Below are 56,835 nucleotides of genomic sequence, written 5' to 3' on the forward strand. Positions count from 1 at the left end.
CCCCTCTCCCTCCGGGAGAGGGGCGGGGGAGAGGGCGGGCGCATCAATGCGTCACGACCCTGTTCAAGGCGCCCCGCGAAACACCCATTCCATCAACGCATCGTGCGCTGCCTGCGCGCCGGAGGCGTTCGGGTGGTTGATGTACGCCACCACCACGTAGCGGCCGCCGTTCGTCGCATCGACATAGCCGGCCAGCGCCCGCACATCGGCCAGCGTGCCGGTCTTCAGGTAGGCGTTGCCCGCCGCGTGGGCGCGCGTGAGCCGGTTGCGCAGCGTGCCGTCCACGCCGAGGATGGGCAGGGAATCGACCAGCGTATAGCCGACGTCGCTGGCCAGTGCCTGCTGGAGCAGCCGGGCCATGTCATAGGCGCTGATGCGCTCCTCGCGCGACAGTCCCGAGCCGTTGTCGAGCACCAGCCCCGGCATGTCCAGCCCCTGGCGCGTCAGCCAGCGGCGGATCACCTGCGCGGAACGCGCCGTGCTGGCCGGGCCGCTGCGGTCCATCTCCGCGCCAATCGTCAGGAACAGCTGGCGCGCCATCACGTTGTTCGAGAACTTGTTGATGTCGCGCACCACGTCGCCAAGCGGCTGGCCGTAGTGGCGCGACAGCAGGAACGCGCCACGCGGCACCGCGCCGCTACGCAGGCCCGGCATGTGCGCGAAGCGGCCGCCGGCCGCCTGCCACTCGGCCACGAACCCACCCCAGATGAAATCACTGTGCGACAGCGTGGCGAGATTGACCACACGCTCGCCGCAGTCGCCCGAATAGGTGCCTTCGAAGGTGGCCACCACGGTGCCGTCCGGCTGCGGGGCGATGTTGGGCGTGGCGCGCGAGCGCCAGTCGCCGCAGCGGCCGTTGGTCAGGGTCAGGCGGTTCTCCACGCGCAGCTGCGCCAGCGCGGGCGTGACCGCCACGTCCACGGTGCGGCCGGCGGCGTCCGGGGTGATCGTGAACGACAGGGTCTTGAAGGCGTACAGCAGCGCGTCCGGATTGACGTTGTAGGCGCGCTGGGACTCGCCGTCGATCGTATAAGTGCCTTCGGCAGCATCCGCGAAGAAGCTGCGGTCGAGCACCACGTCGCCGTCGATGGTGGTGGCGCCCGCGTTGCGCGCCGTGGCCACCAGCTTGGCCATTTCCTCCGGCACCAGCTTGGGATCGCCGCGCCCGCGCAGGTAGACGTTGCCGCGGACGGTGCCGTCGGCGGTGGGCTCGCTATCGGCGTAGAGCGAGGTCAGCCAGCGGTAGTCCGGCCCCAGCAGCTGCAGGCCGGCGAAGGTGGTCACCACCTTCATGGTCGAGGCCGGGTTCATCGGCGTCTCGGCGTTCCAGCTCACGCGGGCCTGCGGTGCGCCGACCTTGACCACGTAGAAGCTGGCGGCAGAGAGCGGCACGTTGGCCCGGCGCAGCGCGGCCGTGACCGATGCCGGTAGCCCGGTGCGGGCGGCGGCCAGGTCGACGGTGTCGGCGCTCGCGCGGCGGACCGAGGCGGATTTCGAGGCGGTGGCTTTGACGGCCTGCGCCGCCTTGGCGGGCTTGGCGGGTTTGGCCTGGGCACCGGCGATGCCGGTGGTGAGCAGCACGGCGGCGGCGATGGCGGCCGTCAGCGGAAGGCGAAGCAGGGCAGGACGATTTGGCATGGCGAGCATGTTAACGCATGCCCGCCATCGGCTGGATGACGTAAAACAGCCGCTTCACGTGCCAGTTCACCCGTGAAGTCGGCTTGGCGTCTCAGCGACGCTCGGTTCGGTCAGGGGCAGTCGGCGGCGCAGTCGCGCGGCGTGGCGTTCGGGATCGGAAAGATCGCATCGTAGGCCCAGTTGTAGATCAGCGCGTAGACCATGTAGAAGCCGGCCACGGCGATGTCCATGATGAAGGCATCGATCAGGCTGATGTCGAGATACCACGCCACGGACGGCAGGAAGACCAGCAGCAGCCCGCCTTCGAACAGGATGGCGTGAAGCACGCGGATGGCCGGCGTCTTCCGCAGCTGCCCCCGGAAGCGCAGCATCGCCTTGTCGAACATCAGGTTGTAGACGTAGTTCCAGACCGCGGCGATCAGCGATGCCACCGCGCCAATCAGGCCCATCTGGTGCAGGGCGAAGCCGAACACCCAGCTGGCCAGCGGCGCGAAGGCCAGCAGGCCAATCAGCTCGAAGCCGACGGTATGGCGGATGCGGTCTCCGGTGGTGCGCATGAGGGGATCTCCTTGGGATCGATGGAGGCCATTCTATCGGCAGGACAACTTAGGACAAGTTGGATACCATCGGCAAAACAGATGGATTGATGCCAATCGGGCGCCGATCCAGCATCGATGTGACGGAAGGAGTACCCCATGAGCCTGTCCCTGGACCAGCTGCAAGCCTTCGTGGCCGCCGCCGAGAGCGGTTCGTTCTCGGGCGCGGCGCGCAAGCTCGGCAAGGCGCAGTCGGTAATCAGCGCGGCGGTGGCCAACCTGGAGATCGACCTCGGCAACGCGCTGTTCGACCGCACCGCGCGCTACCCGGTACTGACCCCGGCCGGCGAGCGCCTGCTGGTGGAGGCACGCGTGATCCTGGAGCGCTGCGAGCATTTCCGGGGCGTGGCGATGAGCCTGGGCGAGGGCGTGGAGTCGCGCCTGACGCTGGCCGTGGACGAGCTGTACCCCGAAGAAGTGCTCGGCGTGCTGCTGGACGAGTTCTCGCAACGCTTTCCCGCCGTGGAGCTGGAGCTGCTGTTCCCGCTGATGGAGGACGTCAGCCGGCTGGTGATGAGCCAGTGCGCGGACCTCGGCATCATGTGGCGGCAGGAGGTGCTGCCGCCCGAGCTGGCCTTCCACGCGCTGGGCTGGGTGCCGATGCCGGTGATCTGCGCGCCCGACCATCCACTGGCCGCCCATGCGCAGGTCGATTTCGAGGAGTTGAAGCGCCATCGCCAGCTGATGGTGGCCACGCGCAGCGACAGCGAGGAGAAGAAGCGGCTGCGCGTGGCGGCCGAGGTCTGGTGGGTGGAGAGCCAGTGGGTGATTGTCGAACTGGTCAAGCGGCGGCTGGGCTGGGCCTTCGTGCCGTGGCACATCGCCGCGAGTTCGCCGGCGGCGGCCACGCTGGTATCGCCCCGGCTGGCCTTCCAGGACCAGGACTGGCCGGTGGCGATGGAGCTGGTCTGGCACAAGCAGCGCCCGCTCGGCAAGGCCGCCACCTGGCTGCGCGAGCGCGTGCGGCAGCAGCCCTTGCCGCTCGCGCCGGCGCGGTACCAGCAGCGTTGATTACTGGGGCGCGGGTTGCGGGGTCGGTTGCGCGGCAGGCTGCGGCGCCTGCGCCGTGTCCGTCCCCTCCGCATGCCAGCCGCCGCCCAACGCGGCGATCAGCGTGACGGCCGCCGTGTACTGGCGGCCCGTGATCGACAGCGCCGTGCGTTCGGCCGTGTAGGCGGCGGTTTGCGCGGTCAGCACATCGAGCAGCCCGGCCGTGCCGGCCTTGTAGCGATTGTTGACCAGCGCCAGCGCCTCGCGCGCGGAACGCAGCGCGTCGTTCTGCACGGTGGCTTCCTGCCCCAGCAGCCGCGCGGCGGCGAGGTTGTCTTCCACCTCCTGGAACGCGCCCAGCACGGTCTGGCGGTAGTTGGCCACGGTCTGGTCATACGCCGCCACGGCCTGCGCCTTGGCCGCGCCGCGCAGGCCACCATCGAACACAGTGCCGGCCAGCCCGGCGCCGACGGACCACACGCGGTCCGGCAAGGACAGCCAGCGCGCCAGCGTGCCCGCCGTCAGCCCGCCCGTGGCCGACAGCGACAGGGTGGGGTAGTACGCCGCCTGCGCCACGCCGATATCGGCATTGGCCGAGGCCATGCGCCGCTCCGCCGCCGCGATGTCAGGCCGGCGCTCCAGCAGCGTCGATGGCACAGCCACCGGCACGTTGGGAATGGCGTCGTCCACCTCGACCACGGCCATGGTCAGGTCTGCCGGCGGCTTGCCGACCAGCACCGCGATGGCGTGTTCCAGTTGCGCGCGCGTGATCTGGATGTCGATCTGCTGCGCCTGCGCACTCTTCAACTGGGTTTCCGACTGCAACACGTCCGAACGCTGCGCCGTGCCGGCCTGGTACTGGTTGCGCACCAGCAGCAGCGACTTCTCGTAGTCGGCCACGGTGCGGTCGAGCAGCGCGCGCTGTGAATCGGCAATGCGCAGCAGGAAGTAGCTCTGCGCCAGCGTGGCCTGCGTGGAGAGCAGCGTGGCGCCCAGATCGGCCTGGCTGGCCTGCGCGCCGGCCTGGGCGCTCTCCACCTGACGGCGGATGCGGCCCCAGACATCGATCTCCCAACTGGCGGATAGCGTGGCGTTCTGGCCGTTGGTGATGCGGCCGCCGGTGCTGCTGGCGCCGCGCGAGAGGCCGGCGGACGCACCGATCACCGGGAAGAAGCCCGCGCGCGCGGCCTGCAGCGAGGCGGTGGCCTGCCGGTACTGCGCCTCGGCCGCCTTGATGTTCTGGTTCGAGATCTGCACCTGCGCCATCAGGTCGTCGAGCGCCGGGTCGCCGAACACGCGCCACCAGTCGGTGCGCGCCGTGGCGTCCTGCGGCTCGGCGGTCTTCCAGTCGCCGGTCCAGCCCGGCATGGCCTCGCTGGCCTCCTTGAATGCCTTGGGGACGGGCGCATCGGGGCGCTGGTAGTCGGGGCCGACGGCGCAGCCGGCCAGGACCATGCAGGCCAGGGCGATGGCGGAGGCGCCGGGCAGCGAAAGGGGGCGGTTCATCTTCATCATGGAGGTCAGGATTCCAGCCGCGGCGCGGCGTCCGGGCGTTGGCCGTGGCGCTGGCGGCGGGCGCGCCATGCCTGCACGCGCAGGCGCCAGCGGTCGAGCGTGAGGTAGACCACGGGCGTGGTGTAGAGCGTCAGCAACTGGCTCACCACAAGGCCGCCGACAATCGAGATGCCGAGCGGCGCGCGCAGCTCGGCGCCGTCGCCCCGGCCGATGGCCAGCGGCACCGCGCCCAGCAGCGCGGCCATGGTCGTCATCAGGATCGGCCGGAAGCGCAGCAGACAGGCGCGATAGATCGCCTCGCGCGGGCTCATGCCCTCATTGCGCTCGGCGTCGATGGCGAAGTCGATCATCATGATCGCGTTCTTCTTGACGATGCCGATCAGCAGGATCACGCCGATCAGCGCGATGATGCTGAATTCGGTCTTGAACAGCAGCAGCGCCAGCAGCGCGCCCACCCCGGCCGAGGGCAGCGTGGACAGGATGGTCAGCGGGTGCACGTAGCTCTCGTACAGGATGCCGAGCACGATGTAGATGGTGATCAGCGCGGCCAGGATCAGGTAGGGCTGGCTCTTGAGCGAGTCCTGGAACGCCTTGGCGCCGCCCTGGAAGTTGGCCTGGAGCGTCTCCGGGGCGCCGATCTTGGCCAACGCCTGGCGGATGGCGTCGGTGGCCTCCGACAGCGAGAACCCTTCGGCCAGGTTGAACGAGATCGTGGAGGCGGCGAACTGGCCCTGGTGGTTCACGCCGAGCGGCGTGCTGGTCGGCGTGACGCGCGCGAAGGCCGAGAGCGGCACCCGCCGGCCGTTACCGGTGACCACGTAGATGTCCTGCAGCGCATGCGGCCCCTGCAGGTACTCCGGGCTCAGTTCCATCACCACGCGGTACTGGTTCAGCGGGTGGTAGATCGTGGAGACCAGCCGCTGGCCGAAGGCGTCGTTGAGCACCGCATCCACCTGCTGGGCGGTGACGCCGAGCTTGGAGGCGGTGTCCCGGTCGATGATCACCGAGGTCTGCAGGCCCTTGTCGTTGGTATCGGTATCCACATCCTCGATCCCCTTGATGTTCGAGATCGCCGCGCGCACCTTGGGCTCCCAGGTGCGTAGCGTCTCCAGGTCGTCGGACTGGAGCGTGAACTGGTACTGCGAACTGCTCTGGCGCCCACCCACGCGGATGTCCTGCACCGATTGCAGGTAGAGGTTGGCGCCGGGCTCCCTGGCCAGCTTCAGGCGCAGCCGGGCGATGATGGCGTCGGCGGACTCCTTGCGCTCGTTCAGCGGCTTCAGCGTCACGAACATCTGCCCCGTGTTGCGTTGCGAGCCGCCGGTGAAGCCGGTGACGTTGACCACGGCCGGATCGGACTGGACGATCTTGATGAAGTTGTCGAGCTTGCCGCGCATGGCCTGGAACGAGGTGGCCTGGTCCGCGCGGATGAAGCCGATCAGCCGGCCGGTGTCCTGCTGCGGGAAGAAGCCCTTCGGCACGACCACGTAGAGCCAGACGTTCAGCGCCATGGTGGCCAGCAGGATCACCCAGACCAGCTTGCCGTGCCGCAGCGCGAAGTCCAGCGAACGCGCGTAGCGGTCGTGCATCCAGTTGAACACGCGCTCGCTGGCCCGGTAGAAGCGGCCCTGGCTGGCCTTGTGCTCGTCCACGGGGCGCAGCAGCCGCGCGCACATCATCGGCGTGGTGGTCAGCGACACGACCAGCGAGACCAGGATGGCCACCGACAGCGTGATGGCGAACTCCTGGAACAGCCGGCCCACGATGCCGCCCATCATCAGCAGCGGGATGAACACGGCGATCAGCGACAGGCTCATCGACAACACCGTGAAGCCCACCTCGCGCGCCCCGCGCAGGGCGGCCGCGCGCGGCTTCATGCCATTCTCGATATGGCGCGAGATGTTCTCCAGCACCACGATGGCGTCATCGACCACGAAGCCGGTGGCAATCGTCAGCGCCATCAGCGACAGGTTGTTGAGCGAGAACCCGCACAGGTACATCACCGCGAACGTGCCGACCAGCGACACCGGCACGGCCACGCTCGGGATCAGCGTGGCGCGCACGTTGCGCAGGAACAGGAACACCACCATGATCACCAGCGCCACCGAGATCATCAGCGTGTGCTCCACCTCGCGCAGGGAGGCGCGGATGGTGGGCGTGCGGTCCATCATCACGTCCATCGAGATGCTGGCCGGGATCATCTTGCGCAGCTGCGGCAGCATCTCGTTGACGCGGTCCACGGTCTCGATGATGTTGGCGCCGGGCGAGCGGTTCAGCACCAGCAGCACCGACGGCTTGCCGTTGGCCGAGCCGGCATTGCGGATGTCCTGCACCGAATCCACCACGCTGGCCACGTCCTGGAGCCGGATCGGCACCGCGAAGGCGTTGGGGCCGGCGGCGGCGCTGTTGCCGCCCGTGGCGCCCGAGCTGACGGTGGTGGTGCCGCTGCTGGTGGTGATGGTGGTAGTGGTGATCCCGTTGACGGTCTTGGTGCTCACCCCGCCGCCGGCTGTGGCGTTGGCCGTGCTGGCAATCAGCGCGCCGGCCGAGGCGGACGAATACGTGCCCGGCGTGGCGTAGCGCACGATCAGCGGCATGTAGTCCTTGGCCGTCATCGCCTGGTCGTTGGCGTAGACCTGCCAGTTGTTGACGTTGTTCTCGAGCACGCCGAGCGGGCGGTTGGCGTTGGTGGCCGAGATCGTGTTGCGCACGTCTTCCAGCGAGATGCCGTACTTGTTCAGCGCCGTGGGGTTCAGCTCCACCCGCACCGCCGGCAGCGAGGCGCCGCCAATCGTCACCTGGCCCACGCCCTCCACCTGCGACAGTTTCTGGGAGAGGATGGTCGAGGCGGCGTCGTAGAGCTGGCCGCGCGTCATGGTGGGCGAGGTCAGCCCGATGATCATGATCGGCGCGTCGGCCGGGTTGACCTTGCGATAGGTCGGATTGTTCGGCAGGCTGGTCGGCAGCGTCCCGCGTGAGGCGTTGATGGCCGCCTGCACGTCCCGCGCGGCGCCGTCGATGTCACGCGAGAGGTCGAACTGCAGCGTCACCCGCGTGGAGCCCAGCGAGCTGCTGGAGGTGATCTCGGTCACCCCAGCGATGGTGCCCAGCGCGCGCTCCAGTGGCGTGGCCACGGTGGCCGCCATGGTCTCGGGGCTGGCGCCGGGCAGCGACGCCGAGACCGAGATGGTCGGGAAGTCCACCTGCGGCAGCGGCGAGACCGGCAGCAGCCGGAACGCCGCGAGGCCCGCCAGCAGGATGCCGATGGTCAGCAGCGCGGTGGCAACCGGGCGTTGGATGAAGGCGGCCGACAGGTTCATCAGGCGTGCGGCTCCTGCGGGTTCGCGTTCGGATTCGGGTTCTGGCGGGGACGATGGGCGTCCTCGTTGTCGCCACCGTCGCCACCGTCGTCGGGATCGCCGAAGCGGCGTTTGCGCCACCCCTTGAGCCGCATCGCCACGCTGTCGAATGCCAGGTAGATCACCGGCGTGGTGAACAGCGTCAGCACCTGGCTGACCAGCAGGCCGCCGACCATCGTCACGCCCAGCGGCCGGCGCAGCTCGGAGCCGATGCCCGTGCCCAGCATCATCGGCAGGGCGGCCAGCAGGGCGGCCATGGTCGTCATCAGGATCGGGCGGAAGCGCAGCAGGCAGGCCTGGAAGATGGCGTCGCGCGGCGCCATGCCGCCCTCACGCTCGGCCTCGAGCGCGAAGTCGATCATCATGATGGCGTTCTTCTTGACGATGCCGATCAGCAGGATGATGCCGATGATCGCGATGATGCCGATGTCCTGCGCCGAGACCAGCAGCGCCAGCAGCGCCCCCACGCCGGCCGAGGGCAGCGTGGACAGGATGGTCACCGGGTGGATCGTGCTCTCGTAGAGCACGCCCAGCACGATGTACATCGTGATCACGGCGGCCAGGATCAGCCACAGCGTGTTGGAGAGCGAGGCGCGGAAGGCCAGCGCGGCGCCCTGGAACTCGGTGACCATCGAGATCGGCAGGTTCAGCTCCTTCTCGATCTGCGTGATCTTGTCCACGGCGGCGCCCAGGGACTCGCCCGGGGCCAGGTTGAACGAGACCGTCGCGGCCGGGAACTGGCCCTGATGGTTGATCACCAACTGGCCGGTGCGCTCGCTGATGCGGGCGATGGCGCCCAGCGGCACCTGCCCGCCCGACGACGACGGCAGGCGCAGCTCGGCCAGCGACTGCGGGCTGGTGCGGAACTGCGGCATGGTCTCCAGCACCACGCGGTACTGGCTGGACTGCGTGAAGATGGTCGACACCAGCCGCTGGCCGAAGGCGCTGTAGAGTGCGCTGTCGATCACGGCCGTGGTGATGCCGAACCGCGCGGCGGCGTCCCGGTCGATGTCCACATAGGCGCGCAGGCCGTTGTTCTGCTGGTCGCTCGCCACGTCGCGCAGCTCAGGTTCCTGGCGCAGGCGCTCCACCAGCTTGGGCACCCATTCGGCCAGCGTGGCCGGGTCCGGGTCTTCCACGGTGAACTGGTACTGCGTGCGAGAGACGCGGTCCTCGATGGTCAGGTCCTGCACCGGCTGGGTGTAGAGCGAGACGCCGCCAAGCTGCTGCACGGCGTCCTGGAGCCGCTGCGTGACCACCGCCATGCTGTCCCGGTCGGCCTTGGGCTTGAGGTTGATCAGCATGCGCCCGGCGTTGAGCGTGGTGTTGGTGCCATCCACGCCGATGAACGACGAGACGCTGGCCACCGCCGGGTCCTGCAGGATCACCTTCTGCACGGCCTCCTGCTTGCGGCCCATCGCCGCGAACGAGGTGGTCTGCGAGGCCTCGGTGATGGCCTGGATCACGCCGGTGTCCTGCACCGGGAAGAAGCCCTTCGGCACCAGCATATAGAGCAGGCCGGTCAGCACCAGCGTGCCCACGGCCACCACCAGCGTGGCGGTCTGGCGGTCCAGCACCCACTCCAGCGCCTGGCCGTAGCGGTGGATCACGTTGTCGAAGAAGCGGCCCGTGGCACGATGGAAGCGCGGCAGTTCCTCCTCGGGCACGTGGCGCAGCAGGCGCGCGCACATCATCGGCGTCAGCGTCAGCGACACCACGGCCGAGATCAGGATCGACACCGCCAGCGTGATGGCGAACTCGCGGAACAGCCGGCCGACCACATCGCCCATGAACAGCAGCGGGATCAGCACGGCCACCAGCGAGAAGGTCAGCGAGATGATGGTGAAGCCGATCTGCTTGGAGCCCTTGAGCGCCGCCGCCATCGGGGAATCGCCTTCCTCGATGTAGCGCATGATGTTCTCGATCATCACGATGGCGTCATCCACCACGAAGCCGGTGGCGATGGTCAGCGCCATCAGCGTCAGGTTGTTGATCGAGAAGCCGGCCATGTACATCACGCCGAAGGTGCCGACCAGCGAGAGCGGCACCGCCACGCCCGGGATGATGGTGGCCGGGATGTTGCGCAGGAAGACGAAGATCACCATCACCACCAGCGCGATGGCCAGCAGCAGCTCGAACTGCACATCCTTGACCGAGGCGCGGATGGTGGTGGTGCGGTCGGTCAGCAACTGCACGTGCACCGAGGCCGGCAGCGCCGCCTGCAGCTGCGGCAGCAGCGTCTTGATGCGGTCCACCACCTCGATCACGTTGGCGCCGGGCTGGCGCTGGATGTTCAGCACGATGGCCGGCTTGCTGTTGGCCCAGGCGGCCAGCCGGCTGTTCTCGGGGCCGTCGACGATGTCGGCCACGTCGGTGATGCGGATCGGCGCGCCGTTCTGGTAGCCGATGATGATCTGGCGGTATTCGTCGGCGGAGCGGAGCTGGTCGTTGGCGTCGATGGTGGAGGCGCGCGCGGGGCCGTCGAAGCTGCCCTTGGCGCCGTTCACGTTGGCGCTGCCGATGGCGGTGCGCAGGTCGTCGATCGACATGCCCAGCGCGGCCAGCGCGGTGGGATTGGCCTGGATGCGCACGGCGGGGCGCTGCCCGCCGCTGATGGTGACCAGCCCCACGCCCTGGATCTGCGAGATCTTGGCGCCCACGCGGGTGTCCACCATGTCCTGCAGCTTGGGCAGGGGCAGGGTGTCCGAGGTCATCGCCAGCGTCATGATCGGCGCATCGGCCGGATTGACCTTGCTGTAGACCGGCGGCATGGGCAGGTCCGAGGGCAGCAGGTTGCCGCCCGCGTTGATGGCGGCCTGCACCTGCTGCTCGGCCACGTCCAGCGACAGCGACAGCTCGAACTGCAGCGTGATGACCGACGCGCCGCCAGAGGACGACGACGACATCTGCTTGAGCCCCGGCATCTGGCCGAACTGGCGCTCCAGCGGCGCCGTGACCGAGGAGGTCATGACGTCCGGGCTGGCGCCCGGGTAGAGCGTGGTGACCTGGATGGTCGGGTAATCCACCTCCGGCAGCGCGGACAGCGGCAGCAGCCGGTACGCCACCAGCCCGGACAGCAGGATGGCCAGCATCAGCAGTGCCGTGGCCACCGGCCGTTCGATAAAGATGCGTGAGGGATTCATGCCGTCTCGGGTGCGTCGCCGTGCTTACTGCTGCGGCCGTTGGCCGACGGTGCCGGTGGGGTTGGCCGGCGTGTTCGTGGTCGGGTTCGGATTGGTGTCGGCGTCCCGGGGGCGCCGGCGCTCGGCTGCGGCGCCGGAGGCGCCCATCGCCCCAGCCGCTCCGGAGGCATCGCTGGCCCCGGCGTGCGGGCCGCTGGCACCGCCATGGCGCCGGCCACGCCCGCGCGGCGAACTGGCCGGCGTGGTGGCGGCGGCACGCGCGGCCGGGTCCACGGCTTCCACGATCATGCCTTCCTTGAGGCGGTCGGCGCCGTCCACGACCACGCGCTGGCCCGGCTCCAATCCTTTCATGACGGCGGTCTGGGCGCCATCGGTCGGCCCCAGCGTGACCACCTGCACCTTCACCTGGTTGTCATCGCCCACCACGTAGACGAAGGTGCCCTGCTGGCCGCGCTGGATGGCGGCCACCGGGATCACGGTGGCGTCCACCAGCGTGTCCACGCGCGTGCGCACGTTCACGAACTGGTTCGGGAACAGCATGCCGTCCGTGTTCGGGAAGATGGCCTTGAGCTTGACCGTGCCCGTGGTGGTGTCGATCTGGTTGTCGGTGGTCAGCAGCGTGCCTTCGCCAAGCTGGTTGCGCACCTGGCGGTCCCACGCCTGCACCGGCAGCTTCTCGCCGGCGTTGAGCTTCTTCAGCACGGCCGGCAGGTTGTCTTCGGGAATGGTGTAGAGCACGGCAATCGGCTGGATCTGGGTGATCAGCGCGATGCCGTTGGTGTCGCCGGTGCCGACGATGTTGCCCGGGTCCACCTGCCGCAGGCCGATGCGGCCCGAGTTGGGCGCCACGATCCTGGTATAGCCGAGCTGGATGCGGGCGTTATCCACATTGCCCTGGTCGGTCTTCACGGTGCCCTCGTACTGGCGCACCAGCGCGTCCTGGGTATCCACCTGCTGCTTGGAGATGGAGTCCTGCGCCAGCAGCGTCTTGTAGCGCTGCTGGTCCAGCCGGGCGTTCTGGAGCAGCGCCTGGTCCCGCGCGAGCTGGCCCACGGCCTGGTCGAGCGTGGCCTGGAACGGGCGCGGGTCGATCTCCGCCAGCACGTCGCCGGCCTTGACCATCTGGCCTTCCTTGAACAGCACCTTCAGCAGCGGGCCCGAGACCTGGGCGCGCACGGTGACATTGGTCACCGGCGTCACGTTGCCCAGGCCGTTGAGCACCACGTCCATGTCACGCCGGGCCACCGTGTTGACCACCACGGGCGAACGCGGTTGCGCGCCCGGGCCGCCCGGGCCCCCTGGGCCGCTGGCACCCATGCGGCGACCCGCGCCGGGGCCGCTGGCGCCGCCGGTGGCCGCGCCGGCCTCCTGCGCGGCCTGCCGGTGGCTGTGCCAGTACCAGCCGACGCCGGCCAGCACGACGATGACGGCCACGGCGATCCAGGTGCGGCGGCGGGCCGGGCCGGGGCGGCGCGGCGGGGAGGGCGGAAGAGATTGACCTTGTTCGGGGCTGGACATAGACCGGGAATCCTGGGGACGGCACGACGAAGGGCGTACCAACGGGCTTGCTCGGCATATCGGGGCAAATGACCCCATATGGCGGCGAAGTTGCAGCAGTATGCCGCAGGCGGGCACGGCTGCGGTGCCATGGCCTGAAGGATAATGTGCCGCCGCCATCCCACCTGTTTCGTGGCGTCCCGCTTTTATTACATCGGATTACGATGGCGCCGGGTGTAACCTCCGGAAACAAAACGGTCGGGGTAAATCGCCATCTGGCGCTGCCGGCCTGACTATCATGTGGCTATGCGAACGAACCAGCCTACCCAGATCCTCGTCGTCGACGACGATCCCGAACTGCGCGACCTCCTGCGCGAGTACCTGACCAGCCAGGGCTTTGCCGTCTCGGTCCTGCACGATGGCGATGGCCTCCAGGCCCGCCTCGAGCGCGAGCGGCCGGCGCTGATCGTGCTCGACCTGATGATGCCGAAGGTGGACGGCCTGACCGCGCTGCGCAACCTGCGCGCCAAGAACGACGACATCCCGGTGATCCTGCTCACGGCGCGCAGCGACGAGATCGACCGCATCGTCGGGCTGGAGATCGGCGCCGACGACTACCTCGGCAAGCCGTTCTCGCCGCGCGAGCTGCTGGCGCGCATCAACGCGGTGCTGCGGCGCAAGCTGGCGCGCCCGGCCGCCGCGCCCGAGGACCGCGAATCGGTGGCGTTCGGCCCGTTCCGCGTCAATTTCCGGCTGCGCACGCTGTTGCGCAACGACCAGTCGGTGCAGATCAGCGATACCGAGTTCGCGCTGCTCAAGCTGCTGCTGTCCCACCCGCTGGAAGTGCTCTCGCGCGAACGCATCGTCGAGCTGATGTACGGCAGTGCCAGCGGCATCAGCGACCGCGGCATCGACGTGCAGATCTGGCGCCTGCGCCGCCTGCTCGACGAGGACGCGCAGCGTCCGCGCTATATCCAGACCGTACGGGGCCGGGGCTACACCTTCGTGCCTGACGAAGCCGAGGACAGCATTCCGCAATGAAGCTGAGGATCGACACCCTGTTCGGCCGCATGGCGCTGCTGATTGCGGCCGTGCTGTTCATCAGCCATTTCTCGTGGCTGGCCATCCTGCGCATGGACCGCCGGCAGCAGCAGATCGACTATTCGGTGGAGCAGATGATGTTCCAGCTGAAGAGTATCGAGCGCGCGCTGGACGCGAAGCCGCCGGTGGCGCTGCCGAGCCTGGTCGAGGTGGCCGACACCGCCGAGGCCGACGAGCATTCGGCCGATCCGGCGCCCGGCCGGCCGCGCCGGCTGGTGGAGCAGTTCGTGCGCCAGCTGCCCGCCGGCACGCAGATCCGCCTGGAGGACGAGACCACGCCGCGCCTCTGGATCAAGCTGCCCACGCGCGCGCAGTGGATCGCCATGCCGATTCTGTTCGTGCACAATCCGCCGCCCGACAACCGCATGGTGCCCGGCGTGGTGCTGGTGGTGGGGGTGGCGATCATCTTCGCGCTGCTGATTGCGTGGCAGATCCAGCGCCCGGTGCGCGACATGGCCGAGGCCGCCGAGCAGCTTTCCCGCCAGCATGCGGTCAAGCCGCTGCGCGAGCGCGGGCCGCATGAGCTGCGCCAGTTGATCGTGCGTTTCAATCGGATGGTGGCGGACCTCGCGCGCATCGACCAGGAGCGCAATACGATGCTGGCCGGCATCGCCCACGACCTGAAGACGCCGCTGGCGCGGCTGCGGCTGCGTGCCGAGATGCTGTCCGACCCCAAGGCGGCGGCCGGCGTCACCCGCGACGTGGACTCCATGGCGGCGATCGTCGAACAGTTCCTGAGCTTCGCCCAGAGCAGCGAGCCGACCGCCCGCCCGGTGCCGGTGGACAAGCGCATCGGCGAACTGGCGCTGTCGCTGCAGGAGCAGGACCGCACCGTGGTGCTGGAACTGGCCGCTGGCGAGGGCTTCCGGATGATCGCCACCCAGCTCGATCGCATCATCGGCAATCTTGTCGACAACGCCTATGCCTATGGCGCGCCGCCCGTCTGCGTGGCGACGGCACGGGGGCCGGACGGCTGGCGGCTGACGGTGGAAGATCAGGGACCCGGGATTCCGGAAGAGGCGATGGAGCGCGTGACGCTGCCATTCGTGCGGCTGGACCCGGCGCGTGGCGGCAATGCCCACTCGGGACTCGGCCTGGCCATCGTGGACCGCCTGGTGCGGCAGGGCGGCGGGCGGCTGATGCTGCTCAACCGGCCCGACGGCGGCCTGCGGGTGGAGATGGTGTTCCCGTTCGCGGCGCTGGCGCAGGCCGCGTAACGGTCAGTAACGGACAGTAGCGGTCAGGCTGGCGAGGTGCCCTCAGCCAGCCTTCTTCTTCTCGCCGATCCGGCTTTCCTTGCCGGCCAGCAGCTTGGCGATGTTCTGGCGGTGGCGCACCACCAGCAGCACGCCGATCACGAAGACCGCGCCGGTGATGATATCCACGCCGAACATCAGCACATAGAAGAACGGCGCGAAGATGGCCGCCACCAGCGCGGCCAGCGACGAATAGCGGAAGAAGAACGCGATGATCAGCCAGGTGGCCAGCGTGCCGGCGCCCAGCAGCGGATGGATCGCGAACAGGATGCCGGCGGCCGTGGCCACGCCCTTGCCACCCGCGAAGCGGTGGAACACCGGGAACAGGTGGCCCAGGAACACGCCCAGCGCCGCGAGCGCCACGCCCGAATCCTCCAGCCCGTAGCCCGGGCCGAAGTGCCGGGCCAGCCAGACCGCGAACCAGCCCTTCAGGCCGTCCCCAATCAGCGTCAGGATGGCCGCCTTCTTGTTGCCCGTGCGCAGCACGTTGGTGGCACCGGGGTTGCCCGAGCCATAGCTGTGCGGGTCCGGCAGGCCCATGAGCTTGCTGACCACGACGGCAAAGGACACCGACCCGATCAGGTAGGCGACGACGGCGAATAGCAGGTTGACCATTGCAGGGGAATCTTTTTGGGGGTTTCAGGCTGGCGCGATTGTAGCGCGCCCGTCCGTGTCAGTCAGGCTCGGGTCAGCCCCGATTCAATCCGATTTCAGTCCGGCAGGGCGCACTCGACCGGCTTGGCCTCCAGCAGCCGCGTCAGCACCTCCGGCGCGATGCTGACCAGATAGCCGCGCCGCCCGCCGTTGATATAGATCCGCTCCAGCGCCAGCACGCCGGCCTCCACATAGACCGGCATCCGCTTCTTCGTGCCGAACGGCGACGTGCCGCCGACCATGAAGCCACTGTGGCGCTGCGCCACCTCGGGCTTGCACGGCTGCACGCTCTTGCAGCCAATCTGCCGCGCCAGGTTCTTGGTCGAGACCGAGCAATCGCCATGCATCAGCACGATCAGCGGCTGCGCGCGCTCGTCCTCCATGACCAGGGTCTTGACCACGTCGTGCTCGGGCACGCCCAGCTGGCGGGCAGACTCACCGGTGCCGCCGTGGTCGACATATTCATAGGGATGCTCGCCGAAATCCACGCCATGCCGGCGCAGCATCTGCGTGGCGGGGGTCTCGGAGATGTGTTTCGCTTTGCTCATGAGGCGCGGCGCGGCAGGGGGTTAGCCGCGCGGATGGTGGTGGAGATGCAGCTCGCGCAGGCGCTCGCGCGCCACGTGCGTGTAGATCTGCGTGGTGGAGATATCGGCATGGCCCAGCAGCAGCTGCACCACGCGCAGGTCGGCGCCATGGTTCAGCAGGTGCGTGGCGAACGCGTGCCGCAGCGTATGTGGCGAAAGCGGCGCATGGATGCCGCCTTCGCGCGCGTGCTTCTTGATCAGGTGCCAGAAGGTCTGGCGCGTCATGCCTTCGCCGCGCTGCGTGACGAACAGCGCGTCGCAGGGGCGCCCGGCCAGCAGGGCGGGGCGCGACTCGGCCAGGTAGCGACGCAGCCAGTCGCCGGCCTGCGCGCCGAACGGCACCAGCCGCTCCTTGTTGCCCTTGCCGCCCACGATGCGCGCCACGCCCTCGTTCAGGCCGATTTCCACGGTCTTCATGTTGGTCAGCTCGGACACGCGCAGCCCGCTCGCGTACATCAGCTCGAGCATGGTGCGGTCGCGCAGCCCCAGCGGGGTGTCGGTATCGGGGGTTTCGAGCAGGGCCTCGACCTGGGCTTCGGAGAGCGTCTTCGGAAAGCGCGGCGGCTGCTTGGCGGGCCGCAGCAGCAGGCACGGATCGGCCTGGATCATGTGCTCGCGCAGCGCCCACTGGTAGAAGCGGCGGAACACGGTGAGCCGCCGGTTGGCCGACGAGGCCCGTGTCTCCAGATGGCGCGCGGCGAAGTAGGCGGACAGCAGGGTGTCGTCCACGCCCAGCAGCTTGCCGTGGGCGGCGCCGTGGAGCCAGCGTGCCAGCAGGGCGAGGTCGCGGCGATAGGCGTCGATGGTGTTGCGCGACAGGCCGTCTTCCAGCCACAGCGCGTCGCAGAAGCGATCGACCAGCGCGAGATCGGCGCTGGGATCGGTGCCGGCCGGGGCCTCGGCGTGCACAACCTCGCTCATAGCAGCATCGCGCCCTCGTGGCGCAGCAGCCAGCGCTTCACGCCGAGATGGAAGCCTTCCTCGCCATGATGGGCGAAGCCCCCCAGCCCGTTGGCGGCCACCACGCGATGGCAGGGAATGACCACCGGGAACCAGTTCTGCCCGCACGCCTGCCCCACGGCACGCGGCATGCTTTGCAGGCGCTTGGCGATGGTGCCGTAGGTGGTCAGGCCGCCACGCGGCACGGCCGAGATGGCGTCCCAGACCTTGCGCTGGAACGCGGTGCCGCGATGGGCCAGCGGCAGGTCGAACACGGTGTCGGGGTCGGCGTAGTAGGCGTCCAGCTGCGCGGCCACGCGGCGCGCGAGGGCGCTGGCCGGGGCAATCAGCTCGAAGCTGTCGGGCAGGTAGACGATTTCGTGGACGTGCTCGCCATCGGCACGCACGCCGATCTTGCCGAAAGGCGCGGGCAGGACGGCATCGAAGCGGTGGGACATGGCTGATGGACGGCTGGGGTAATGACCCCGGATTTTATGCCGATTCGCGCCGGTGCTGCGGTTTGCGCCTCTCTCCCTCTGGGAGAGAGGCCGGGAGAGAGGGCAGGCGCTGGCCGGAGCCTGCATGCTGGAACACACCGAAGGCTCCGCTTGATGTGGTCGCATGCTGGACCACCCCTCTCCCCGACCCTCTCCCACTGAGGGGAGAGGGAGCAAAACTCGTGGTCCTGAAGGGCCACTTGGGCGTACTTACTGCTCCAGCTTGATGTTCTGCACCTTCACAAGCGTCTTCATCTTGTCGAATTCCTTCTTGATCTCGGCGGCGTGCTGGGCCGGGGTGTTGCCCGACGGCTCGGCGCCAGCCGTGCGCAGGCGCTGGACGAAGTCCTTGTCCTGCAGCGCCTTGACGGCCGCCGCGTTCAGCTTGGCGATCACGTCGTCCGGCGTGCCGGCGGGGGCCACCAGGCCGTACCAGGCCGGGTCATTCGGCTCCTTCAGGCCCATTTCGCCGAAGGTCGGCACGTTGGGCAGGCCGTCCACGCGCTTGTCCCACGCCACCACCAGCGCGCGCAGCTTGCCGGCCTTGATGTAGGGCATCGACGACGGCAGGTTGTCCACCATGATCGGTACCTGGCCGGCCAGCACGTCGTTCAGCGCCGGGCCTGCGCCACGGTACGGAATGTGCACCATGAACGTCTTGGTCGAGACCTTGAACTGCTCGCCCAGCATGTGGCCGAAGCCGCAGGTGCCCGACGACGCATACGAGTACTTGCCCGGATTGGCCTTCAGCACGGCCAGGAACTCCTTGTAGTCCTTGGCCGGGAAGTTCGGGTTCACGGCGATCACGTTGGCCACGTTGGCCACGTTCGTGATGGGCTTGAAGTCCTTGATCGGGTCGTACGACAGCTTCGGGTTGCAGGCCGGGTTCACGGCCATGGTCGAAACCGTGGAGATGCCGATGGTGTAGCCATCCGGCGGGGCCTTGGCGATGGCGTCGGCGCCAATCGAACCGCCCCCGCCAGCGCGGTTTTCCACCACCACGGGCTGGCCGAGGATGCGGCTCATCTGGTCGGCCACGCCACGGCCCACGATGTCGGTGGTGCCACCCGGCGCGAACGGAATGATCAGGCGGATCGGCTTGGTCGGAAAGCTTTGCGCGTGCGCCACGGAAGCCACCGAGGCGATGGCGGCAACGGCCAGGGTCAGTGCGGTTTTACGAGCGTGCATGAGAAGAGAGTCTCCCGTTCTGAAAGCCGGACGGATCGCGCCCGGGGAGGTCATAAAACGCCGGCGAGCGTTGCGCCGGCGGCGTTGCGGATTCAGCCGCCCAGCAGGCCGCGCTTGAGTTCGCGGTCCACCGGATGTTCGCCCAGGAAGATGCGCAGCACCGCCTGGTAGAAGTCCTCGCCCGGAATCGGCCGCCCGCGCGGGATGCCGTTGACGGCCACCACGGTGCCGCTTTCGGGGGCGTAGTCGAAGTTGATGACATCGCCCCGGCGCGCCGTGCCGACCAGGTTCATGGTCTGCTCGAGCTGGGTGAGGCGGTCGGCCAGCAGCTTTAGCTGCGGCTCGGAGTGGTTCTCGCGCAGGCCCGTGTTCAGCGCCTTGACGAAGGCATCGGACTCCACCTCGCGCAGCGGGCGGATCTGCAGCCGCTTGGGCCCGTGCGTGCCCAGCGCCACGGTGGCGTTGCGCGAACGCTCGGGCAGGTAGAGCCCGGCCGCGTAGCCCTTGATGACGAACACCGCGCGCAGCCCGGCGCCATTCAGTTGCAGCTCCTTGCCGCCGACGCGCGTGGCGTCGTCGAAGCGCACCCCCTCGATCTCCATCGCCATGGCATGCGTGGAGATGGCCGACAGCGGCGACAGCAGGCCCACGGCCACGGCGAGCGCGGCGGCGTGTCTGCGGAGAGCGGTGGATCGGCGGGCGGGGACCTTCATGGGTGCGGCGGGCAAGACGAAATTTGGCATGCCATGTTGCCGGAGTTCTGGAACAATACCCATCCGTATCTGCCCTAGTCTGCACATTTGGCCGTGCCTGCCGTGGGGGTTCCCCGCCCGCGTTCCCGGTTGCCGCATGCGTCACAAGGGTGGTCTGTCGTGCATAAAAACTAAAGAGACATGTCTTCAGCATTGCTGCTGGTGCCGGACTTCAGCCTGATCCTGATCGGCTGGCTGCTGGTCCGCTACACGCCGTTCGACCGCGTGTTCTGGTCCGGCGTGGAACGCCTGGTTTACTTCGTCCTGTTCCCGGCGTTGCTGTTGCAATCCACCAACAGTGCCAGGTTCGATTTCTCCTCCACCTCGGCCATGCTGGGGCTGGCGCTGGCCACCACGCTCTTGGGCGTGGTCACGGGCTGCCTCGTCAAATTCGTGCTGCGGCCGGCCCCGCGCGACTTCGCCTCGGGGCTCCAGACCGCCTTCCGCTTCAATTCCTATATCGGGCTGGCCCTGGCGTCGCGGCTGGGCGGCAGCGAGGGGCTCGCGCTGATGGCGCTGGTCGTGGGCGTGACCGTGCCGCTGTGCAACGTGGTGGCGGTGTGGGCGCTGGCGCGGCATGGGGAGTCCCGGCTGCTGCGCGAGCTGGCGCGCAATCCGCTGATCCTGGCCACGGCGGGCGGGCTGATTACCAACCTGCTTGGCCTGCATCCGCCCGAAGTGGTGGCGATGACGCTCAACCGGATCGGCTCGGCCTCCACGGCGCTGGGCTTGATGACCGTGGGCGCCGGGCTCCAGATGCGCGGCGCCACGGGCGCGATCGGGCCGGTGGCGTGGTGGTGCGGCGTGAAGCTGCTGGCGATGCCGGCCTTCGCGTGGCTGGCTGGCCGCTACCTGCCGCTGACGGCGCTCCAGTACCAGATCGTGGTGCTGTTCGCCTCGCTGCCCACGGCGCCGAGCGCGTACATCCTCGCGGTGCGCATGGGCGGCAATGGGCCGATGGTGGCGGCGACGATCTCGCTGATGACCATCGCCGCCATCGTCACCACGCCGTTCTGGCTGGCGCTGGTCAGCTAGGGAGCGGGGGCGGCCGGGGAGGGGTCCTGGGCCAGTGCCCAGTCGATATGCTCGCGCACAAGCGGCGTGGCGGCGTCCTGCCGGGCCCGCAGCGCGGCGCGGATGCGCCCGGCCAGCGCCGGATCGGTACCGGCCGCGGCGCGCAGGCTGTTGCCCAGCCCCACGGCGAGGTTGCGCAGCCAGCGTTCATGGCCGATGCGGCGGATCGGGCTGCCTTCCAGCCGCTGGTTGAACTCGGCCTCGGTCCAGTCGAACAGGTCGACCATGTCGGGCGCGTCGAAGCCGTTGCGCACATCGAAATCGGGCAGCGTGGCCCGGTGCGCGAACTTGTTCCACGGGCAGGCGAGCTGGCAGTCGTCGCAGCCATAGACGCGGTTGCCCATCGGCGCGCGGAATTCCTCGGGAATCGGCCCCTTGTGCTCGATAGTCAGGTAAGAAATGCAACGCCGGGCGTCGAGCCGGTACGGCTCCAGGATGGCGGCGGTGGGGCAGATGTCGATGCAGCGGCGGCAGTTGCCGCAGTGGGGGGCCTCGGGCGGGTCCGCAGGCAGGGGCAGGTCGACGAGGATTTCGCCGAGGAAGAACATCGAGCCGCCGTCGCGGTCCAGCAGCAGCGTGTGCTTGCCGCGCCAGCCCAGCCCGGCCTGGCTGGCCAGCGCCACCTCCATCACCGGCGCGGAATCCGTGAATACGCGATAGCCGAACGGGCCGATGGCCTGCTCGATGCGCGCCGCCAGCTGCTGGAGCCGGTTGCGCAGCACCTTGTGATAGTCGCGGCCCCGGGCGTAGAGCGAGAGCACGGCCGTGGACGGATCGTCGAGCCGCGCGAGTTCGTGGCCGCGCCAGTCGTCAGGGCCTTCGGCAGGCAAATAGGGCATGCGGGCGACGATGGCCCGCACCGTGCCCGGCACCAGTTCGGCCGGCCGGGCGCGCCGCATGCCGTGGTTGGCCATATAATCCATGTCGCCGTGGTAGCCCGCCTGCAACCACGCCAACAGGCCCGCTTCCGCGTGGCGCAGATCGACATCGGCGATGCGGATCGCATCGAAGCCAAGCGCCGCGCCCCAGCCACGCATGGACTGCGCCAGGGCGGCCAGATCCGGTGGCGCCTGTGGCGAGATTTCAGTGGGGGCGGGTGCTGCGACATCGATCATTCCTGAATTGTACGCAATGCCCCTGCTCGAAGAACGCATCCTGACGCTGCCGGACGAGGCCGCCACCGCCCGCTTCGGCGCCGCGCTGGCCGCCACGGTGCAGGCCATGCCGCCGCGCACGGTGCATGTGCAGCTCTCGGGCGACCTGGGCGCGGGCAAGACCACGCTCTCGCGCGCCGTGCTGCGCGCGCTGGGCCACGCGGGCAAGGTCCGCAGCCCCACCTACACGCTGTGCGAGCCCTACGAGGTGGCCCGGGCCGATGGCTCGCCCCTCACCGTCTACCACTTCGACCTGTACCGCTTCGCGGACCCCGAGGAGTGGATCGACGCCGGATTCCGCGACTGTTTCGCCGAGCCGGCGTTCAATCTCGTCGAATGGCCGGAAAAGGCGGGCCGCCTGCTTGGGGAACCGGACCTCCACGTGTTGCTCCAATCGGACATCCGCGCGCTGGAATTGGCCGCGGGCGCCGATCCGGAAGGCGCCGATCCCCGCATGGCCACGCTGCGGGCCTATACTCCCACTGGACTTATCCTGCTGAACGCATGCTGATCAAGCGACTCGCCACCGACCGACCCGATGGACCCGACGGACTGCTGCAGGCCCGGCGCAAGTGGATGGCGCAGGCTGCGCGGCTGGGCGCGGGCACGGTGGTGCTGACCCTCGTCGGCCCGCAGATTGCACGCGGCGCCGGCATCGTGGCCGTGCGCGTCTGGCCCGCCGAGGATTACACGCGCGTGACCATCGAGTCCGACGCGCCGCTGGCCGCGCAACACCAGATGATCCGCAGCCCGGACCGCCTGGTGGTCGATATCGACGGCCTCGACCTCTCGCCCACGCTGCGCGAGCTGGTGGCCAAGATCAGCACCAACGACCCCTATATCCAGACCGTGCGCGTGGGCCAGAACCGGCCGCGCGTGGTGCGGATGGTGTTCGACCTCAAGGAAGACGTCTCGCCGCAGGTGTTCACGCTGGCCCCGATCGGCAACTATCGCAACCGGCTCGTGTTCGACCTCTACCCGGTGAATCCGCCCGATCCGCTCTGGAAGCTGGTGCGCGATACCGAGGACAAGCAGCGCCGCTTCGCCCAGACCCCGCCGCCGGCCGGCAGCGAGGGCGTGTCCGGCGCGCCGCCCGGGGCCGAGGAAGATGCGATTGGCGCGCTGGTGCGCAAGTTCGAGGATAAGGACCAGCTCCCGCCGGCCACCACGGCGCCGCCGCCGGCTGTCGCGCAGGTCAAGCCCAGGCCTTCTACCCCTTCGGCTCCCTCGGCACCGCCCGTGCCGCCGCCGATGGCCCAGACCAATGTGCCGCCGCCCAGCCAGTTCAAGATGCGCCGCCTGCTGACCGTGGCCCTTGACCCCGGCCACGGCGGCGAGGACCCCGGCGCCATCGGCGCGGCGGGTTCGCGCGAGAAGGACGTGGTGCTGCAGATCGCGCACCGGCTGCGCGCCAAGATCGACGCCCAGCCCAATATGCGCGCGATGATGACGCGCGACTCGGACTTCTTCGTGCCGCTGAACGTGCGCGTGCAGAAGGCGCGGCGCGTGCAGGCCGACCTGTTCGTGTCGATCCACGCCGATGCCTTCCTGTCGCCGGAGGCGCGCGGGGCGTCCGTGTTCGCGCTGTCGGAGCGGGGCGCGTCCAGTACTGCCGCCCGCTGGCTCGCCAACAAGGAAAACAACGCCGATCTGATCGGCGGGACCAATATGGGCAACAAGGATGCCCAGGTGGCGCGCGTGCTGCTGGACCTGTCCACCACGGCGCAGATCAACGACAGCATGCAGGTCGGCAAGGCCGTGCTGGGCGAGATCGGCGGCATCAACAAGCTGCACAAGGGCAGCGTGGAGCAGGCCGGGTTTGCCGTGCTCAAGGCGCCGGACATTCCGTCGATCCTGATCGAGACCGCCTTCATCAGTAACCCGGAAGAGGAGCGCAAGCTCAACGACGACGCGCACCAGGAGCAGCTGGCCAACGCCATCCTGCGCGGCATCAAGGCGTACTTCGCGAAGAACCCGCCGCTGGCGAAGAATCCGTCGGTGTAAGCCCTTTTCGTACTGGTCAGAAACAAAAAGCGGCGCCCGAGGGCGCCGCTTTTGTCATGCGGGGAGGGAGAGGGGGGTGCGGCTCAGGCGCGAGCCGTGCCGCGCGCCTCGGGGGCGTCGTCGCGGCTGGCGTAGCGGCCGGCGATCACCGAGCAGACGATCAGTTGCAGCTGGTGGTAGACCATCAGCGGCAGCACCAGCAGGCCCAGCGCGGGATGGCCCGCGAACAGGATCTTGGCCATCGGAATGCCGTTCGCCAGGCTCTTCTTCGAGCCGCAGAACACCGCCGTGATCTCGTCTTCCACCGAGAAACCGAGGCGGCGGGCGACGAAGGTGGTGGCGCCGAGCACCACGATCAGCAGGATCGCCGCGATACCCATCACCGCGCCGATGGTCTGCCAGTGGTACTGGTGCCACAGGCCAGCGGCCGTGGCATCGCAGAACGACGAGTAGACGATCAGCACGATCACGCCACGGTCGATCTTGCTGGTGATCTGCTTCTTCTTTGCCAGCCAGTTGCCGATCAGCGGACGGGCCAGCTGGCCCAGTGCGAACGGCAGCAGCAGTTGCAGCGCCACGCCAGTCAGCGCGCGGCCCAGCGGCATGTTGCCGGTGCCCGAGGCGCTGATCACCAGGCCCATCAGCAGCGGCGTGAGCGCCATGCCGATCAGGCCCGAGATGGTGGCGTTGAAGATGGCCCCCGGCACGTTGCCGCGCGCCATCGACGTCATGGCCACCGACGAGGACACCGTGGACGGCAGCACGCACAGGAAGAACACGCCGAGCAGCAGGTCTGCCGGCAGCGCGTCGCGCAGCGCGAACATCAGCACCACGCCCACCACCGGGAACACCACGTAGGTGAACGCCTGGACGAACACGTGCAGGCGCCAGTGACGCGCGCCGGCCACGAGTTTGTCGCGCGAGAGCGCTGCGCCGTGCAGGAAAAACACCAGCGCGACGCCAAGGTTGGTGACAATGCCAAGGTGCAGCGGGCCGTCACCGGTACCGACCTCGGGGGCGATCAGCGCCACCGCAATCGCGGTCAGCATGATCAGGACGAAGCCGTCGATCAGGTCGTACAGCTTTTTGAAGGGAGTCAGGATGGCAGACATTGGGGATAGTGCTTAAGGGTTTCCGCTTGGTATTGGACGCCAACGGCGTCTAGAATGCAAATTCATTTATCGTATTGATTCATCTGATCGTTGCATGAATTACACATTGCGGCAGTTGCGGGTCTTTCTGGCGGTGGCGGCGCACGGCAGTTTCAGCCGGGCGGCGGATGCCGTCGGCCTCACGCAGCCGGCGGTGAGCCGGGGCGTGGCAGAGCTTGAGGAAGCACTTGGCGTGCGGCTGCTGGATCGCACCACGCGCGAGGTGGTGTTGACCGATGCCGGCACGGCGCTGGTGCCAGCGCTGGAGCGGCTGCTCGGCCAGCTGGACGACACCCTCGAGGAAACCCGCCAACTGGGCGAGCGCTACCGAGGCCGCGTGGTGATCGCCAGCGCACCCACCATCTCCGCCCGCCTGATGCCGATGTATGTGGCGGAATGCGCACGCCAGTACCCGGAAATCCGCCTGTTCGTGCGTGACAACGTGCAGGCCGATGGCCTTGAACAGATCCGTGCCGGCGCGGTGGACTTCGGCGTGCTGATCGATCCGATGGCGCGGGAAGGGCTGACCATCGCCCCGCTGGCGACCGATCCCTTCTGCTTCGTGTGCCGCCGGGATCACCCATTGGCGGACGCCCAATCGGTCTCATGGACCGCCTTGCACGGTCAACGGCTGGTGCTGCTCGATTTCGCGTCCGGCAGCCGGCCGCTGATCGACCGGATCTTCGCGCGCCATGGCGTGGCGCCGCATGTGGTGCAGGAGCTGGGCCATTCGGCCAGCGTGTTCGGAATGGTGGAGGCGGGGATTGGGGCGTCGGTGCTGCCGTCGTTCTCACTGCCGCTGCCGGAGGCGTCGCCGCTGGTGTCGCGCCCGCTCACGCCGCGCGAGGAGCGCAGCATCGTCATGGTCCGGCGCGAGGATCGCTCGCTCTCGCCGGCGGCGGCAGCGGTCTGGCAGATGGTCCAGACGCTGCCGATTCCGGCCGAAGCGGTCCTGACTAATTAGTTAACAGCCTTATCCGATGCGCGGCGTGGCGGTCACCATGGTCGCCTCCAGCGAGAAGCTGCCGTCTGGCTGCACCCGGTAGCGCTCGCGCACCTCGGCGGGCGCCTGCTGCCAGAGATGGCGGATGGCGGCCACCGCCACCTCGGGCGTGCGCATGCGCGCCACCCAGGTATCGAAATCGAGTTCGATCCGCCAGGTCGGTGACACCGTCACATCGAATCCCGCCGCTTCGCACAGCGCCGCCCATTGCGTCGGCGAAAAGTCGCGGATGTGTGACGGATCGCGCAGCAACTCCACCGACTGGAGCCACGTATCGCAGAGCGGATCGTCGGCGCCGGCAATATCGATCATCACCAGCTTGCCCTGCGGCTTTACCACGCGGCGGATTTCGCGCAGCGCGGCGGGCACGTCGCGCCAGTGATGGGCGCTCATGCGCGAGACCACGGCGCAGAAGCTGGCATCGGCGAACGGCAGCGTCTCGGCCGCGCCCTGCTGCGTGGTGATGTTCGTCAGTCCTCGCTCACGCGCGGCGCCCGCCACCACGTCGAGCATGGACGGCGAGAGGTCGTACGCGACTACCGCATTGGCCTGCGTCGCCGCAGCGAAGCTGGCATGGCCGGCGCCGCAGCCCAGGTCGAGCACGCGGCTATGGCCCACCGGCTTCAGGTGGGCGAGGGCGGCTTTGAGTTGATCGAGATCCGCGCCCTGGGCGTGGACCGCGCTGGTGAGATAAGCCTGCGCGGTGGCGCCAAACTGCGCCGCGACGAGTTCCTGCTGTTGCATGGGGTGCCTCATTGTTCTATTTGGACGGGGGAAGACTTGCCTTGGGCCCAAGGGTTCACGTACTGTAGACGGCACGTTTTCCCGGTACAAGTGACCGATTTATCCTGGTATAAGAAGCACTACCATGTCCGAGCCATCTGCCCCTTCATCGCGCGAAGCCGAACTTGGCGCCTTCCTGCGCGCCCACCGGGAGCGCCTCACGCCTGCCGATGTGGGCCTGCCGCCCGGCCGGCGGCGCCGCACCCCTGGATTGCGTCGTGAGGAAGTCGCGCAACTGGCCGGGCTCAGCGCGACCTGGGTGACGTGGCTGGAGCAGGGCCGGCCGGTGTCGATGTCCGCGCGTGCGCTGACCAGCCTGGCCCAGGCGCTGCGGCTCTCGCGCGCCGAGCACGGTTACCTGTTCGCGCTGGCGGGCCGTCCCGCCCCGCGCGATGACGCCGAGCCGGCCGTGCCGCCCGCGCTGCTGGCCAGCGTGCATGCGATCGCCGGCCCCGCCTATCTGCTTGATCGGCAATGGAATGCGCTGGCGTGGAATGCGGCGGCGGCCGACCTGTTCGTCGGCTGGCTCGATCCCGGCAGTACGGAGCGCAACCTGATGCGTGCGATGTTCCTGTCGCCGACCTTGCAGGCACTGGTCGAGGACTGGCCGCACCGGGCGGCGCGGCTGGTGGCGGAGTTCCGCGTGCACAGCCTGCGCCATGCCGAAGACCCGCCGACGCGGGCGCTGGTGGAGGGATTGCGGGCGGAGAGCGCGGCGTTTCGCGCGGCCTGGGCCTCGCAGGATGTGGAGGAGCGCCAGGGCGGCCGGCGCGGGTTTCATCACCCGACGCGCGGCCTGCTTGCCTTCGAACAGATCACGATGGTGCCGCCGGCCGCGCCGGGCCTGATGCTCGGCATGCTGCTGCCGACGGCCGGGTAGCGTCGGTACTTACTTCGGCTGCATCCGGATCGCGCCATCGAGGCGGATCACCTCGCCGTTCATCATCGTATTGACGACGATGGCCTGCACCAGCTTCGCATACTCGGCCGGACGGCCCAGACGCGGAGGGAACGGCACCATCCGGCCGAGCGCGTCCTGCACTTCCTGCGGCATGCCCATCAGCATCGGGGTCTCGAACAGGCCGGGGGCGATGGTCATGCAGCGCACGCCGTCGCGCGCCAGGTCGCGGGCGATGGCCAGCGTCATGCCGACCACGCCGCCCTTGGACGCCGCGTAGGCCGCCTGGCCAATCTGCCCGTCGTACGCCGCCACCGAGGCGGTATTGATGACCACGCCGCGCTCGCCATCGGCGTCGGGCGTGTTGCGCACCATGGCGGCAGCGGCCAGCCGGATCATATTGAACGTGCCGATCAGGTTCACGCGTACGGTCTTCTCGAACGAAGCGAGCGGGTGGGGGCCATCCTTGCCGACGGTCTTGGCCGCCACGGCGATCCCCGCGCAGTTGACCAGCCCGGCCAGCCGGCCCAGCTTCAGCGCGGCGTCGACAGCCGCCTGGCCATCCACCTCGGACGCCACATCGCACTTCACGAACTGGCCGCCCAATTCCTCGGCCAGCGCGGTCCCGGCCGCCTCGTTCAGGTCGGCGATGACGACCTTGCCGCCGGCTTGCGCCAGCATCTGCGCGGTGCCCGCGCCCAGTCCCGATGCGCCGCCGGTAACGATGAATACGTTGTTCTGGATGTCCATCCGCCTGTCTCCTTTGTTTCCTGTGGTCAGATTGCCGTTTACGTTAACGTAAATCGACCGTCATGGGAAAGCCTGCGGATAAAAAACGAACGCGCGGACGAAAAAAAGGCGACCCGGAGGTCGCCTTTCTCGGTACAGCGGCGCGGTGCGCTTACTTCAGCGCTTCGAACACGGAGGCCGTGATCTTGTCCACATCGCCCACGCCCGCGATCTTGCGGTACTTGGGCGGCGACACCTTGGCCGACGCGTCACCGTTGGCGGCCCAGTTCGAGTAGTAGTCGACCAGCGGACGGGTCTGCTGCGAGTACACGTCCAGGCGCTTGCGCACGGTTTCTTCCTTGTCGTCGTCGCGCTGGATCAGCGCTTCGCCGGTCACGTCGTCCAGCATGTCCTGCTTGGGCGGGTTGAACTTGACATGATAGGTGCGGCCCGAAGCCACGTGCACGCGGCGGCCGCTCATGCGCTCGATGATGGCGTCGAACGGCACGTCGATCTCCAGCACGTAGTCGATGGCCACGCCGGCTTCCTTCATCGCCTCGGCCTGCGGAATGGTGCGCGGGAAGCCATCGAACAGATAGCCCTTTTCGCAGTCGCAGTCCTTAAGACGGTCCTTGACCAGGCCGATAATGATGTCATCGGACACCAGCCCGCCCGCGTCCATCACCTTCTTGGCTTCGATACCCAGCGGCGTACCGGCCTTCACCGCGGCGCGCAGCATGTCGCCCGTGGAGATTTGCGGAATGCCGAACTTTTCGCAGATGAACTTGGCTTGCGTGCCTTTGCCGGCGCCAGGTGCGCCCAACAGGATCAAACGCATTTACGGGTCCTCAGAACAATTTGAATTCGGTCTTGCGGGGGTATCGAAGGAGGGTAACGCCGCAACTTGACGCAGGACTTACGCCGGCAAGTCGTGCCGACGTCACGTCATGGTTGGCGCCCGGGCGCACTCGGCTGCCGAAGGCAGCGGGGCTCACGGTCTGGCTCGCTTTCTCTATCTCCCCACCGAGCCTTGTGCGAACGCGTAGCACGCGCCCACGGGCTCTGTATCGGCAAGCATTATGCCACGGGCAGTACGGTTCGGATTCCGTTCAGGTTGCAGCAGTATGAACTTCCGTGCAGGAATGCTGTCACGGACCTTCCTGCGCCACGCTGCTGGCCCACAGGGCGCGCACGCGTTCGAGGTCGGCCTGGGTGTCCACACCGGGGGCAGGTGCTGCCCCCGTCACCAGCACGCCGATCCGCTCACCGTGCCACATGGCGCGTAGCTGCTCCAGGGCCTCGGTCTGCTCGATCGGGGCGACGGCCAGCGTCGGAAACCGGCGCAGGAAGCCCGCGCGGTAGGCATAGAGGCCGATATGGCGCAGCACCGGCATGGCCGGCAGCGGCACGGTGGCGCTGGCCGCCGGCTGCGTGGGCACGGCGGTCCAGGCGTCGCGCGCCCACGGAATCGGCGCGCGCGAGAAATACAGCGCCCGGCCGAGGTTGTCGCACACCACCTTCACCACGTTCGGATTGAACACCTCCGCCACGTCATCGAGCGGATGCGCCGCCGTGGCGATCGCGCAATCGGGATGGGCGGCCAGATACAGCGCCACCTCGTCGATCAGGATCGGGTCGATCAGCGGTTCGTCGCCCTGCACATTGACCACGATGTCGTCGTCGGCCAGGCCCAGCAGGGTGGCCACTTCGGCGAGGCGGTCGGTGCCGGACGGATGGTCGGCGCGCGTGATCACCGCCTCCACACCGTGCGCGGCACAGGCTTCGGCCACGGCGGCGGCATCGGTGGCCACCACGGTACGGCGCGCGGACGAGGCGTGGGCGCGTTCGGCCACGCGCACGATCATCGGGTGCCCGCCAATATCGGCAAGCGGCTTGTTCGGCAGGCGCGTCGAGGCGAGCCGGGCCGGAATCACGACGGTGAAGGCGGGAGTACGCATCGCGGGAAAACTCAGTTGCCGGCGGCCGGGGCGGACGGCTCCACGGGCACCACGCGGCCCGGCACGGTCTGGCGCGCTTCATCGGCCAGCATGACCGGAATGCCATCGCGGATGGGGTAGGCCAGCTTGTCCGCGTGGCAGATCAGTTCCTGCGCGGCGCGGTCGTATTCGAGCTTGGCCTTGCAGAGCGGGCAGACGAGGATTTCAAGCAGCCGGTTGTCCATCGTGGGATTCCTTGTCGAGCCCGGTCGTCGCCCCGTTTGCTGCGGGGGCGGCTTGCCCCACGGTGACGGGCGTGGCGATGGCCGGGTTGCGCGCCTGCACGGCGCGGCGGATTTTGTCGATCAGGCCCGCGTCGATCACGGGCGTGGTGGGGACGACCCAGATGCGCGGGTCGTCGAAGCGGTCGCATTTTACGGCATCCTTTTCGGTGATCAGGATGACGTCGGCATCGAGCGCCGCCGGGTGGTCCGCGAACGGGTCCTCGGCAAAGTCGTAGTGGTCCGGCAGCGGCAGCGTGGCGGGCTGGAGGCCGGCGCCGCGCAGGCTGGCGAAGAACCGTTCCGGATTGCCGATGCCTGCCGCGGCCAGCACGCGCCGCCCCGCGAAGGTGGAGAGCGGGCGCACCATGGTCGGGTCGTTCAGTTGCCACGCGTCGTCGAGTTCCAGGCGCATGCCGTAGACATCGGGTTTGTCGGGCGTGGCGCGGAAGTGCGGGTCGTTGATCAGCGTGGCGTCGCGCGGACGGGTCAGCGGTTCGCGCAGCGGGCCGGCCGGCAGCAGCATGCCGTTGCCGCCCATGCGGGTGTCGAACATCACGATCTCGAAGTCGCGCTCGAGCTTGTAGTGCTGCAGGCCATCGTCGAGCAGCAGCACGTTCACGCCGGGGTGGGACACCAGCATGGTCTGCGCGCACAGCGCGCGGTCCGGATAGACCCAGACCGGCACGTCGGTGGCGCGCGCGATCAGCAGCGGTTCGTCGCCCACCTGGCTGGCCTGCGAGGTGGGTTTCACGCGGCGCGGATGCTTCAGCGACACGCCATAGCCGCGCGAGACCACGCCGGGCCGCAGCCCCGCTTCGGTCAGCGCGCGCGCCAGCGCGATCACGGCCGGTGTCTTGCCGGTGCCGCCCACGGTGACATTGCCGACCACGATCACCGGCATCGGCAGTCGGGTGGATTTGAACCAGCCGTTGAGATAGCCGTGCCGGCGCACCCGGGCGATCAGGCCGAACAGCAGCGAGGCCGGCCACATCAGCCGCGCGAACCAGCCGCGGCGCTGCCACTGGGCGGTGACGAAGTCGGCTACGGCGTGTCGGGGAGCGGGCATGCGGGCGGCGGAGGCGACGATAGGGCGGACGGAAATCGGCGATGGCGCACCGGCTGGCGCGCCATCGATCGGCATGCAGACATTATGGGCATTGCGCGGCGCACGCCGCAAGCCCGGTGCGGATGGTACACCAGCGGCCCGGCGCCCTTTGGGCGTGGGCCGCCGGGTATACCGGGGCAGGTCAGCGTTGCTGCGTGCTCTGCGTGGCGAAGGTCAGGCGCGACAGGCCGGCCACACGTGCGGCCTCCATCACATTGATGACGGCCTGATGGCTCGCCTGGGCATCGGCATTGACGATGACCACGGGCGGCGGGCCATTGCCGAGGGGGCCGGCTGCGTTGCGTAGCTGATCGGCGAGGCTCGTCACGTCCTTCTGTTCGAGCACCTGCTTGTTGACCGAGTAGACGCCACGGGCCGAGACCGACACGACGATCTCGCTCGGCCGCTGCTGGGCGCGCTCGGCGTCAGCGGTCGGCAGCTGGATCTGCAGCTCGGTGTAGCGCGAATAGGTGGTCGTGATCATCAGGAAGATCAGGATCACGAGCAGGACGTCGATGAGCGGGATCAGGTTGATCTCGGGCTCCTCGCGCCGCTGGCGGGAACGGAAATGCATGGCGCGTCCCCGCGGCTCAGGCCCGCCGCTGGGGCAGGATCGCGTCGAGGAACGTGGTGGCGCGGAATTCGAGTTCGGCCACGTAGTCGTCCACGCGGCGGCGGAAGTAGCGCCAGAAGATCAGCGCCGGAATGGCCACGATCAGGCCGAAAGCCGTGTTGTACAGCGCCACCGAGATGCCGTGCGCCAGTTGTTCTGGGTTGGCGCCGGTGCCGCCCTGGCTGCCGAAGATCTCGATCATGCCGATCACGGTACCGAGCAGGCCCATCAGCGGGGCCACCGAGGCAATCGTGCCGAGCGCGTTCAGGTAGCGCTCCAGCTCATGCGCCACGACGCGGCCGGCTTCCTCGACGACATCCTTGGCGGCGTCACGCGAGGTATGCGGCTGCAGCACCACATGGCGCAGGCCGGCGGCCAGCACGCGGCCCAGCGGGGAATTCTTCTCGAGATTGTTCACCACCTCGGGCGTGGCCTTGCGCTGCTGGGCGGCCGACAGGGCCTCCTCGTACAGACGGGCCGGCAGCACCTTGCTGCGCTTGAGGGTGAGGAAACGTTCGACGATCAGCGCGAGGGCAATGATCGAGGCGAGCAGCAGTGGCCAGATCGGCCAGCCGGCCGCTTGAATGATGGAAAACACGTGGACCCCCGAAATCTACAGAACCAACAGACCCGAAACGGACAGCGAGGTACCGGTGCGGTACCGCCAATGCGCGGCAGCCTTTGTTGCGCACCGATGGACCCGGCGCGCCGCGGCAATGCTCGAAAAATGCAGGCGCCACTCTAACCCGCCCCTCGGCGCGCGGCAAGACACTCGCGCGCGTGCTGTCTCAGGCGCGCATCGGCCCGGCCCGGGCGGCTCGTGTGGCTGTCTGCGTGGCTGTCTGTGCGGCTTTCCACATTGGTGCGGGACAGTGCTGTGGACGGGTTGTGGAAAGCTGCCTGAAAAGCGGGCTAAGCCCTTGATTGGAAAGGGTGTCCATGGCGTTGCCCAAAAAACAGGCAAACGCGGCGGGTGCGCGATGCGGCCTGGCGGCGCAGGTGCCGGAGTCCGACCGCCAGCGCTGTCCACAGTGGCGCGGGACAGGACTGTGGACCCGCTGTGGACAGCGTTCTGAGAAGCCGCCTAAGCCGTTGATCCATAACGGGGAACCGTGCCCTGCCTAAAAAACGGGCAAATGAGCCAAAGGGAGCGAAAGGGCGCAGGAAGGTGGCCGAAGGGGCCCTTCGCGCCGCCTGTCCGGAAAAAGTCGACCGCTTTCCACATGAAAGCAGGACAGTACTGTGGACCGCTTGTGGATAAGCGCCGGACAAGCGGGTTAAGTCATTGATCGATATGGACTTCCGTTCGATTGCTGAAAAATCAGGCACTTTTGGTGCACTGCGGTGCCCGGTGAGCGGGGATCGACATCGCAACTCGCCAGCCGTTGCTGTAGCGCAAGCGCCGCGCATCGGCGGAAGTTCTCCACAGGCAAAACGCTTGACAAATCGATTATCCAGAACTTCTGTGGATAACTTTGTGAACAAGATGCGGCCGCTGGCCGTAAGTGGTTGACGCGTAAGGTTTTCTCTTACATTGCCTGTTTTTTGGTCCGACCCGATTCCTCATAAGAATCAAAGGGTTGTACGGATGGATGCGGCAATCCGAGCGATCGGCGCGGCCCGGGGTGTACCACTTGACACAGCGGGTATGCTGTGGACATGTCCATTCCACGCCGCCTGTGCGGCCGTGCGCCATGCCCGACTTTGAGAATGTTCCGCGCAACCTGCCGCCCGCGATGCCCGCCGTGTCCGCGCGGACCCGGGAGGTCATTCCCGTCAGTGAGCTGAACCATGCGATTGCCGGCGTGCTCGAGCGCAGCTTCCCGCTGGCCTGGGTGCGCGGAGAAATCTCGAACTTCACGCGCGCGGCGAGCGGTCACTGGTATTTCTCGCTCAAGGACGCCCGCGCGCAGATCCGCTGCGTGATGTTCCGGGGGCGCAACCAGCACGTGGATTTCGCCCCGCGCGAAGGCGAGGCGGTGGAAGTGCGCGCGCTGGTGTCGATGTACGAGGCGCGCGGCGAGCTGCAACTGGGCGTGGAGGCCATGCGCCGCGCCGGCATGGGCAATCTTTACGAGGCTTTCCTGCGCCTCAAGGAAAAACTTGCCCAGGCCGGTCTGTTCGCTCCCGAACGCAAACGACCAATTCCGAGCCACGCCCGCACGATTGGCGTGGTGACGTCGCTACAGGCGGCAGCGATGCGCGACGTGCTGACTACGCTCCAGCGGCGCGCGCCACATGTGCCGGTCATCGTCTATCCAGTGCCAGTGCAGGGCGCCGGCGCGGCCGAGAAGATCGCCGCCATGCTCGATATCGCCAGTGCGCGGCGCGAATGCGACGTGCTGATCCTGTGCCGGGGCGGCGGCAGCATCGAGGATCTCTGGTCGTTCAACGAGGAAGTGGTGGCGCACGCGATTGCGCGCAGCGCCGTGCCGGTGGTGTCCGGCGTGGGCCACGAGACCGATTTCACGATTGCCGATTTCGTCGCCGATGTGCGCGCCCCCACGCCCACGGGCGCGGCGGAACTGGTCAGCGCGGACCGCGCGCATCTGCTGCAGGCGGTTCGCCGCGCGCGCGATGCGCTGGCGCAAAGCCTGGACCGGCAGATGGAACGCCGCGCGCAGCACCTGGAATGGCTGGCGCGGCGGCTGCGCAGCCCGCAGGCGCAACTGCAGGAGCGGCGCGCGCGGGTCGACAATCTGGCCCGGCACTTGCGTGCAGCCCTGCGCGATACGGTGTCCGCGCAGCGCCACCGGCAGGACGTATTGGCGATGCGCTGGCGCGCGTGCCGCCCCGACGTGGCGGCCGCACAGGCCGATTTGGGCCGGCTGGCCGCGCGCCTGGACGCCGCCGCCGTGCGCCGCCACGAGCGCGAAAGCCAGCGGCTGGGCCGCGTGGCCGGCGCGCTGGAATTGCTGGCGCCGCAGCGCACGCTGGAACGCGGCTATGCGGTACTGCTGGATCAGCGTGGCAAGGCGCTGCGCTCGCCGGCCGAATTGCGCGCGGGCAGCGTGGTGGAGGCGCATCTGGCCGATGGCGTGGCGGACCTGGAAATCGCCGGGGTGCAGGCCAAGCTGGCGGCGTTCTGAAGTCGTTCTGAAGTCGTTCTGAAGTCGTTCTGAAGCCGTGATGGGACTGATTCTCAATCGACCCGACATTGTCTTCCGCGCAAACTAACATGAGTCCAGGGGGCATTCCGCCCGCGTTTGCGCGGGTCTGGCAAGTCACCTACAATCGGCAACTCCCCACCCCAAACCAAGAGACAGAACAATGGAACACAAGCTCCCCCCGCTCCCCTACGCGCATGATGCCCTGGCTCCGCACGTCTCCAAGGAGACCCTGGAGTTCCATCATGACAAGCACCACCAGACCTACGTCACGAACCTGAACAACCTGATCAAGGGTACCGAGTTCGAGAACGACACGCTGGAAGCCATCGTCAAGAAGTCGTCGGGCGGCATCTTCAACAACGCCGCCCAGGTGTGGAACCACACGTTCTACTGGGATTCGATGAAGCCCAACGGCGGCGGCCAGCCGACCGGCGCGCTGGCAGATGCCATCAACGCCAAGTGGGGCTCGTTCGACAAGTTTAAGGAAGAGTTCACCAAGACCGCCGTGGGCACGTTCGGCTCCGGCTGGGCCTGGCTGGTGAAGAAGACCGACGGTTCGCTGGACCTGGTCTCCACCTCCAACGCCGCCACGCCGCTGACCACCGACGCCAAGCCGCTGCTGACCTGCGACGTGTGGGAACACGCCTACTACATCGACTACCGCAATGCCCGTCCGAAGTACGTGGAGGCATTCTGGAACGTGGTGAACTGGGACTTCGCGTCGCAGAACTTCGCCTGAATCCAGGTTCCGCAAGCGTGACAAATTCGTCACGAAGGCGGTAGGGAAAGGCCCCGGAACGGGGCCTTTTTCGTGTCCGCGCCCGGCGGTGGTGCGGCAGCGCCTGCACATAGTAAATCACCTACAATAGCCACAATAGCGAAGGTGATCGACGCAGTAACCCCCCAGGAGGCGAGATGAGTTCGTGGTCGCAAACGACGTTGGCCAAAAGCCCGCAGGACAGCAAGGAGCGAGTGGTCTACGTGGTCGATGACGACGAGGCGGTCCGGCTCGCCCTGAGCGGCCTGCTGCGCTCCACCGGCCTGCGCGTGGAGACTTTCGAGTCGTCGCAGGAATTCCTGGCGTTTCCCAAGCATGATGCGCCGAGCTGCCTGATTCTCGATGTCCGCCTGCGCGGCGAGAGCGGCCTCGCGTTCCAGGAGCAGATTGCCAAGAGTGGCGTGCGCATGCCGATCGTGTTCATGACCGGTTATGGCGATATTGCGATGACGGTGAAGGCGATGAAGGCCGGCGCGGTCGATTTCTTCGCCAAGCCGTTCCGCGACCAGGACATGCTGGACGCAGTGGCCAACGCCCTGGCCCGTGACGGCGAGCGGCTGGCCGCCGAGCAGTCGGTGGCGGGTCTGCGCACGGCCTACGAATCGCTGACCCCGCGCGAGCGCGAGGTGCTGGTGTTCGTGGTGGCCGGCCTGATGAACAAGCAGATCGCCTATGAGATGGATCTCACGGAAGTCACCGTGAAGATCCACCGTGGCCGGGTCATGAAGAAGATGGCCGCGCGCTCGGTGGCCGATCTGGTCCGCAAGGCCGAGTCACTGGGCGTCCAGCCGCAGCCGCGCAAGCCGGCCTGAGCGGACGCCACCTTCCGGCATTCGTCGATCTACGATGGCAGGTCCAGCGCCACGCTGAGCCAGTGGGCGATGGCGTCGGGGTCCACCGGCTTGTCGAGCACGGCCAGCGCGCCGTTCTCGGCCGCGCGGGCCTTGAGGTCTGCGGTGGGGAACGCAGTGATGAAGATCGTCGGCGGCGTATAGCCGAGCGACAGGATGCGTTCATGCATCGCCACACCGGACATGCCGGGCATCATCACGTCGGAGATCAGGCAGGCGGTGACGGCGAGCAGGCCCGATTGCAGGAACTCCTCCGCCGAGGCAAACAGGCGTGTCTGCCTGCCGAACGAGCGCACCAGGCTCTCCGTCGCGAGGCGAACGGCCTCTTCATCGTCGACAATCGACACTATCTGATCAGAAGGCAAAAGACCGACCTCGACCCTTGGGGATGGATATGGCACGCGACAGGCGTGCACCTATCGCGTGAATGTGTAGACGTTTCCAGCGTAGCGCGCATGCCTGCGGCGGAGCATTATACAAACGTATTACGCGTCGCCTGGCGGCCCTCAGGTAATACCCCAGTATGACTTCGCGCATCCTAGGTAGGACCTCCCGCTACCCCTGTGCAGAATAGTTTTACGGCCCCCCGGCACGTAACCTTCTGTCATGGCCGGTGCGAAGTGCGCAGTGCACTCCGCAGACTGCCGGCACGCTTGATAGGGGGGCCATCAAATGCATCAGACGGTGTCATCTCAGTGTGGTTTTCGTGTGGGCACGCCCAATCGCGCCGACGCGCTGTCCAGCTGCTTCTCCACCAGCTACGCCGGCATCATCGCGTTCATGGCGGTGGCCACGGAGGGCAGCTTCGTGCGCGCCGGGGAGCGACTGGGCATCGGCCGTTCGGCGGTTTCCCGGAGTGTGCAGAAACTGGAAGAGCAGCTAAGTACCCGCCTGTTCCTCCGCACCACGCGTACCACGAACCTGACCCGCGAGGGCGAGCGCTTCTTCGAGAACTGCAACCTCGGCGTGACCCAGATCGTCGGCGCCATGAACGACATGCTGGACCTGCGCAACGGCCCGCCGCAGGGCATGCTGCGCGTCTGCTCCACCGTGGGCTTCGGCCGCAATGTGGTGGCGCCGCTGCTGCTCAAGTTCTCCGAGGCCTACCCGGACATCTCGGTGGAACTGCTGCTCGATGACCGGCCCGCCAATTTCGCCGCCGATCAGGTCGACGTGGCGTTCCGCGACGGCTATATCGACGACTCCAGCATCATCGCCAAACAGCTCATTCCGATGCAGATGGTGGTCTGCGCCGCGCCGGCCTATGTCCAGAAGCGGGGCCTGCCAGCCACGCTGGACGAACTGGGCGAGCACGACTGCATCAACCAGCGCTTCACCAGCGGGCGGGTGGCCGAGTGGGAATTCAAGGTGGACGGCCAGCTGCGCAAGGTGCTGCCGACTGCCCGGCTGACCTTCAACGACGCCGACCTCGTGCTCCAGGCCGTGCGCGATGGCCGGGGCATCGCCCAGATGCCGGCGCACCAGGTGAAGGACTACCTCGCGCGCGGGGAACTGGTCATGGCCCTGCGCCAACATGTGCCGAGCGACCGCGGCCACTACATCAGCTACCTGTGCCGCCAGCACCTGCCCACGCGCATCCGGGCGTTCGTCGATTTCATGACCGACCAGATCCGCGCGCTCGACCTGCTTCAGGTGGCCGAAAGCGAAGCCGTGCCGGAGCGGATGGCGGCCTGAAGAAAAAGCGCCGAATAAGTCATATCAGGCGACTGCGGGCCCCGCTCCCCAACTTATGCCCATTGACCTTGCTGTGCCCGATCACGCACGTTTCATGGCGGCGCGTTCGCCTTGGTATATGCTGACGCAGATCAATATCGGGTCTCGGCACCAATGGGTAACAGATTGCACGTCCTGTGGGACGACGGCGAACGCGTGTTCTGCCGAGACCGGCTTCCGGGCGAGGGCGACGGCCATGCCGTGCTGCTGGCACGCCCGGCCGCGGAACACCCTTTGCCCGCCACGCTCGACCGCCTCGCGCACGAGTTCGCCCTCCGGGACGAACTGGACGACGCCTGGGCCCTGCGCCCGCTGGAGTTGTCGCGCGACGGCGGACGAACCGTGCTGATGCTCGACGATCCGGGCGGCGAGCCGCTCTCGACGATGCTGGGCACGCCGATGGAAACCGGCACCTTCCTGCGCCACGCCACCAGCATCGCGCTGGCGCTCTGCAAGCTGCACCAGCGCGGCCTGGTCCACAAGGACCTCAAGCCCACCCATATCCTCGTGAACTGCGCCGACGGCCAGGCCCGGCTGACCGGCTTCGGCCTCGCCTCGCGCCTGCCGCGCGAGCGCCAGGCCCCGGAGCCGCCCGAGACCATCGCCGGCACGCTGGCCTATATGGCGCCCGAGCAGACCGGGCGGATGAACCGGTCGATCGACTCGCGCTGCGACCTCTACGCCTTCGGCATCACCCTCTACGAAATGCTGACCGGCGCGCTGCCGTTCGCGGCGACGGACGCCATGGAGTGGGTGCACTGCCATATCGCCCGGATGCCGCAGTCGCCCCGGCTGCGCGTGGACACCGTGCCGGCCGCGCTGTCCCGCATCGTCATGAAGCTGCTCGCCAAGACGGCCGAGGAGCGCTACCAGACCGCCGCCGGGGTCGAGCACGACCTGCGGCGCTGCCTGGAAGACTGGGAGCGCCAGCGCCGCATCGAGGATTTTCCGCTCGACGAACACGGCACGCGCGACCGCCTGATGATCCCCGAGAAGCTGTACGGGCGCGAGCATGAGGTCGATACCATGCTCTCGGCCTTCTCGCGCATCATCCGGACGAGCACGCCGGAACTGGTACTGGTGTCCGGTTACTCGGGCATCGGCAAGTCCTCGGTGGTCAACGAGTTGCACCGGGTGCTGGTGCCGCCGCGCGGGCTGTTCGCCGCCGGCAAGTTCGACCAGTACAAGCGCGATATCCCGTACTCGACGCTGGTGCAGGCGTTCCAGAGCCTGGTCCGCACGCTGCTCGGCAAGCCCGATGCCGAACTGGCGCGCTGGCGCGGCGCACTGCTGGAGGCGCTGGAGTCCAACGCGCGGCTGGTGACGGACCTGATTCCCGAGCTGAAGCTGATCATCGGCGAGCCGGAACCGGTGCCGGACATGGAGCCGCAGCAGGCCCAGCAACGCTTCCTGCTGGTGTTCCGGCGCTTTATCGGCGTGTTTGCCCAGCCGGAGCATCCGCTGGCGCTGTTTCTCGATGACCTCCAGTGGCTGGACGCCGCCACGCTCGACCTGATCGAGGACGTGCTGGTCCGCTCCGACCTGCGCCACCTGATGCTGGTGGGCGCCTACCGGGACAACGAGGTCGATGCCACCCATCCGCTGACCGGCAAGCTGCTGGCCATCCGCAATGCCGGGGTCAAGGTCGAGGACATCAAGCTGGCGCCGCTGAGCCGCGCCCACATCGAGCAGCTGTTTGCCGATTCGCTCCATTGCGAGCGGGCGCGCATCGCCCCGCTGGCAGAGCTGGTGGAGGACAAGACCGCCGGCAACCCGTTCTTCGTGATCCAGTTCCTGCAGGCACTGGTCGAGGAGAACCTGCTGACCTTCGACCACGACGCGCGGCAGTGGACCTGGGACCCCGACCGCATCCACGCCAAGGGCTACACCGACAACGTGGTGGACCTGATGGTCGGCAAGCTGGCCCGCTTGCCGGCCGAGACCCAGCAGGCGTTGCAGCAGCTGGCCTGCCTCGGCAACGTGGCCGAGATGACGACCTTGACCACCGTGCTGGGCGTGCCGGAGGCGCAGGTCCACGCGGCGCTGTGGGAGGCCTTCCGCCAGGAACTGGTCGAACGCGCCGACGGCGCCTATGCCTTCGCGCATGACCGCGTGCACGAGGCCGCCTACCTGCTGACGCCGGAAGCGTCGCGCCCCGCCGCCCACCTGCGCGTGGGCCGGATGCTGGCGGCGCAGACGCCGCCGGAGATGCTCGACGAGGCCATCTTCGAAATCGCCGGCCAGCTCAATCGCGGCGCGGCGCTGATCACCGAGCCGGCCGAACGCGAGCGTCTGGCGGAACTGAACCTGATGGCCGGGCAGCGCGCCAAGGCCTCCACGGCCTATGCCTCGGCGCTGGCTTACCTGAGCACCGGCGCGGAGCTGCTGGGCGACGGGGGCTGGGCGAATCGGCATGCGCTGCGCTTCGCGCTGGAGCAGCACCGGGTGGAATGCGAGTTCCTGACTGGCCAGCTGGATATCGCGGACGCGCGCCTGGGCGCGCTGACGGCGCGCGCCACCACCACAGTCGAGAAGGCCCTGATCGCCTGCCTCCAGATGGACATCTGCCTCGTGCTCGACCAGAGCGACCGCGCGGTGGCGGTGTGCCTGGAGTACCTGCGGCAGGTCGGCATCGAATGGACGCCCCACCCGGACGACGACGCGGTCCGACGCGAGTACGACGAGATCTGGACCCACCTCGGGGACCGCGCCATCGAGGACCTGATCGACCTGCCGCTGATGGACGACGCGGCGTCGCTGGGCACCGTGGAGGCGCTGAGCAAGCTGTTCGCGCCGGCCGTGCAGACCGATGCCAACCTGGCCGGCCTGACCATCTGCAAGGCAGTCAGCCTCAGCATCGAGCGGGGTAACTGCGATGCGTCCTGCGTGCTCTACGCCAATGTCGGCCGGGTGGCCGGGCGGCGTTTTGGCGACTATCAGGCCGGCTTCCGCTTCGGCCAGCTGGGCTGCGAACTGGTGGACCGGCGCGGCCTCACGCGCTTCGAGGCCAAGACCTTCCTCTGTTTCTCGATCTTCGTCATGCGCTGGCTGCGGCCGGTGCGCGAGTGCGAGCCGATGCTGCGCCGCGCGTTTGCGGCGGCGAACCGGATCGGCGACCTGCCGTACGGCGCCTTCGCGGGCAACGCCCGCAACTCGGACATGCTGTTCGCGGGCGAGCCGCTGGCCGAGGTGCAGGCGGAGGCCGAGCGCGGGCTGGCCTACGCCGAAAAGGTGCGCTTCGGGCTGGTGACCGACTTTATCGGCACGCAACTGGCGCTGGTGCGGATGCTGCGCGGCCTGACGCCGGTCTTCGGCAGCCTGGACGGCGATCCATTCGACGAGGCGCGCGTCGAACAGCATCTGGCGGCCAGCCCGGACCTTGTGTTGGCCGAGTGCTGGTACTGGACCCGGAAGCTCCAGTCGCGCTACCTGTGCGGCGACTACGTCACCGCCATGGCCGCGGCCGCGCGTGCGCAGGTGCTGCTCTCGACCTCGTCCTCATTCTTCGAGGAGGCGGAATACCACTTCTACGCCGCGCTGGCCGAGGCCGCCACCTGTGACAGCGCGCCGGCCGACGGCCGCCAGCCGCATCTTGACGCGCTGGCCGCACATCACGGGCAGCTCGCGCACTGGGCCGAGCACTGCCCGGAGAACTTCGCGGACCGCGCGACGCTGGTCGGCGCCGAGATCGCCCGGCTTGAAGGCCGTCTGGTGGACGCCGAGCATGGCTACGAGCGGGCCATCGACGCGGCGCAGGCGAGCGGCTTCGTGCACATCGAGGCGCTCGCCAACGAACTGGCCGCGCGCTTCTACGCGGCGCGCGGGCTGGAGAGGATCGCCCGGATCTACCTGCATGACGCGCGCTATGGCTACCTGCGCTGGGGCGCCGACGGCAAGGTGCGGCAGTTGGAGGCCGAGTATCCGTATCTGCGCACCGAAGATCCCGCGCCGGGCCCGACGACCACCATCGCCACGCCGGTGGAGCATCTCGACCTGGCGACGGTTCTCAAGGTGTCTCAGGCCGCCTCGGGCGACATCGTGCTGGAAAACCTGATCGACATGGTCATGCGCACGGCCATCGAGCAGGCCGGCGCCGAACGCGGCCTGCTGGTGCTGTCCGGCGCGGGTGCGCACCGGGTGGCGGCGGAAGCCACCACTGGCACGGACGCGCCCCAGCTCCAGTTGCGCGACGTCCCGGTCAGCGCGGAAATGCTGCCCGAGTCGCTGCTGTTCCACGTGCTGCGCACGCGGGAGAGCGTGGTGCTGGACGATGCGTCGGCCGACTCGCCGTTCGCCACCGACCCCTATGTGCGCCAGCATCGCGCCCGCTCGATCCTGTGCCTGCCGCTGATGAACCAGGCGCGGCTGACCGGCGCGCTCTATCTGGAGAACAATCTCACCGCGCGCGCGTTCAGTCCGACGCGGATCGCGGTGCTGAAGCTGGTGGCGTCGCAGGCCGCCATCTCGCTGGAGAACGCCCGGCTGTACCGCGACGTGGCCGAGCGGGAGGCCAAGATCCGGCGGCTGGTGGAGGCCAATATCATCGGCATCATCGTCTGGAACGTGGCCGGCGAGGTGCTGGAAGCCAATGACGCCTTCCTGCGCATGGTGGGCTACGCGCGCGAGGATCTGATCTCCGGCCGGGTGCGCTGGCGCGACCTGACCCCGCCGGAGATCCGCGCGGAGAGCGAGCTGGCGCTGGCCGAGAGCGAGCGCTCCGGGCACGCCACGCCGTTCGAGAAGGAATACATCCGCAAGGATGGCACGCGGGTGCCGGTCATCGTCGGCCTGGCCTCGTTCGGCGACGGCCGGCAGGAGGGCGTGGCGTTCGTGCTCGACCTGACCGAGCGCAAGCAGGCCGAGGAGCGCGTGCGCGAGGGCGAGCGGCGCTACCGCGAGGTGCAGACCGAGCTGGCGCACGCCAACCGGGTGGCGACCATGGGGCAGCTGGCGGCGTCGATCGCGCACGAGGTGAACCAGCCGATTGCGGCGACGGTGACCAACGCGCAGGCCGCGCTGCGCTGGCTGGGGGGCCGGCCGCCCAATGTCGACGAGGTGGGGGAGGCGCTGACCCGCATCGTCAAGGACGCCAACCGGGCGGGCGATGTGCTCGGGCGCATCCGCCAGTTGATCAAGAAATCGCCGCCCCGCAAGGAGCCGGTCGACATGAACGCGGCGATCCGCGAGGTGGTGGAGCTGACCCGTGGCGAAGCCGCCAAGGGCCTTGCCACGGTGGAGACGGCGCTGGCGGACGGCTTGCCGCACATCGAGGGAGATCGTGTCGAACTGCAACAAGTGCTGCTCAACCTGATCGTCAATGCGCTGGAGGCGATGGGCGGCGTCAGCGATGGCGGCCGGCACCTGGTGATCCGCACCGCGCCCGCCGAGGACGGCTGCGTGAGCGTGGCCGTGTGCGACTCGGGGCCCGGTTTCGGCGCCGACAGCGCCGACAGCGCCGACAGCGTCGAGCGCGTGTTCGCCCCGTTCTACACCACCAAGGAAACCGGGCTGGGGATGGGGTTGTCGATCTGCCGGTCGATCATCGACGGACACGGCGGCCGGCTCTGGGCCAGCCCCAACACCCCGCGCGGGGCGGTGGTCCAGTTCACGGTGCCGGCGCGGCAGACGGATTAGCCAGACTGGCTTGGAGGAAAGCAAAAACCGGGGCACAAGGCCCCGGTTTTCTTTTCAACGCTTGGTACTACATCGACATCACAGCGACTGCAGGAACGCGACCACCGCGTCGCGGTCGGCCTTGGGCAGCGCTTCGAACTGCGTGCGGCTGCTGTCGGCCTCGCCGCCGTGCCAGAGGATGGCTTCCAGCATCGAGCGCGCGCGGCCGTCGTGCAGCAGGCGCACGTTCGCGTCGCCGCCCTGTACGAAGCGCAGCGAGCCAACGCCCCACAGCGGCGCGGTACGCCACAGGTTCGGCGCGGCGTTGGCTTCCCGCAGCGAGTCGGCCAGGTTCGGGCCCATGTCGTGCAGCAGCAGGTCCGAGTACGGGTGGATGGTCTGGTTGCGCAGCTCGGCGAACGGGTGCGTGTTGCCGGTCTTCATCGTCGCCGTGTGGCAGGCCACGCAGCGGACCTGGTTGAACAGCGCGGCGCCGCGTGCGATCAGGGGCGGGTCCACGTCATGCTCGGGCGACACGCGGATGCCGTCCGGGAAGCCGCTGCGCAGGCTGCGCTGGGCCGGCACGCCGATCAGCGACAGGTAGTGCGTGAGCCGTTGCAGTTCGCCCTCGGAGACCGAGGTGGCCGCCGAGGTGGTGCGGCAGTCCGGCGCGCCGCGCTGGCAGCCGCGCGTCGGGAACGTCGGCGAGGTCACGCCCATGTCCTTGATCAGCGCATCGCCCACCTGATGGCGCAGGCTGGCCTTCGACGCCTTCCAGCCAAAGCGGCCGAGGTGCGTCTTGCCGGTTTCCGGATCGACGATCCAGTTCGGGATGCCGCGCACGCCGTCGCCGTTGGCGTCGTTCGGGTCGGCCTGGGCCAGGATGGTGGCCTCGGGCAGCGCCTCGATCAGGCCCATGCCGATCACCTGCGGCGCCTGGCGCGCGGAGAACTGCGCGGGCGTGGGACCCTTGAAGGCGAACACCGGCTTCACCAGTTCCACGCGCTCGCCGTCAGGCAGCGTGCGCACGGTTTTGTCGAGCGCCTGGAGCGTGACGTCGAACGGCGTCGCCGTCGGGTCCTGGGCGTGCTGCTGCACGTTGTAGCCGTAGGCCGGGTCGGCGCGGCCATCGGCGCCGTTGGTCAGCATCGACATGGTGTCGAGCTTCGCCCCGATGCCGGCGGCCACGCTGCGGCCGTTGTTGGTATGGCACTCGATACAGCGCGGCTGGTTGTAGCGCGGGCCGAGCTGGCCGATGTGGGCCGTGAAGACCGGGTTGTCGGCGTCGTGCTCCGAGTGCTTGCCGTCGAGGAACGAGGTGTGGAACAGCCGGCGGCCTTCCACGAAACGCTGCGTGTTGACGATGCCGATGTTGTTCGCCATCTGCTGGAACACGCGCATCGGCTCCTCGGAGTAGTTGTACGAGATGCTGGCCTGGCCGCCGAGCAGCGTCTCTTCGGGCAGCGGTTCCGAGTCGAGGTTCGGGGCGATGCCGTACCACGGGCGCATGCCCACGCCCACCACGTAGAGCTGCTCGAACGAGTAGTAGCGGCTGCCGCCGCCGTCCACCACCGGGTCGCGCTTGAGGCGCGGCGCCGGCGCCAGTTCGACCTTGTCGCCGATCTTGAGCGGGCTGTGCGGATCGGTCCGCCAGTTCGAGTCGAAGGACATCATGCAGTCCTCCTTCGGCTGGCCCTCGCTACAGATCGGCAGGCCGCCCTGTTTCGGATTGTTGAAGCCGTAGTTCAGCGACCAGCCGTAGTCGCGCACGGTGGTGTCCAGGATATTGCGGAACAGGCTGAACGTGGTGCCGTCGAAGATGCCCTGGTTGACGCGCAGGTACACGTCCACGCGCGAGATGCCGGCCGGCACGTGGTCGTGGATTTCCAGGCCGAAGGTGCGGTTCTGGAAGTAGAAGGTCGGGAAGGTCAGGTAGCGGCCCGGGCCCGCATCGGGGGCGTCCCACGCCTCGCCGCGCTCGCGCGCGTGGCGCTCGGTCGGGCGCGAGCCCATCATCGTGACCAGCGTGCCGTCGGCTTCACGGTACTGGATCTGCTCGTTCATCGGCGTGCCTGCCGGGAACAGCGGCGTGTACCCGAGGGTGTCGCCGGCTGGCGTACTCGCGGGCGGCGCGCTGTCACCGCCGCCGCCGCAGGCGGCCAGCAGCAGGGTGGCGGCAACACAGACCGATAGGGCGGCGGATAGGCTCGTTAGGCGCGATAGGCGAGACGTGGCGCGATGCCCGTCGCGCCCCGGCCGAGGGCGTGATGTAAGGACCTGCATGGTTTGACCCCTTCGTTTTTGTTGAACAGCTTCCCGTTACTGCCGGCGGTCACTCTTCGGTGCCGCTCGTATTTGTCGCTGGGTTCATGACAGGTACATGACAAATGTCATGTATCGACATGGCCCGGCGCCCTGGTCGCATGATGCATGCGCAGGGCTGCCCCTACTTAATGGGGGTGAAAGTTAGCAAATGTGAACGGGAAAGTGTGGGCGACGTAGAGGGGTGTCGCGTTGGCGTCACACCGCCAACGCGATAAGCGTGTACCTAAAGAGGACAGGGAGATCAGGCGGAGGCCGCTTCGCCGCGCTCGGCAAGGATTTGCCGGATGGCCTGCTCGAATGCCTCGGGCGCCTGGCCGCCCGTGACGAGGTAGCGGTTGTCGAAAATAATCGACGGCACGGACGTGATACCCATGGCCTGGGACTGCTGCTCCTCGGCGCGGACTTCCTCGACAAAGTCGTCGCTGTCCAACACGGCGCGTGCCGCGGCGACGTCGAGCCCGGCCGACTGTGCCGCTTCCACCAGCACGGCGTGGCTGCTCGGGTCCTTGCCCTCGCCGTGATAGGCGCGCAGCAGGGCTTCCTTCAGCGCCAGCTGCTTGGCCGGCGCCTGCTGGCCCGCCCATTCGAGCAGGCGATGGGCGTCGAAGGTGTTGTAGACCCACTCGCGCGGGCCGAAGGTGAAGCCCACCTCGGCGCCGCGCGCGCGGATCATCGTCTGGGTCTCGGCGATCTGCGCTGGCGTGCGGCCGTACTTCTTGCTGATGTAGCCGACGATGTCCTCGCCCTCGGGCCCCATCTGCGGGTTCAGTTCGAACGGATGGACGACGATCTCGGCCGCCACGGCGTCGCCCAGGCGGGAGAGTGCGACCTGGAGCGAGGACAGGCCGATCGCGCACCAGGGGCAGGCGATGTCGGAAACGAAGTCGATGCGGAGGGGCTGGGCTTGGGTCATGGCAATCCTGTTCGGCGCGCAAAAAAGCGATGACCGACAGGGTAGCCCGATTCGCCGCCCCTTGCAGGCGGCGGGTACTAAGCGTAAGGGGGAGGGAAGGGCTAGAGCCCTGAGATTGACTGCCCGGGCACTTGCCCGTCGATGATTTCAGTGCCGGCCTGTACCGCCGCGCGGCGTGCGCCGCCGAGGCTGTCCCACTGGCGGGCGAGCATCGGGAAGACCCGGACCAGGGCCGATACCGGATCGGTCCCTTCACGGCAGATCACCACGGAGGCACTGTAGGTGCGGTCCGGGCGGCGTTCGTACCATTCGTGCGTCGCGGCATGTGTGTAGACCAGCGGGTAGATGTCGTACCCTTTGTAGCTGGCGCTCGGTGATGTGTCCATGGCCGCCTCCGGGAAAGTGGATGGGCCCACTGTACGCGCAATTCCACACCAAAACAGGCGCGCCCCGGGTTTATTTCACGTGGCTTTCCGAAAGATGCCCCGGGCGCGCTTTATGGCTGCCGGGCCTCACCCACGCGGCGATTCCTCGGCGATATTGAACTGCGCCTGCAGCGCGCGGATCTTCGGCGCCAGCGCCTCGCTGCAGGCCGCGCCGCTCTCGCCTTCCATCTTCGAGACGCTCCAGTTGCAGCCGTCGCCATCGGGCGCATTCCAGCAGACGTCGCCGAAGCAGCATCCCTTGCAGGCCGGGAGCATTTCCTGCTCGGCGCGGATCATCGCGCGGACTTCGGCCTTGTTCTTGATCTGTCTCGACATGTCCCCTCCTGGTGGGCGTCGGGCGCCCGGTTTTGTGGTGATGGGTTAGTTATAGTGCATTCGGCGCGTTCGGATTCGCGCGGGATGGGGGGTCTGTCACCGACTTTTCACGCTGTTGTGCTAGCGTCGCGCGCTGGCGCACATCGTGTCGATCATCGACGAAGGGACAGGGGGTTTCATGCAATCCGGCATTGTCGAATCCGGCTATGGTTCCGATCCGGTGGGGCTCGTCAACGGGTTCCTGTTCGAGCCGGGGCAGCCGCCGCGCGAGATTCCATCCGCCGAGGCAGTAGCCTGGTTACAGCGCCAGGATGCGGCGGACGCCGATCCCTCCCAGGCGCGTCCCCATGACGGGCCGTTCCTGTGGCTGCATTTCAACCTGTCGCACAGCGCCTGCGAGCGCTGGATGAAGATGCACCTCGGCCTGCCCGACGATTTCTTCGAGGCGCTGCGGCAGGGGTCGCACTCCACGCGCATCGAGCGCCAGGAAGACGCGCTGCTGGCCGTGGTCAACGACGTGATCTACAACTTCGGGGTGACCTCGACCGACATCTCCACCCTCTGGGCCAACGCCGACCACCGCCTGCTGGTGACCGCCCGGGCACGCCCGCTGCGCTCCGTGGACAAGCTGCGCGCCGCCGTGCGCCGGGGCGAGGACTTCCGCTCGCCGCTGGATCTCGTCGTGCACCTGTTGCGCGATCAGGCCGATGTGCTGGTACAGATCGTGCGTGAAACCGGGGTCAGTGTGGACCAGATCGAGGACCGCCTGCTGTCCCAGCGGCTGCAGGGCAACCGTGCCGACCTGGGCGCCATGCGGCGCGGGCTGGTGCGGCTGCAGCGCCTGCTGGCGCCCGAGCCCGGCGCGCTGTTTCGGCTGCTGAACCGCCCGCCGGCGTGGCTGCGCGAGGCCGACCTGCAGGCGCTGCGCGAGTCGACCGAGGAATTCTCGCTCGTGCTCGACGACCTCGCCGCGCTGGTGGAGCGGATCAAGCTGCTGCAGGAAGAAATCGCCGCCAAGCTCAACGAGCAGACCAACCGCACGCTGTTCACGCTGACGCTGGTGACCGTGCTGGCGCTGCCGATCAACATCGTGGCCGGCTTCTTCGGCATGAACGTGGGCGGCATTCCGCTGGCCGACCACCCGCACGGCTTCTGGGTGCTGGTGGCGGTGGTGGGCAGCTTCTCGGTGCTGGCCGGGCGATGGGCGTTCCGGAAGCAGGCGGAGTGACCTGCACCACCCACATTCATGCAATTGCCATGGGTCAGGCGTACGATATTTCGCCATAGCCGATGCAGGACATGACGGAGGATTTGCCATGGATTACAACGACGAAGCGCTGATCCGGCGCATCCACCGCGAGGTGGCGGACTACTACGACGAGGAACTGGAACTGGAGCTCGAGGACCGGGATCCTTCGGTGATCCAGAGCCTGCTGGCGCGCGAATCGGGCGGGCCTGGCGATACTTCGGACGTGCCCGACAGCGACGCTGAGCGCGCGGAACGTCACATGTACTTCCGCGAACTGTTCCGCCTGCAGGGCGAACTGGTGAAGCTCCAGAGCTGGGTGGTGGCCACCGGTCACAAGGTGGTGATCCTGTTCGAGGGCCGCGACGCCGCCGGCAAGGGCGGGGTGATCAAGCGCATCACGCAGCGGTTGAACCCGCGCGTGTGCCGGGTGGCCGCGCTGCCGGCGCCCAACGACCGCGAGCGCACGCAGTGGTATTTCCAGCGCTATGTGTCGCACCTGCCGGCCGCCGGCGAGATGGTGCTGTTCGACCGCAGCTGGTACAACCGCGCCGGCGTGGAGCGCGTGATGGGCTTCTGTACCGACGACCAGTACGAGGAGTTCTTCCGCTCGGTGCCGGAGTTCGAGCGCATGCTCGTGCGCTCGGGCATCCAGGTCGTCAAGTACTGGTTCTCGATCTCGGACGAGGAGCAGCACCTGCGCTTCCTGAGCCGCATCCACGATCCGCTCAAGCAGTGGAAGCTGAGCCCGATGGACCTGGAGTCCCGCCGCCGCTGGGAAGACTACACCCGGGCCAAGGAGACCATGCTCGAGCGCACCCATATTCCGGAGGCGCCGTGGTGGATCGTGCAGGCCGTGGACAAGAAGCGCGCGCGGCTGAACTGCATCCGCCACCTGCTGACGCAGATGCCGTACGTGGAGCCGTCGCAGCCGGTCATCGTGCTGCCCGAGCGCGAGCGCCATGCCGACTACACGCGCCAGCCGGTGCCGGACTCGATGATCGTGCCGGAGGTCTACTGATCCGCCAGATCTGACCCCAAAGCAGCAAAATCGACAGAACGCGACAAATTCTGACAAATCCCTAAAGCACGGGTGACGCCCGCCGTTAAGACAGGACGCGCCCCGGCACCCTGCCGGGGGCTCACCTATTTCTTGGGAGTGTCCTGATGCGTCGCCTTGCTGTGCGTGGTTCTGATCTGTCCCTGTTTTCGCGCGGCCTCCCCGCGCTGACCGTCCTGGCGGCGCTTGCGCTCACCGCCTGCGGCGGCGGCGGTGACAATGCCGCCACTACCACCACGACGCAGCAGCAGGCCGGCGACACCAACACGCCCGTAGTCCCGACGCAGCCGCTGCTGGTGACCGGCCTCGACCAGGCCTGCAGCGGCGTCCAATGCAGCGCCGCCACCAGCGCCACCTTCTCGGGCGCGGGCACCGGCATCTGGGGCCACACCAACGCCGGCGGCACCTCCGAAGACGTGCAGTTTTCGATCTCGGGCCTGCTCGGCACCTCGATCTCGCTGCTGCTGACCAACGTGAAGGACACCCTGGCGCTGATGCCGGCCGGGCTCTCCGCCAGCATGCTCGATGCCACCACGGTGACCCGCCTGTCGCCCCAGGCCCTGACCGCTGACGCCGAGGCCGAAGCCCGCCGCCGCGAGATCGCCGAATTCAACCGCACCGGCTGGGCCGAGAAGGTTGCCGCCGCGCAACCGCTGCGCCAGACGCTGGGCGTGCCGGCGCCACATGCCGTCGCCGTGCCGGGCGTGGGTTCGACGAAGTCCTGGTACCACACCGACGGCTCCACGCGCCCGGCCACGCTGCGCAAGCAGATGACCGCCACCCACGGCACCCTCGTCAACGTCTGGGTGGAAGACTCCCAGTACAACGTCGTCAACGGCATCGACTCGACCATCGTCGACGACCTGGGCGCCGCCTTCGCCGGCACGGGCAAGATCTATGACCTGCTGACGGGCATCGGCGGCGCGGTCTGGGGCGCAAACACGCATCCGGACACCGTGCTGCCCGCCGGCCAGCCGATCGACATCGTCATCCTGAATTTCGACGGCAACGGCGCCCCGGGCGGCACCGTGGGCTACTTCTGGGGCCTGCACAACCTGCTGAAGACCGCGGATTCGCGCAGCAACGAGTCGATTTCGCTGTACCTGGACAGCGAGACGCTGGCCCTGGGCGGCGCCACCGGCATGAAGGCGATGAAGATGACCATGGCGCACGAAGGGACGCACATGCAGAACTTCTACCGCCGCGCCGTGAAGATGGGCACCGCCTACGCCTACGACGACTGGCTCGAGGAAATGACGGCGATGCAGATGGAGGACTTCCTCAGCTACAGCATCGACCCGACCTACAACGCGATCCGCGATGTGCGCTTCCCGGACTTCTACCGCTACAGCGGCTTCAACTGCCCGCTGCTGACCTTCACGGGCGGCGGCACGTGCGAGAGCTACTCGGTCTCCGGCAGCTTCGGCGGCTTCCTGGACCGCCAGCTCGGGCTGCCCTTCTATAAGGATCTGCTGACGCGCCAGGTGGTGGGCTCCAAGACGGTGCTCGACCAGGCGATCCAGGCGGCCCAGCCGGGCCTGTCCTTCAACCTGGCGCTGACGCGCTGGGCGGCGACCAACGGCAGCGGCATGCCGGCGGACAAGGCGCCGACCGGCTACGGCTATCCGCGCTGGACCGACGGCACCTTCGAGCTGCCGGAGATCGACCCGGCCTCCACCGCCAATGCCGCGCTGCGCAAGCTGCCGGCGTCGGTGCCGACCTTCCTGCAGGGCCTCGGCACGCTGCCGCTGAAGCGCACGGCCACCAATGGCGTCTACAGCGACAAGGTGCGCCTGCCGGCCGGCGTGACGCTGTCCGTCGTGGCCTACTGATCGGTCCTGCCGGGTCCGATCGCTTCCCGGCATCCCCTATGACTTATAGCGGGATGCCCGGGAACGCCTCTTCGAAGGTCAGCACGGTTCCCGTCAGCGCGCCGTCGTAGCCCGGCAGCGCGTTGACGCGTTCACGGTAGGCCGCGCTGCGCATGGCCGACACCGCGCCAGCCAGCGCCGGACTGTGCAGCGCCGCCTTTCCGATCGCAAAGAAATAGCGCTCCTTGAGCACGGGCACGAATTCGAGCCCGAAGCGGCGCGCTGCCGTCTCCACGCCGAAGCCCACATCGGCCATGCCGCTGCCGATATAGGCCGCCACCGCCGCGTGCGTGAACTCCCCATTGCTGAAGCCCTCGATCCGGTTCGGGTCGATACCGCGCCGCGCCAGCATCAGCTCCAGCAGCAGCCGCGTGCCCGAGCCGACCTGCCGGTTCACGAATCGCACGTCCGGCCGGACCAGGTCTTCCAGCGTTTCCACGCCAAGCGGGTTGCCGGGCCGCACAAAGAGACCCTGGGAGCGCACGGCGAGATGGATCAGGCAATGCGTCTCGGGCCGCAGCCAGGCGGCGAAGCGGTGCAGGGTATCCTGTTCGAGTGCCCCAATCGGCACATGAAAGCCGGCCACGTCGCACGCACCCTCGGCCAGCGCCGCCGCGGCTTCCAGGCTGCCGCAGTACTTCAGGTCGTGCCGCACCTTCTGTTCGTCGAGATAGTCGCGCAGCGCCGCCACCGCGAAACCGTGGCTGGCGTAGAGCCGCACGGCCGGGTCGGTGGCATCCATCAGCTTCTTCAGTTCGATTTCCAGTTCGGACGCCAGGCTGTCCAGCGTGGGCGAGAGCCGCGCCGCGATGCGCTTGCTGGCCCACACCAACTGCTGGGCCATCGGCGTCAGGGTGGAGCCCCGTCCACGTGTCTTGGCGATCAGGGCGCCGCCGAACAGCGTTTCGGCGTCGCGCAGGATGCCCCAGGCGTAGCGGTAAGACAACGACAAGGCCTCGGCCGACTGGGCGATGTTGCCGGTGGCCTCGATATGGCCAAGCAGGGCCACCAGCCGTGACACATCAAGGCTGGGCGCGGCCCGCGCGGCATCGGGGGCGGCGTCGTCGCGGATCTGGAGATGGGGCTCGATCGAGATACGTAGCATATGCAGAAAATAGCATATTGAACGCCAGAAATCACGGGCTTATAGTCGCGAAAAGGCCCAAAGAGCCAGCTGCGAAACCCCGGAATATGAAATAAATAGCCTATGTGGTCCCGGGGCCAGAACGATGACAAGCACGGAGACAACCATGCCGGACATCCCCAATTCCATTACGCGCATCGTCGATGCCCGGCGCAACATGCCGGGCGCGCTGCTGCCCATCCTGCACGAGATTCAGGACAGCCACGGCTTCATTCCCGCCGATGCGGTGCCGGTCATCGCCAAGGCGTTGAATCTCTCGCGCGCCGAAGTACACGGCGTGATCACGTTCTATCACCATTTCCGCGAGCAGCCGGCGGGCCGGCACGTGGTGCAGGTCTGCCGCGCCGAGGCGTGCCAGTCCGTGGGCGCCGACGCGCTTGCTGCGCACGCCAGCCGGGCGCTGGGCTGCGGCTTCCACGAGACCACGGCCGATGGCCGCTTCACGCTGGAGCCGGTCTACTGCCTGGGCCAGTGCGCATGCGGCCCGGCGATGCTGATCGGCGAACAGCTCCACGGACGCGTCGATGCGAAGCGCTTCGACGCGCTGGTGGCGGCACTGCCTGAAGCTACCGAGGCTACCGAGGCGGAGGTCCAGGCATGAGCACGACGATCTTCGTCCCGCGCGACTCCACCGCGCTGGCCCTCGGCGCCGACGATGTGGCGCGCGCCATCGAACAGGAAGCCGCCAAGCGCGGCGCGGACGTGCGCATCGTGCGCAATGGCTCGCGCGGCCTGTTCTGGCTTGAGCCGCTGGTCGAGGTGCAGACCGACGCGGGCCGCGTGGCCTACGGGCCGGTGGCCGCCAGCGATGTGCCCGGCCTGTTCGACGCCGACTTCCTGACCGGCGGCGCGCACGCGCTGGCCCACGGCCTGACCGACGAGATCCCGTTCCTGAAGAAGCAGGAGCGGCTGACCTTCGCGCGGGTGGGCATCACCGATCCGCTCTCGCTCGACGACTACATCGCCCATGAGGGCTACGCGGGGCTGATCCGCGCGCTGGCCATGGCGCCGGCCCAGATCGTCCAGGAAGTCACCGACTCGGGCCTGCGCGGCCGGGGCGGCGCCGCGTTTCCCACCGGCATCAAGTGGAAGACCGTGCTGGGCGCGGCGTCGGACATCAAGTACATCGTCTGCAATGCCGACGAGGGCGACTCCGGCACCTTCTCCGACCGCATGGTCATGGAGGACGATCCGTTCATGCTGATCGAAGGCATGACGATCGCCGGCCTCGCCGTCGGCGCCGAGCGCGGCTATATCTATACCCGCTCCGAATACCCGCACGCGATTGCCGTGACCGAGGCGGCCATCGCCCTGGCCACGCGGGCCGGCTGGCTGGGCGATGACATTCGCGGCAGCGGCCGGCGCTTCCATCTGGAAGTGCGCAAGGGCGCTGGCGCCTATGTCTGCGGCGAGGAAACGGCGCTGCTGGAGAGCCTGGAAGGCAAGCGCGGCGTGGTGCGCGCCAAGCCGCCGCTGCCGGCCATCGAAGGGCTGTTCGGCAAGCCCACCGTCATCAACAACGTGATCTCGCTGGCCACGGTGCCGGTGATCCTGGCGCGCGGCGCCACGTTCTACCGGGACTTCGGCATGGGCCGCTCGCGCGGCACGCTGCCGTTCCAGCTGGCCGGCAACGTCCTGCAAGGCGGGCTGGTGGAGAAGGCGTTCGGCATCACGCTGCGTGAACTGCTGGTGGACTACGGCGGCGGCACGCGCAGCGGCCGGGCCATCCGCGCGGTGCAGGTCGGCGGGCCGCTGGGCGCCTACCTGCCCGAGTCGCGCTTCGACACGCCGATGGACTACGAGGCCTTCGCCGCCTTCGGCGCGGTGGTCGGCCACGGCGGCATTGTCGTGTTCGACGAGACCGTGGACATGGCCAAAATGGCCCGCTACGCCATGGAGTTCTGCGCGATCGAGTCCTGCGGCAAGTGCACGCCGTGCCGCATCGGCTCCACGCGCGGCGTGGAGGTCATCGACCGGATCATTGCCGGCGAGCAGCCGGTGAAGCAGGTGGCGCTGGTGCGCGACCTCTGCGACACCATGCTCAACGGCTCGCTCTGCGCGATGGGTGGCATGACGCCGTACCCGGTGCTTTCCGCGCTGAACGAGTTTCCGGAGGATTTCGGCCTCGCGCCGAAGTCCGCCAAGGCCGCCTGAGCCGGATCACCGAGCCAGATCAAAGAACGACGCGCCCCTCAGGGGCGCGCAGCCCTACGAAGTTTGACGGGAGACATCCCTTGAACGCACGCGACGATTTCGATTTTGGAACCCCGGCCAGCCTGTCCGAGACGCAGGTGACGCTGGAAATTGACGGCGTGGCCGTCACGGTGCCGGCCGGCACCTCGGTGATGCGGGCGGCGGCCGAGGCCGGTGTGGGCGTACCCAAGCTGTGCGCCACCGATTCGCTGAAGTCCTTCGGCTCGTGCCGGCTCTGCCTGGTGGAGATCGAGGGGCGGCGCGGCTATCCGGCCTCGTGCACCACGCCGGTGGAGGCGGGCATGAAGGTCCGCACCCAGAGCGACAAGCTCGGCGACCTGCGGCGCGGCGTGATGGAACTCTATATTTCCGATCATCCGCTCGACTGCCTGACCTGCCCGACCAACGGCAACTGCGAATTGCAGGACATGGCCGGTGTGGTCGGCCTGCGCGAGGTGCGCTACAACGACGGCGCCAGCGCGGTGCCGGTGGCCACGCACACGGCGCTGACCAAGGACGAATCGAACCCGTATTTCACCTACGATGCCTCGAAGTGCATCGTCTGCAACCGCTGCGTGCGCGCCTGCGAGGAAACCCAGGGCACCTTCGCGCTGACCATCAGCGGGCGCGGCTTCGAGTCCCGCGTTGCGGCCGGCACGAGCCAGTCGTTCATGGAGTCTGACTGCGTGTCCTGCGGCGCCTGCGTGCAGGCCTGCCCGACGGCCACGCTGACCGAGACGTCGGTCATCAAGCTGGGGCAGGCATCGCACAGCACCGTGACCACCTGCG

Annotated in this window: 47 protein-coding genes (1 of these 47 only partly in view); 19 read left to right on the forward strand and 28 right to left on the reverse strand. The window is 68.1% G+C overall.

The features are described 5' to 3' along the window. Positions 1–63 precede the first annotated feature (63 nt). On the reverse strand, positions 64–1,647 hold the full coding sequence (gene dacB, locus BM115_RS19835; protein ID WP_092297997.1) for a D-alanyl-D-alanine carboxypeptidase/D-alanyl-D-alanine endopeptidase: 1,584 nt from the start codon (positions 1,645–1,647) through the stop codon (positions 64–66). A gap of 101 nt (positions 1,648–1,748) precedes the next feature. Further along, entirely contained in the window at positions 1,749–2,195 is a 447-nt protein-coding gene (locus BM115_RS19840) for a PACE efflux transporter (RefSeq protein WP_092298000.1), read from the reverse strand. A gap of 138 nt (positions 2,196–2,333) precedes the next feature. On the opposite strand from BM115_RS19840, the gene BM115_RS19845 reads away from it, so the two are divergent. Continuing rightward, a complete protein-coding gene (locus tag BM115_RS19845; RefSeq protein ID WP_092298003.1) occupies positions 2,334–3,245 on the forward strand; it encodes a LysR family transcriptional regulator in 912 nt (303 codons plus the stop codon). Here the strand turns inward: BM115_RS19845 and BM115_RS19850 are convergent, their stop codons facing one another. The 4 genes from BM115_RS19850 to BM115_RS19865 are packed head-to-tail and all read right to left on the reverse strand — an operon-like array spanning position 3,246 to position 12,759. Continuing rightward, entirely contained in the window at positions 3,246–4,730 is a 1,485-nt protein-coding gene (locus tag BM115_RS19850) for an efflux transporter outer membrane subunit (protein WP_369823514.1), read from the reverse strand. A gap of 14 nt (positions 4,731–4,744) precedes the next feature. Then, positions 4,745–8,059 (reverse strand): efflux RND transporter permease subunit, encoded by a 3,315-nt coding sequence (locus BM115_RS19855; RefSeq protein WP_092298009.1) that lies wholly within the window; start codon positions 8,057–8,059, stop codon positions 4,745–4,747. Beyond that, positions 8,059–11,241 (reverse strand): MdtB/MuxB family multidrug efflux RND transporter permease subunit, encoded by a 3,183-nt coding sequence (locus BM115_RS19860; protein WP_092298012.1) that lies wholly within the window; start codon positions 11,239–11,241, stop codon positions 8,059–8,061. The genes BM115_RS19855 and BM115_RS19860 overlap by 1 nt, the downstream gene beginning before the upstream one ends. 24 nt (positions 11,242–11,265) lie before the next feature. Continuing rightward, on the reverse strand, positions 11,266–12,759 hold the full coding sequence (locus BM115_RS19865) for an MdtA/MuxA family multidrug efflux RND transporter periplasmic adaptor subunit (RefSeq protein ID WP_092298015.1): 1,494 nt from the start codon (positions 12,757–12,759) through the stop codon (positions 11,266–11,268). A 285-nt stretch (positions 12,760–13,044) separates the two neighbouring features. Here BM115_RS19865 and BM115_RS19870 point away from each other — a divergent pair, with 285 nt between their 5' ends. Both BM115_RS19870 and BM115_RS19875 read left to right on the forward strand, forming a co-directional pair. Next, the gene (locus BM115_RS19870; protein WP_092298018.1) at positions 13,045–13,779 is read left to right on the forward strand and encodes a response regulator; all 735 of its coding nucleotides are present in this window, start codon (positions 13,045–13,047) and stop codon (positions 13,777–13,779) included. Further along, complete coding sequence (locus BM115_RS19875; RefSeq protein ID WP_092298022.1) at positions 13,776–15,056, forward strand: ATP-binding protein; 1,281 nt, start codon at positions 13,776–13,778, stop codon at positions 15,054–15,056. The genes BM115_RS19870 and BM115_RS19875 overlap by 4 nt, the downstream gene beginning before the upstream one ends. Before the next feature lie 42 nt (positions 15,057–15,098). Here BM115_RS19875 and plsY read toward each other — a convergent pair whose 3' ends face one another. From plsY to BM115_RS19905, 6 genes are all read right to left on the reverse strand, one after another. Then, positions 15,099–15,710, reverse strand: coding sequence for a glycerol-3-phosphate 1-O-acyltransferase PlsY (gene plsY, locus BM115_RS19880; RefSeq protein WP_092298025.1), 612 nt, complete (start codon positions 15,708–15,710; stop codon positions 15,099–15,101). Positions 15,711–15,805: 95 nt separating this feature from the next. Continuing rightward, entirely contained in the window at positions 15,806–16,297 is a 492-nt protein-coding gene (locus tag BM115_RS19885; protein ID WP_092298028.1) for an aminoacyl-tRNA deacylase, read from the reverse strand. A 21-nt stretch (positions 16,298–16,318) separates the two neighbouring features. Continuing rightward, positions 16,319–17,257, reverse strand: a complete 939-nt coding sequence (xerD, locus tag BM115_RS19890) for a site-specific tyrosine recombinase XerD (RefSeq protein WP_092298031.1) — start codon at positions 17,255–17,257, stop codon at positions 16,319–16,321. After that, positions 17,254–17,733 carry a methylated-DNA--[protein]-cysteine S-methyltransferase gene (locus BM115_RS19895; RefSeq protein ID WP_092298034.1) on the reverse strand — a complete coding sequence of 160 codons (480 nt, stop codon included), beginning with the start codon at positions 17,731–17,733 and terminating at the stop codon, positions 17,254–17,256. The genes xerD and BM115_RS19895 overlap by 4 nt, the downstream gene beginning before the upstream one ends. A 249-nt stretch (positions 17,734–17,982) precedes the next feature. Continuing rightward, positions 17,983–18,960 carry a tripartite tricarboxylate transporter substrate binding protein BugE gene (locus BM115_RS19900; RefSeq protein WP_092298037.1) on the reverse strand — a complete coding sequence of 326 codons (978 nt, stop codon included), beginning with the start codon at positions 18,958–18,960 and terminating at the stop codon, positions 17,983–17,985. A gap of 92 nt (positions 18,961–19,052) precedes the next feature. Continuing rightward, complete coding sequence (locus BM115_RS19905; RefSeq protein WP_255370917.1) at positions 19,053–19,673, reverse strand: chalcone isomerase family protein; 621 nt, start codon at positions 19,671–19,673, stop codon at positions 19,053–19,055. Positions 19,674–19,853: 180 nt separating this feature from the next. Here BM115_RS19905 and BM115_RS19910 point away from each other — a divergent pair, with 180 nt between their 5' ends. Then, entirely contained in the window at positions 19,854–20,747 is an 894-nt protein-coding gene (locus BM115_RS19910) for an AEC family transporter (RefSeq protein WP_092298043.1), read from the forward strand. Here BM115_RS19910 and queG read toward each other — a convergent pair. Beyond that, positions 20,744–21,901 carry a tRNA epoxyqueuosine(34) reductase QueG gene (gene queG, locus BM115_RS19915; protein WP_255370918.1) on the reverse strand — a complete coding sequence of 386 codons (1,158 nt, stop codon included), beginning with the start codon at positions 21,899–21,901 and terminating at the stop codon, positions 20,744–20,746. The two genes, BM115_RS19910 and queG, sit on opposite strands and share 4 nt — an antisense overlap. A gap of 16 nt (positions 21,902–21,917) precedes the next feature. On the opposite strand from queG, the gene tsaE reads away from it, so the two are divergent. Together tsaE and BM115_RS19925 are read left to right on the forward strand one after the other, a co-directional pair. Continuing rightward, positions 21,918–22,451 carry a tRNA (adenosine(37)-N6)-threonylcarbamoyltransferase complex ATPase subunit type 1 TsaE gene (gene tsaE / locus BM115_RS19920; protein WP_092298433.1) on the forward strand — a complete coding sequence of 178 codons (534 nt, stop codon included), beginning with the start codon at positions 21,918–21,920 and terminating at the stop codon, positions 22,449–22,451. Beyond that, the gene (locus BM115_RS19925) at positions 22,445–23,944 is read left to right on the forward strand and encodes an N-acetylmuramoyl-L-alanine amidase (RefSeq protein ID WP_092298049.1); all 1,500 of its coding nucleotides are present in this window, start codon (positions 22,445–22,447) and stop codon (positions 23,942–23,944) included. Before tsaE ends, BM115_RS19925 begins: the two co-directional genes overlap by 7 nt. 83 nt (positions 23,945–24,027) lie before the next feature. Here the strand turns inward: BM115_RS19925 and BM115_RS19930 are convergent, their stop codons facing one another. Then, positions 24,028–25,056, reverse strand: coding sequence for a bile acid:sodium symporter family protein (locus BM115_RS19930; protein WP_092298052.1), 1,029 nt, complete (start codon positions 25,054–25,056; stop codon positions 24,028–24,030). Positions 25,057–25,150: 94 nt separating this feature from the next. Between BM115_RS19930 and BM115_RS19935 the strand changes: the two genes are divergently transcribed. Then, entirely contained in the window at positions 25,151–26,059 is a 909-nt protein-coding gene (locus BM115_RS19935; protein ID WP_092298055.1) for a LysR family transcriptional regulator, read from the forward strand. A gap of 9 nt (positions 26,060–26,068) precedes the next feature. Here the strand turns inward: BM115_RS19935 and BM115_RS19940 are convergent, their stop codons facing one another. Further along, complete coding sequence (locus BM115_RS19940) at positions 26,069–26,842, reverse strand: class I SAM-dependent methyltransferase (protein WP_092298058.1); 774 nt, start codon at positions 26,840–26,842, stop codon at positions 26,069–26,071. A 124-nt stretch (positions 26,843–26,966) separates the two neighbouring features. On the opposite strand from BM115_RS19940, the gene BM115_RS19945 reads away from it, so the two are divergent. Next, entirely contained in the window at positions 26,967–27,761 is a 795-nt protein-coding gene (locus BM115_RS19945) for a helix-turn-helix transcriptional regulator (protein ID WP_092298061.1), read from the forward strand. A 9-nt stretch (positions 27,762–27,770) separates the two neighbouring features. On the opposite strand, the gene BM115_RS19950 is transcribed toward BM115_RS19945, so the two are convergent. From BM115_RS19950 to BM115_RS19980, 7 genes are all read right to left on the reverse strand, one after another. Next, a complete protein-coding gene (locus BM115_RS19950) occupies positions 27,771–28,529 on the reverse strand; it encodes a 3-hydroxyacyl-CoA dehydrogenase (RefSeq protein WP_092298064.1) in 759 nt (252 codons plus the stop codon). Positions 28,530–28,680: 151 nt separating this feature from the next. Continuing rightward, positions 28,681–29,346: an adenylate kinase gene (gene adk, locus BM115_RS19955; RefSeq protein WP_092298067.1), complete on the reverse strand. Its 666-nt coding sequence runs from the start codon at positions 29,344–29,346 to the stop codon at positions 28,681–28,683. 310 nt (positions 29,347–29,656) lie between these two features. Next, positions 29,657–30,466, reverse strand: a complete 810-nt coding sequence (gene kdsB / locus BM115_RS19960) for a 3-deoxy-manno-octulosonate cytidylyltransferase (protein WP_092298070.1) — start codon at positions 30,464–30,466, stop codon at positions 29,657–29,659. Positions 30,467–30,477: 11 nt separating this feature from the next. Continuing rightward, the gene (locus tag BM115_RS19965; RefSeq protein ID WP_092298073.1) at positions 30,478–30,690 is read right to left on the reverse strand and encodes a Trm112 family protein; all 213 of its coding nucleotides are present in this window, start codon (positions 30,688–30,690) and stop codon (positions 30,478–30,480) included. Then, positions 30,671–31,795: a tetraacyldisaccharide 4'-kinase gene (gene lpxK, locus BM115_RS19970; RefSeq protein ID WP_092298436.1), complete on the reverse strand. Its 1,125-nt coding sequence runs from the start codon at positions 31,793–31,795 to the stop codon at positions 30,671–30,673. Before lpxK ends, BM115_RS19965 begins: the two co-directional genes overlap by 20 nt. A gap of 181 nt (positions 31,796–31,976) precedes the next feature. Beyond that, positions 31,977–32,408, reverse strand: a complete 432-nt coding sequence (locus BM115_RS19975) for an ExbD/TolR family protein (RefSeq protein ID WP_092298076.1) — start codon at positions 32,406–32,408, stop codon at positions 31,977–31,979. Positions 32,409–32,424: 16 nt separating this feature from the next. After that, complete coding sequence (locus BM115_RS19980) at positions 32,425–33,045, reverse strand: MotA/TolQ/ExbB proton channel family protein (protein WP_092298078.1); 621 nt, start codon at positions 33,043–33,045, stop codon at positions 32,425–32,427. Positions 33,046–34,141: 1,096 nt separating this feature from the next. Between BM115_RS19980 and xseA the strand changes: the two genes are divergently transcribed. The 3 genes from xseA to BM115_RS19995 all read left to right on the forward strand — a co-directional run bounded on the left by xseA (position 34,142) and on the right by BM115_RS19995 (position 37,147). Continuing rightward, entirely contained in the window at positions 34,142–35,536 is a 1,395-nt protein-coding gene (gene xseA / locus BM115_RS19985) for an exodeoxyribonuclease VII large subunit (protein WP_092298080.1), read from the forward strand. A gap of 181 nt (positions 35,537–35,717) precedes the next feature. After that, positions 35,718–36,296: a superoxide dismutase gene (locus BM115_RS19990; RefSeq protein WP_092298083.1), complete on the forward strand. Its 579-nt coding sequence runs from the start codon at positions 35,718–35,720 to the stop codon at positions 36,294–36,296. 176 nt (positions 36,297–36,472) lie between these two features. Then, positions 36,473–37,147 (forward strand): response regulator transcription factor, encoded by a 675-nt coding sequence (locus BM115_RS19995; RefSeq protein ID WP_092298086.1) that lies wholly within the window; start codon positions 36,473–36,475, stop codon positions 37,145–37,147. Between the two features lie 29 nt (positions 37,148–37,176). Here BM115_RS19995 and BM115_RS20000 read toward each other — a convergent pair whose 3' ends face one another. Further along, positions 37,177–37,533 carry a response regulator transcription factor gene (locus BM115_RS20000; RefSeq protein ID WP_369823513.1) on the reverse strand — a complete coding sequence of 119 codons (357 nt, stop codon included), beginning with the start codon at positions 37,531–37,533 and terminating at the stop codon, positions 37,177–37,179. A gap of 325 nt (positions 37,534–37,858) precedes the next feature. On the opposite strand from BM115_RS20000, the gene BM115_RS20005 reads away from it, so the two are divergent. Then, entirely contained in the window at positions 37,859–38,881 is a 1,023-nt protein-coding gene (locus BM115_RS20005) for a LysR family transcriptional regulator (protein ID WP_092298092.1), read from the forward strand. A gap of 153 nt (positions 38,882–39,034) precedes the next feature. Further along, positions 39,035–44,554, forward strand: a complete 5,520-nt coding sequence (locus BM115_RS20010; protein ID WP_218158047.1) for a trifunctional serine/threonine-protein kinase/ATP-binding protein/sensor histidine kinase — start codon at positions 39,035–39,037, stop codon at positions 44,552–44,554. Between the two features lie 78 nt (positions 44,555–44,632). Here BM115_RS20010 and BM115_RS20015 read toward each other — a convergent pair whose 3' ends face one another. The 4 genes from BM115_RS20015 to BM115_RS20030 all read right to left on the reverse strand — a co-directional run bounded on the left by BM115_RS20015 (position 44,633) and on the right by BM115_RS20030 (position 48,532). Continuing rightward, positions 44,633–46,597, reverse strand: coding sequence for a di-heme oxidoreductase family protein (locus BM115_RS20015; protein WP_218158048.1), 1,965 nt, complete (start codon positions 46,595–46,597; stop codon positions 44,633–44,635). Between the two features lie 502 nt (positions 46,598–47,099). After that, positions 47,100–47,771: a DsbA family oxidoreductase gene (locus BM115_RS20020; protein ID WP_092298101.1), complete on the reverse strand. Its 672-nt coding sequence runs from the start codon at positions 47,769–47,771 to the stop codon at positions 47,100–47,102. A gap of 101 nt (positions 47,772–47,872) precedes the next feature. Beyond that, complete coding sequence (locus tag BM115_RS20025; protein WP_092298104.1) at positions 47,873–48,157, reverse strand: hypothetical protein; 285 nt, start codon at positions 48,155–48,157, stop codon at positions 47,873–47,875. Between the two features lie 126 nt (positions 48,158–48,283). Continuing rightward, the gene (locus tag BM115_RS20030; RefSeq protein WP_092298107.1) at positions 48,284–48,532 is read right to left on the reverse strand and encodes a hypothetical protein; all 249 of its coding nucleotides are present in this window, start codon (positions 48,530–48,532) and stop codon (positions 48,284–48,286) included. Positions 48,533–48,710: 178 nt separating this feature from the next. Here BM115_RS20030 and BM115_RS20035 point away from each other — a divergent pair, with 178 nt between their 5' ends. The 3 genes from BM115_RS20035 (at position 48,711) to BM115_RS20045 (ending at position 52,670) form a co-directional block, all read left to right on the forward strand. Continuing rightward, positions 48,711–49,760, forward strand: coding sequence for a transporter (locus tag BM115_RS20035; RefSeq protein ID WP_092298439.1), 1,050 nt, complete (start codon positions 48,711–48,713; stop codon positions 49,758–49,760). 88 nt (positions 49,761–49,848) lie between these two features. After that, on the forward strand, positions 49,849–50,799 hold the full coding sequence (gene ppk2 / locus BM115_RS20040; RefSeq protein ID WP_092298110.1) for a polyphosphate kinase 2: 951 nt from the start codon (positions 49,849–49,851) through the stop codon (positions 50,797–50,799). A 146-nt stretch (positions 50,800–50,945) separates the two neighbouring features. After that, positions 50,946–52,670: a M30 family zinc metallopeptidase gene (locus BM115_RS20045; protein ID WP_092298113.1), complete on the forward strand. Its 1,725-nt coding sequence runs from the start codon at positions 50,946–50,948 to the stop codon at positions 52,668–52,670. 43 nt (positions 52,671–52,713) lie between these two features. On the opposite strand, the gene BM115_RS20050 is transcribed toward BM115_RS20045, so the two are convergent. After that, on the reverse strand, positions 52,714–53,814 hold the full coding sequence (locus BM115_RS20050) for a helix-turn-helix transcriptional regulator (RefSeq protein ID WP_092298116.1): 1,101 nt from the start codon (positions 53,812–53,814) through the stop codon (positions 52,714–52,716). Between the two features lie 145 nt (positions 53,815–53,959). Between BM115_RS20050 and BM115_RS20055 the strand changes: the two genes are divergently transcribed. The 3 genes from BM115_RS20055 to fdhF form a co-directional block, all read left to right on the forward strand. Next, positions 53,960–54,454 (forward strand): formate dehydrogenase subunit gamma, encoded by a 495-nt coding sequence (locus tag BM115_RS20055; RefSeq protein ID WP_092298119.1) that lies wholly within the window; start codon positions 53,960–53,962, stop codon positions 54,452–54,454. Next, entirely contained in the window at positions 54,451–56,007 is a 1,557-nt protein-coding gene (locus tag BM115_RS20060; protein WP_092298122.1) for a formate dehydrogenase beta subunit, read from the forward strand. Before BM115_RS20055 ends, BM115_RS20060 begins: the two co-directional genes overlap by 4 nt. A gap of 80 nt (positions 56,008–56,087) precedes the next feature. After that, positions 56,088–56,835: the start of a formate dehydrogenase subunit alpha gene (gene fdhF / locus BM115_RS20065; protein ID WP_092298125.1), read on the forward strand. 2,129 nt of this gene lie beyond the right edge of the window; 748 of the gene's 2,877 nt are visible here — the first part of the coding sequence; the start codon lies at positions 56,088–56,090; its stop codon lies off the right edge, out of view.

The organism is Cupriavidus sp. OV096 (genome assembly GCF_900115455.1).
Lineage (GTDB): Bacteria > Pseudomonadota > Gammaproteobacteria > Burkholderiales > Burkholderiaceae > Cupriavidus.

What these genes read in the sequence shown, in the direction of transcription:
- BM115_RS19900 (WP_092298037.1), bottom strand. Translation starts at nt 18,960, where the DNA reads ATGCACGCTCGTAAAACCGCACTGACCCTGGCCGTTGCCGCCATCGCC.
- BM115_RS19860 (WP_092298012.1), bottom strand. Translation starts at nt 11,241, where the DNA reads ATGAATCCCTCACGCATCTTTATCGAACGGCCGGTGGCCACGGCACTG.
- BM115_RS20055 (WP_092298119.1), top strand. Translation starts at nt 53,960, where the DNA reads ATGCCGGACATCCCCAATTCCATTACGCGCATCGTCGATGCCCGGCGC.
- BM115_RS19975 (WP_092298076.1), bottom strand. Translation starts at nt 32,408, where the DNA reads ATGCATTTCCGTTCCCGCCAGCGGCGCGAGGAGCCCGAGATCAACCTG.
- BM115_RS19910 (WP_092298043.1), top strand. Translation starts at nt 19,854, where the DNA reads ATGTCTTCAGCATTGCTGCTGGTGCCGGACTTCAGCCTGATCCTGATC.
- BM115_RS20060 (WP_092298122.1), top strand. Translation starts at nt 54,451, where the DNA reads ATGAGCACGACGATCTTCGTCCCGCGCGACTCCACCGCGCTGGCCCTC.
- lpxK (WP_092298436.1), bottom strand. Translation starts at nt 31,795, where the DNA reads ATGCCCGCTCCCCGACACGCCGTAGCCGACTTCGTCACCGCCCAGTGG.
- BM115_RS19865 (WP_092298015.1), bottom strand. Translation starts at nt 12,759, where the DNA reads ATGTCCAGCCCCGAACAAGGTCAATCTCTTCCGCCCTCCCCGCCGCGC.
- adk (WP_092298067.1), bottom strand. Translation starts at nt 29,346, where the DNA reads ATGCGTTTGATCCTGTTGGGCGCACCTGGCGCCGGCAAAGGCACGCAA.
- xseA (WP_092298080.1), top strand. Translation starts at nt 34,142, where the DNA reads ATGCCCGACTTTGAGAATGTTCCGCGCAACCTGCCGCCCGCGATGCCC.
- BM115_RS20035 (WP_092298439.1), top strand. Translation starts at nt 48,711, where the DNA reads ATGCAATCCGGCATTGTCGAATCCGGCTATGGTTCCGATCCGGTGGGG.
- BM115_RS19965 (WP_092298073.1), bottom strand. Translation starts at nt 30,690, where the DNA reads ATGGACAACCGGCTGCTTGAAATCCTCGTCTGCCCGCTCTGCAAGGCC.
- BM115_RS19930 (WP_092298052.1), bottom strand. Translation starts at nt 25,056, where the DNA reads ATGTCTGCCATCCTGACTCCCTTCAAAAAGCTGTACGACCTGATCGAC.
- queG (WP_255370918.1), bottom strand. Translation starts at nt 21,901, where the DNA reads ATGATCGATGTCGCAGCACCCGCCCCCACTGAAATCTCGCCACAGGCG.
- kdsB (WP_092298070.1), bottom strand. Translation starts at nt 30,466, where the DNA reads ATGCGTACTCCCGCCTTCACCGTCGTGATTCCGGCCCGGCTCGCCTCG.
- BM115_RS19850 (WP_369823514.1), bottom strand. Translation starts at nt 4,730, where the DNA reads ATGAACCGCCCCCTTTCGCTGCCCGGCGCCTCCGCCATCGCCCTGGCC.
- BM115_RS19945 (WP_092298061.1), top strand. Translation starts at nt 26,967, where the DNA reads ATGTCCGAGCCATCTGCCCCTTCATCGCGCGAAGCCGAACTTGGCGCC.
- ppk2 (WP_092298110.1), top strand. Translation starts at nt 49,849, where the DNA reads ATGGATTACAACGACGAAGCGCTGATCCGGCGCATCCACCGCGAGGTG.
- BM115_RS20050 (WP_092298116.1), bottom strand. Translation starts at nt 53,814, where the DNA reads ATGCTACGTATCTCGATCGAGCCCCATCTCCAGATCCGCGACGACGCC.
- BM115_RS19950 (WP_092298064.1), bottom strand. Translation starts at nt 28,529, where the DNA reads ATGGACATCCAGAACAACGTATTCATCGTTACCGGCGGCGCATCGGGA.
- BM115_RS20005 (WP_092298092.1), top strand. Translation starts at nt 37,859, where the DNA reads ATGCATCAGACGGTGTCATCTCAGTGTGGTTTTCGTGTGGGCACGCCC.
- BM115_RS19875 (WP_092298022.1), top strand. Translation starts at nt 13,776, where the DNA reads ATGAAGCTGAGGATCGACACCCTGTTCGGCCGCATGGCGCTGCTGATT.
- BM115_RS20020 (WP_092298101.1), bottom strand. Translation starts at nt 47,771, where the DNA reads ATGACCCAAGCCCAGCCCCTCCGCATCGACTTCGTTTCCGACATCGCC.
- BM115_RS19855 (WP_092298009.1), bottom strand. Translation starts at nt 8,059, where the DNA reads ATGAACCTGTCGGCCGCCTTCATCCAACGCCCGGTTGCCACCGCGCTG.
- BM115_RS19995 (WP_092298086.1), top strand. Translation starts at nt 36,473, where the DNA reads ATGAGTTCGTGGTCGCAAACGACGTTGGCCAAAAGCCCGCAGGACAGC.
- BM115_RS19840 (WP_092298000.1), bottom strand. Translation starts at nt 2,195, where the DNA reads ATGCGCACCACCGGAGACCGCATCCGCCATACCGTCGGCTTCGAGCTG.
- BM115_RS20025 (WP_092298104.1), bottom strand. Translation starts at nt 48,157, where the DNA reads ATGGACACATCACCGAGCGCCAGCTACAAAGGGTACGACATCTACCCG.
- BM115_RS20045 (WP_092298113.1), top strand. Translation starts at nt 50,946, where the DNA reads ATGCGTCGCCTTGCTGTGCGTGGTTCTGATCTGTCCCTGTTTTCGCGC.
- tsaE (WP_092298433.1), top strand. Translation starts at nt 21,918, where the DNA reads ATGCCCCTGCTCGAAGAACGCATCCTGACGCTGCCGGACGAGGCCGCC.
- BM115_RS19885 (WP_092298028.1), bottom strand. Translation starts at nt 16,297, where the DNA reads ATGAGCAAAGCGAAACACATCTCCGAGACCCCCGCCACGCAGATGCTG.
- dacB (WP_092297997.1), bottom strand. Translation starts at nt 1,647, where the DNA reads ATGCTCGCCATGCCAAATCGTCCTGCCCTGCTTCGCCTTCCGCTGACG.
- BM115_RS19870 (WP_092298018.1), top strand. Translation starts at nt 13,045, where the DNA reads ATGCGAACGAACCAGCCTACCCAGATCCTCGTCGTCGACGACGATCCC.
- BM115_RS20015 (WP_218158048.1), bottom strand. Translation starts at nt 46,597, where the DNA reads ATGAACGAGCAGATCCAGTACCGTGAAGCCGACGGCACGCTGGTCACG.
- BM115_RS19845 (WP_092298003.1), top strand. Translation starts at nt 2,334, where the DNA reads ATGAGCCTGTCCCTGGACCAGCTGCAAGCCTTCGTGGCCGCCGCCGAG.
- BM115_RS19990 (WP_092298083.1), top strand. Translation starts at nt 35,718, where the DNA reads ATGGAACACAAGCTCCCCCCGCTCCCCTACGCGCATGATGCCCTGGCT.
- BM115_RS20030 (WP_092298107.1), bottom strand. Translation starts at nt 48,532, where the DNA reads ATGTCGAGACAGATCAAGAACAAGGCCGAAGTCCGCGCGATGATCCGC.
- BM115_RS20010 (WP_218158047.1), top strand. Translation starts at nt 39,035, where the DNA reads ATGGGTAACAGATTGCACGTCCTGTGGGACGACGGCGAACGCGTGTTC.
- BM115_RS19925 (WP_092298049.1), top strand. Translation starts at nt 22,445, where the DNA reads ATGCTGATCAAGCGACTCGCCACCGACCGACCCGATGGACCCGACGGA.
- BM115_RS19895 (WP_092298034.1), bottom strand. Translation starts at nt 17,733, where the DNA reads ATGTCCCACCGCTTCGATGCCGTCCTGCCCGCGCCTTTCGGCAAGATC.
- BM115_RS19905 (WP_255370917.1), bottom strand. Translation starts at nt 19,673, where the DNA reads ATGAAGGTCCCCGCCCGCCGATCCACCGCTCTCCGCAGACACGCCGCC.
- xerD (WP_092298031.1), bottom strand. Translation starts at nt 17,257, where the DNA reads ATGAGCGAGGTTGTGCACGCCGAGGCCCCGGCCGGCACCGATCCCAGC.
- BM115_RS19935 (WP_092298055.1), top strand. Translation starts at nt 25,151, where the DNA reads ATGAATTACACATTGCGGCAGTTGCGGGTCTTTCTGGCGGTGGCGGCG.
- BM115_RS19940 (WP_092298058.1), bottom strand. Translation starts at nt 26,842, where the DNA reads ATGCAACAGCAGGAACTCGTCGCGGCGCAGTTTGGCGCCACCGCGCAG.
- plsY (WP_092298025.1), bottom strand. Translation starts at nt 15,710, where the DNA reads ATGGTCAACCTGCTATTCGCCGTCGTCGCCTACCTGATCGGGTCGGTG.